The following is a 48,950-nucleotide window of genomic DNA, read 5'->3' as shown; positions in this document are numbered from 1 at the left end:
ACACTATTGAGTTCTCAAACATCATCCGCACACCCGTCACATCGAATTCATCTATTCTCTGCTCTGAGCGGCTGGAGTTCATACTCTAGCTAACAAGTTTATCCCTTGTCAACTAGGAGTTAATCTCCGTGTCACCAGCGTCTCGCGGCGACTTCGATAAATATACGCACAGCCCCAAGCTTCAACAAATCGCCTGGTTAACAGCACTTTCCTTAACCTCCGGCGGCCGGTGCAGATACTCTGTCCCAGAAACGACGAATCCCGCCGCACAAGGCGACGGGATTCGCATGCAGTCATCTAGCGAAGTCGAGAGCTCTAATTAGTTCAGCTTGGCACCGGCAAAGTTCTTCTTACCGCGACGAAGCACCAGCCACTTACCGTGAAGCAAGTCTTCGTCCGCCGGCTCCCAGTCATCGGCTTCAATACGCTGGTTATTGACGTAGGCGCCACCTTCCTTGATGGTGCGTCGAGCCGCGCCCTTGGACTCTGCCAGACCAGAAGCAACCAACAGATCAACGATGGAGCGCGGTTCACCGGCAGCCACCTCGGCCACGGTGGTTTCAGAAAGCGCACCCGCCAGCGTCTGCTCATCAAGGTCAGCAAGCTCTGCTTTACCGAACAGCGCTTGAGCAGCAAGCTCCACAGCCTTGGTGGCTTCCGCGCCGTGGACCAGCGTGGTCATCTCCTGGGCGAGACGGCGTTGTGCCTCGCGACGGAAAGGTTCATTAGCAACCTTCTCCTCGTATTCAGCGATCTCCTCCTTCGACAGGAAGGTAAACCACCGAAGGTAGTCAATAACCACGGAGTCACCGGCATTGAGGAAGTACTGGTACCACGAGTAAGGCGACGTCTTTTCCGGATCGAGCCAGAGCTTTCCGCCGCCGGTAGACTTGCCAAACTTTTGCCCCTGGGCATCCGTCACCAACGGGACGGTGAGTCCGTGAACCTTGACGCCCTTAACGCGGCGATTGAGGTCGACGCCAGACACGATGTTGCCCCACTGATCGCCACCGCCAATCTGCAGGACGCAGTCGTACTCCTCGTTGAGGTGAACGTAGTCATTGGACTGGAGGAGCATGTAGGAGAACTCGGTGTAGGAAATACCGTCGGACTCCAAGCGGCGCTTGACGGTATCACGGTCCAACATGGTATTCAGCGAGAAGTTCTTGCCGACATCACGCAGGAAATCAATGACGGTCATCTGCGAGGTCCAGTCAGCATTGTTGACCATGGTGGCTGCGTTCTCGCCCTCAAAGTCAATAAACTGGCGCAGCTGCTTCTTGATAGCCACCATGTTCTCGTTGATGGTCTCCTGCGACAGCATGGTGCGCTCCCCTACGTCGCGTGGGTCACCGATTTGGCCCGTTGCGCCACCGGCCAAAGCAATCGGGTGGTGGCCAGCTTTTTGGAAGCGGCGCAGCATAATCATCGGAACGAGGTGACCAGCATGGAGGGAGTCACCGGTTGGATCAAAACCGCAGTACAAGGTAATGGGCTCTTCGCAAGCCTCGCGCAGTGCGTCAAGGTCGGTGGACTGGTTAATGAGGCCGCGCCACTGCAGCTCATCGATGATGTTCATGAATGCTCCTTGGAAAGTCGATTCGGTGCTGTGAGAATTAGTTCTGGGGTGGCCACGGTACTGCGTGGTCTACCAGCATGACGGGAATGTCGTTCTCAATGGGATAGGCCACGCCGAGGCGTTCGTTGACCAAAACCTGTTCTTCGGCCAGATAGTTCAGCGGACCTTTATCCTGCGGACATACCAAGATGTCGAGCAGCTTCGAATCGAGACTCATAACCGCTAACCCTACACCTCCTTGGATTCGATGGATGGAAGGGTCCCGCCGTATTCGAGTTTGAGAGCCATGGAATGGTTGCGCAGGTTGCGTACTGAGTTTTGGGCAATGGCGTCTCGAATCTCGCCCATCTCTCGGCCTAGGATCCCCAGCGATTCGCTCATTTCCTCGACAGCCACTGGATTCTTCAAGTCCGTGACGTCGAGGTAAGAATTCACCAGCTCCTTAGAGTGTTCTTCAATCATGTCCCGCACGAGGGCTTGCTGGTGTGGGGCATCGTCGAGGCGGTGCCAATTGTCTAGGACCCACACGGCCGAGTCATCGAACGAGTCCCACGCTTTCTTAACAGGTCCGGGCACTTTGGACTGCTTCAGGTTGTATCGGACGCCCTCCAATGAGCTAATCAGTTGACCTGCACCCGAGGTGGGGGCCTCAATAGCTTTCTCCTGCTTTGGCGGCGTCACGAATCCCGCAGCCGCACCTGTGCAGACCGCGACCAGTGGCCACAAGAAACCTAAACCGCCACCAGTCAACACGTGAAGGACGATAACGAGCGCCGTTACCGCAACGCCGACGACGATCTTCCGCGAGTTCAGTGTGTTCATAAGGTGTAGGTCCTCCTGGGGATAGGTGGAGATTTTTACTGGTAAGCGCGGATTTCCTCGAAGGCCGCGGCGAGGTCACCGTTGAGCGCATCGAATGTCTTGCCGCCCGTGAGCTGAGCAAGCTCCTCCATCTCTTGAATGTTGGCTTCACCATACAAGATGACAAAGACCGGGATCTCCTTTTTCTCTGGGGGAAGCTGCTCATAGGCCTCCTTAAATTGTGCAAAAGTACGCCCACGCGTCACTTCGCCATCAGTCATGAGCACCACGGTCCCAATTTCGCCGCTGCTGGTGTCTACCTCGTTGAAGGCATTGAGCACAGCCTCGAACGTCGCCGTATCGCCATCCGCCACGAGTCGATCTACGCGATCAGCAAGCTCTTTTGTGGTTGCCGGGTTCTGCAAATCGACTCGCGCGCGAGTCGGCTGCTGCGGCTCAGAAGAATATGGGATGAGCTTGATCTGCTCACGGTTACGGAAGGCTACCTGGCCTTCGCCGTCTGGAGAGCCGTCAGCTGAGCCGTCGATCAGCGGGCGCAGACTATTCTTGAGCAAATCAATGCGCTCGCCCTCCATGGAGCCCGAGGTATCCAAGACCAGCGCCGTGTTGCCAGGGTTACGCAGCTCGTGAGCAAAGGCATCCTCCAGTGCGCTTACGGTTTGTTCATTAGCCGGGTACGGCAGCTCGAAGATGGTCCCGGGCATGTCAGAATCGTCCACACGCAGGTGGTAGCTCCTCAGCTTCTCTGGGTGTTCAGCAAACCATTCGGCAAGTGCCTGCACCTTACCTTCAGCCTCCTGGTCCGGGGAGCTGGCGAGAGCCGACAAAGGGTAGTCCGCCGAAATCACGCCGTCGGAGGGGATGACCACCTCAAGATCGACGCCCTCATCCTTGAGCTGGTACAGCACTGATTCATAGTTAAGGATGGCGTCGGCCTGCTCCGGATGCTCGCGGAACCTATCAGCCAGCCAACCCGACGATCCCGACGTTAAAGTCTGGTTACTGAAGAGTTTCTGGACCTTGCCCGTGGCCTGGCGGATATCCTTCTCCGTAAGCGCGCGCCCGGTGTCCGCGAAAGCAGTGGTCGCAGCCGATAGCGCGGAGAAGCCCGAGTTTGAGGTCGAAGGATCGGTCATACCGAAGGTAATCCCCGAGTCAGCAATCTCCTGCCACGTTGGTTGCTTCGTGGTCCAGCCCTTTTCCTTAGCCACGGAAGGCTGCACACCGAGTACCACGGGGGATCGCGCCACACTGTGTTCTTTGCGCAGCTTCTCATCGGCACCAATGATGCGCGCATAACGATTGGTGGCAAACCACGTGGCATCATAGGATCCGTCGAAACCGCCTTGTTTCAGGCTGCGGGAATTCGCCAGCGTCCCATCCTCGGTGGTCATGGTGATATCGAAGCCGAGGTCCTGGGAGGCGTCGTCAAGCACCGGCTCCAGAGGCTTAAGCTCCGTGGCCGCCACAATGTTGAGGCCACCGCTGAAGGACGAGCCGGAACCCGGCATATCCACATCATCGAACAAGTCACCTGCCGAACAAGCCGTCAGCGCCATGGCGCTCAGCATGACGAGCAGGACTTTTAAAGACCGAAACATTCCCTTGTACCTTCCTGATGCTTTCCTTGCGGGGCCTTAGCCAACCACTCGCAAAATCTCTTCATAATCCGCCCACCGCAGTGGGGTGGTATCGCCACCATCCACCGGGATCTGGTAGTTATCTGAAGGCTCAATATCGGCAATGAAGTCCGAATTCTCCGAGCCCAAGCCAAGGTTCTCCGCGACTGCTGGGATTGCGTCATTCATTGCTGTGACGAACAATGCGCCCTCCTCAGTGAGTGGAAGAACGATGCTGCTTAGTTTCGTCGCCGGTTTCAACGCCAACAGCGTATAGCCGGATAGGTCCTTGCCCGCACGTTCTAGGTACACGTACTGCTCCGCGGTGGTCAATACCATAGGCATTTCGCCCTTATCCACACGGAGGAAAGCATCGAGGATGCCCTGATCAGTGGTTTCGCCATACCCCTGATCAGCAACGAGGCGGCGCATGATGTCATCCGCCTGCGCGTTGATCTTCTCCTTGTTATCGCTGCCCAGGTCCTTTTCCGCATAGTTCGCGGCCGCGGTGTGTACGACCCGGGCATAGCGCAGTGCGGCAAAGGACTGGTCCACCTGTGGCACGGCCACATCCACCACGCGCGGCGAGCCGAAGGACGGACTGATGTCCCGCCAGCGAGTGTCTTTCTGGGACATCTCCACCAGCGTCTCCATGTCCAAAGCCGCCTGGTTGTCGTATCCCGCAACCAAGCCGTGGTCCCTCATGTCCTCGACAAGCTCGCTATGTACCAGCACCAACAGCGGCTTACCAAAAAACATCGGGGATAGGTCATCCCTTCCGGCTAGTTCCGGATGGGCATCGCGCACATCGGAGGTCCATGTAGCGCCGTTAGGATCCGCGAGCACAAAGTCATAATCTTTGTCCAAGCTACTGCTTCCTTCAACGAAGTTCCGTGCCGGCAGGATATCGAGCTCGAGTTCGATATTGTGCTTTTCCATCGCCTTCGTTGTGGCCGGGTCCTTAAAAACAGCCTCCAGCTCCGGGCTAATGGCGCCCTTAACGTGGTGCGTAGTTGTGGAAAAGCCAAAGCTCGGAAGGGAACTACCTCCGCGACCTATCACGACGGATACCACAGCGAGCGCAAGGAAAACCGCGGCGATCACGAAGGACTTGGTGCGCTTCTTCGATGATGAGCTGCTCATGTTCTAAATCATAAAGTGATTTTCTTCTCACCGCTGGATTCGCGGCGGGGTAAGGGGAGAAACAGGCTCCCCCCTTTCCGTGCGCTCTGGTTAAAGAAGAGAAGGTACGTTCGCGACCAACGAGAAAAGGTCCTTCGGGTCGTCGGGGTTCGCGATGATGTCGATTTCGGATTCCAAATCTGTACCCTTGACGGAATCACGCAGGTAGCGCAGTGCAGAAAAATCATTGATGGCAAATCCGACATCATCGAAGAGCGTAATCTGCTCATCATTATCGCGCCCAGTGGCCTGGCCGGTGAGTACCTGATAGAACTCGACAACCGGGAAGTCCTCCGGCTTCTGCTGAATCTCTCCTTCGACGCGTGTCTGCTCTGGGAATTCAACAAAGACCTTGGATTTATCCAGGATAGAGCTTTCGAGCTCAGTCTTGCCCGGGCAATCACCACCGACGGCATTGAGGTGCACGCCCGGTGCAACGTGGCGCTCGGCCAGAATCTGGTTTTGAGCCTTGTCCGCAGTGCAGGTGGTAATGATATCCGCGCCCACAACGACCTCGTCAACGCTCGAGGCGGCCGTAATGTTGAAGCCCAGCGGTTCCAGATTGCGCCGGAATTTCTCTACGGCCGCAGGGTCAATATCGTAGATGGCAATGTCGTCGATTCCCATCACTCCACGGAAGGCAAGGGCCTGGAACTCGGACTGGGAGCCGGCACCCACCATGGCCATGCGCTTAGAATCCTTCCGGGCCAGGTACTTGGCCACCATGGCGGAGGTCGCGGCCGTGCGTAGTGCAGTAAGCAGCGTCATTTCAGCTTCGAAGGTGGGGTATCCATTGTCAACGTCCGCCAACACGCCGAAGGCAGTAACCGTCTGAAAACCGCGGGCGGGGTTGGAAGGGTGACCGTTAACGTATTTGAAGGAGTACTCCTTGCCATTGGAGGTCGGCATGAGCTCGATAACACCAAAGGGGGTGTGGGAGGCAACGCGCGCAACCTTGTCGAAGCGCTCCCATTCGCGGTAGTCGGCTTCAAGGTAGTCCACCATCCCGGTGATGATGTTCTCGACGCCTTCGCGCTGAATCCAGCGCGCCATATTCTCTACATCAACAAACTTAACTACAGGCTTCATCAAAGTCTCCATTCTTAGTTCTTGTCTTGGTTCTTGCTGTGCGGTGTGTTTCGGTTCCTGGGGTGAAGGTCCGTTTGCGGTGCGGCCGGGAAGCGCGAGGTCGGCAGGTGCTTGGCCTTCCTCTCCGCCGCAATCGCGTAGATTCGCTCACGCCAGGCAAACCACATCGCCGCAAACACCGGGATGAGAAGTAGCGTTGAGGCCAAAGCGAAGGTTCCGATGGGGTAATCGAAAGCCATGAGGATGATGACCACGCCGATGAAAGCGAGAACGGACCAGTCACCAGCTTGGCCGAATGGCGAGCGATAGTTCGGACGGGTATAGCGCCCCTTCTTGGCCAGCTGCACGAACTTGATGTGTGACAAGGCCACTGCAGCCCACGACGCCAGTGTTCCCAGCGCCGCCAAGTTCAGCACAATTTCGAAGGCCATTTCAGGCACAACATAGTTGAGGAACACACCGGCAAGGCCGACGAAGGCGGCCATCACGATGCCACCATAGGGCACACCGGACTTGGACATGCGCGCGCCGAACTTCGGCCCGGAGCCGGCAGTAGACATGTTGTACATGATGCGGCCCGTCGAATACAGTCCGGCGTTCAGCGAGGAAATTGCCGCGGTGATGACAACCAGCTGGAAGATCGGTGCGGCATAACCAGCGCCGAGGGATTCGAAGAAGGTCACGAACGGCGATACTTCCGCAACGTAGCTGGTGTACGGCAGCACCAGGGTCAGCAGCAGCACACTACCGAAGTAGAAGACCACGATGCGGAACAGGACGCTGTTGACCGCGCGTGGGATGTGCTTCTCCACGTCCTTGGTCTCACCGGAGGTGGTGCCCACCAGCTCGATACCGGCGTAGGCGAAGACCACACCCTGGATGACGATGACGGCGGGAAGCAGGCCATTGGGCAGCCAGCCACCGGCATCGGATATCAGGCTAAAGCCCGTCGCGTCACCATTCGGGTGACCCATAATCACCACGCCGATAGCCACGACCATGAAAATCAACAGCGCGATGATCTTGATCATGGAGAACCAATACTCCAGTTCACCGAAGATCTTCACCGACAACATGTTGAACAACAGGATGCTGCACACCACGCCGAGAGCGAGCAACCACTGCGGGACAGCGTCGAGCCAGGAAGTGTACTGGCCAAACCACTTGATGTAGATGGCCACGGCTGTGCCGTCGGCCACCAGGGTCGCAGCCCAGTTGCCCCAGTAGAGCCATCCGGTAACGAAGGCAGTCTTTTCGCCGTAAAACTCACGCGCATAGGACACGAAAGAACCCGAACTTGGGCGGTAGACGATGAGTTCGCCGAGCGAGCGCAAGATAATGTAACCGAAGAAACCGCAGACCAAATACAAAACTGCGAGAAATGGTCCAGCGGTTTGCAAACGGCTGCCGGTACCGAGCAACAAACCGGTACCGATCGCAGAGCCGATGGCAATCATCTGGAGCTGGCGATTGCCCATCCCCTTCTGAAGTCCGTGGTCTTCCGAAGCATAGACCGCTTTCTCCTTCTCGTGAGACTCCGTGTTGGGCGGGCGAAGTGTATCAGCCATTAGGAAGGTAGTCCTTTCAAAGTTGCGAACGTGCCTTTCTTCACATTCCCTAAGAAAACGTTATAACAACCTAATGAGACTTCCGTCACTTCAATACCCCCACAGTGCAACCCAGCACATCGATGCCCAGTAGTAATAGATTTGTTTTCTACCCCCACACACAAAAGAACCGCATGGCCTGAAAAGACCATGCGGTTATTCATTCTCTGTGCGGACTAGCGCAGGGAAGTTTTGGCCCACTCCCGCGCGGCGCCAGCGCGCTCGCGAACCTTTTCGCGCTGCTCCACCACGCGAACGCCAGCGGTGCCGCCCTTGGTGGAGCGGGATGCCACTGCCCCATCGATGGTCAGCACCTCACGAACTTCCGGAAGCAGGCGCTTGTCGACGCCCGCCAGTTCCTCGTCCGTGAGATCCACCAGATCCACACCGCGAGACTCCGCGATCTGCACGCAGGCACCGGAAGCCTCATGCGCCTCACGGAACGGCACACCCTGGCGCACCATCCATTCGGCCAGGTCGGTGGCCAAAGTAAAGCCACGCGGGGCCAGCTCACGCATGCGGTCTTCATGGAAGGTCAGGGTTTCCACCAGCCCAGTCATGGCAGGCAGCAAGAGGTTCAGCTGCGCCACCGAGTCCACGATGGGCTCCTTATCCTCCTGCAGGTCACGGTTATAGGCCAAAGGCTGCGCCTTGAGCGTTGCCAACAGGCCGGTGAGGTTACCGATGAGTCGGCCGGTCTTACCGCGGGTCAGCTCCGGAACGTCCGGGTTCTTCTTCTGCGGCATGATCGAGGAACCAGTCGACCAGGCATCATCCAGGGTGACGTAGCCGTACTCCGGGGTGCACCAGTAGATGATCTCTTCCGACAGCCGGGACATGTCCACCGCGATCTGGGTGAGCACGAAGGCCGTCTCGGAGGCAAAGTCACGCGCCGCCGTACCATCCAGCGAGTTCTCCGCGGAAGAATCGAAGCCCAGCTCCTCGGCAATCGCCTCCGGATCCAGGTGCAGCGAGGAGCCCGCAAGCGCACCAGAACCATAAGGGGACACCGCCAAGCGCTTATCCAGATCTTGCAGGCGCTCGATATCGCGCAGCAGCGGCTGGGCATGAGCGAGCAGCTCGTGTGCCAGCAGCACCGGCTGCGCCGCCTGGGAGTGGGTCTTGCCCGGCATAATGGCATCCGGGTGGGCCTCGGCCTGGCTAGCCAGAGCCTCCACCAAATCCGTGACCTGAAGTGCGATATCGCGAATGGCATCGCGAATCCACATCCGGAACAGCGTCGCCACCTGGTCATTGCGGGAGCGCCCAGCGCGCAGGCGGCCGCCAACCTCAGGGCCTACGATGTCGATGAGGCCGCGCTCCATCGCACCGTGGACATCCTCGTCCGTCGGAAGCGGGGTGAATTCACCAGAAGCGACCTTCTCCCCTAGTTCACTCAGGCCGTTAAGCATGGTGTCCAAGTCAGCGTCGGATAGCAATCCGGCCTTGTGCAGTACCTTGGCGTGAGCCTTGGAGGCCAGCACGTCATAGGGGGCGAGGACCCAGTCGAAGTGGGTGGATACGGACAGGGCAAACATCGCCTCGGAGGGGCCGCCCGAAAAGCGGCCACCCCACAGCGCACCCTCGTTAGTCTTGTGCATCGATTCCTTACCTTGACCTTGGCTGTGCTGGTTTACTTACCGGTGGGGAAACCGCCGTCGCGGTCACGCTGGTTGGAGATCTGCGTCGACAGGCCGTGCAGCTGGACAAAGCCCTTGGCCGCGGTCTGATCGAAGGTATCACCGGTGTCGTAGGTAGCCAGGTCGAAGGAGTACAGCGACTGGCCAGAGCGACGGCCGTTGACGGTGGCGGTGCCAGCATGCAGAACCATGCGGATATCGCCGGTGACGTTCTCCTGGGTGGACTCGGTGAAAGCATCCAGGGAGCGCTTCAGCGGCGAGAACCAGAGGCCATCGTAGACCTCCTCGGACCAGCGAGCGTCCGTGAGGCGCTTGTAACGGGCCAGCTCGCGTTCCACGGTGACGTCTTCCAGCGCCTCGTGAGCCTTGATGAGCACCATGGCACCAGGGGCCTCGTAGACCTCGCGAGACTTGATGCCTACCAAGCGGTCCTCCACCATGTCGAGGCGGCCAATGCCCTGGGCACCAGCGCGGCGGTTAAGCTCCTCGATAGCCTGGAGGACGGTCACCGGCTTGCCGTCAATAGCAGTGGGAACACCCTTGTCAAAAGTGATGGTCACCTCGTCCGGGGCATTGCCCAGGTCCGGCTGCTCGGTGTAGGCGTACAGGTCCTTTGTCGGCGGGTTCCACAGGTCCTCTAGGAAGCCGGTCTCTACCGCGCGGCCCCAGACGTTCTGGTCAATGGAGAACGGGGATGCTGCGGACTGCTCGATGGGAAGGTTAATTTCCTCGGCGAAGGCGATAGCCTTATCTCGGGTCCAGGCGTAGTCACGCGCCGGGGCGATGATCTCCAGAGCCGGATCCAACGCGCGGAAAGAGACCTCAAAGCGCACCTGATCGTTACCCTTGCCGGTGCAACCGTGGGAGACGTGGGTGCCGCCGTGTGTCTGAGCAGCCTCAACGAGGTGCTTGACAATGAGCGGGCGGGAGATGGCCGATACCAGCGGGTACTGCTTCATGTACATGCCGTTTGCCTTGATGGTGGGCAGGCAGTACTCTTCTGCGAACTCATCCTTGGCATCAACGACGATGGACTCGACCGCACCGCAGTCGAGGGCGCGCTGGCGCACGGACTCCATGTCCTCGCCACCCTGGCCGAGGTCAAGAGAGACGGCGATGACTTCGCCGCCGGTCATCTTGGCCAGGTAAGGAATGGCGACAGAGGTATCGAGACCGCCAGAGTAGGCAAGCACAACGCGTGCAGTCATAGTAATTTGCTCCTTTAAGACAAACAGGTGCTAAAAAATCGAACTTATTTATATTATACAGACTTACGTATAAATGTTAAATGCTGCGGTTGGTGAGTTTCTCACCAAGCTCGCGGCCGGTCAACCCTTCGCGCGCGAGGACGAAGATCGTGTCATCGCCCGCGATACAGCCGACCACGTCTGGAAGTCCCACGCGGTCGATGAAGGAGGCCAAGTACTGCGCAGCGCCCGCCGGGGTGCGCAGCATGGCGATGTTGCCAGAGAAGTCATGGGACACCACCAGTTCATCAAGCATGCGCCGGAGCTTCTCTCGCGGGCCGTTGAGCTGATCTTCGAATTGCTCCAACTCACCGCCCACCACGTAGAAGGACCGCCCGCCATCGCGCTTGACCTTCTTGGCTCCCAGCTCATCGAGATCACGCGACAACGTAGCCTGCGTGATATCAATCCCCTCATCGAGCAGGAGCTCTGAGAGCTGAACTTGGCTGGTGACCCGGGTGCGATCCAAGATCTCCAAGATCTTGGCTTGGCGGGCGTTGCGTGTAGTTGGGGTCGTAGTCATTCGTTTAGTTCTCCTTTTGAGCCGCAAGGAGCCAGACCAGCAGCGCCTTCTGCGCATGGAGGCGGTTTTCTGCCTCGTCGAAAACGCGCGACTGGGGCCCATCAATTACCTCAGCAGTTACTTCGTTACCGCGGTAGGCCGGCAAACAGTGCAGGAAGATTGCCTCGTCCTTAGCGCGGGACATCACATCCGCGGTCACCTGATAGGGCAAGAACGGTGTGCGGCGGTCCTTGCCGTCATTCTCCTGGCCCATGGACACCCACGTGTCTGTAATGACAACATCAGCGCCGTCCACGCCGTCAAGGGAATCGGTCACCGTCACCGTACCGCGCTTTCGGGCACGCTCAACAAACTCCGCCTGCGGCTGGAAACCCTCCGGGGCAACAATGGTCATCTCCACGCCAGCGGTAGCAAACCCCAGCATGTAGGAATTTGCCATGTTGTTGTTGCCATCCCCTAGGTAGACGGCCTTCAGTCCAGTAAGGCCCCCGAAGTTCTCATGGCAGGTCACCAAGTCCGCCAAGATCTGGCAGGGATGGAGGTCATCGGACAAGGCGTTGACAATTGGTACCGTCGCAGTCTCCGCCATGTCCAGAAGGTTTTGATGCGCATATGTGCGCCACACGATCGCCTCAACGAAACGGGAGAGCACCGCTGCGGTGTCCTGGTAGGTCTCCCCTTTGCCCATCTGCGTCGACTTAGTTTCCGTCACGATGGCGTGGCCGCCCAGGTGAGCAATTCCCGCCTCGAAGGAGAAACGCGTGCGCGTCGACGTCTTATCAAAGAGCACAGCCACCGACTTCGGCCCCTCTAACGGGCGCTCGGAGAAGGGATTCTTCTTGAGCCTTAGAGCCAGGTCGAGAACCTCGGCTTGCTCCTGCGGCGTGAGGTCATCATCGGCCAAGAAATGGCGCACACTCATGCAACTTCCTCCAGTACCTTATGCAGGCGTTCCACCGCCTGGGTGAGTTCTTCATCGGTGATCACCAGCGGCGGGGTCAAGCGTACGACCTCGCTACTTGGGGCGTTGAGGATTAGTCCATGCTGCAAACCTGCAGCCACGACTTCCTTGGCCACCGACTTATTTAATACAACACCTAGCATAAGCCCTCGGCCCCTCACCGACTGCACCGCAGGGGATTTACCAATCTCCTGCCGCAACCACTCGCCCTTGCGGGTGACTTCGGCGAGGAAGGGGACGTCGACAAGCTCCAGCACCGTTGACGCCGCCGCACACGAGACAGGATTGCCGCCAAACGTCGTGCCGTGGGAGCCCGGAGTGAAAAGGTCTGCGGCCTGACCACGCGCAATGGTGGCACCGATAGGCATGCCAGCACCCAGCCCCTTCGCCATGGTGATGACATCCGGGAGGATGCCTTCATGCTGGAAGGCGAAGAAGTCACCGGTACGCCCCACACCCGTTTGCACCTCATCCACGACCATGAGGATGCCGTGCTTGGTGCAGAGCTCACGCACCGCCGTCAGGAAACCTTCAGGTGCCGGGATGACACCCGTCTCCCCCTGGATGGGCTCCAAGATAATGGAGGCGGTGTCCTCCGGATCTTGCTCCACCAAAGCGGTCAGGTAGTCGATGTCGCCATAGGTATAAAACTCCACTCCGCCCGGGAAAGGTTCAAAGGCTTTGCGTTTGCTGGGCTGCCCAGTCATGGCCAAAGAACCCATTGTCCGGCCATGGAAACCGTGGTGCGCTGCAAGGACGCGGCGACGGCCGGTCAGACGAGCCAGTTTAAAGGCCGCCTCATTCGCTTCCGCGCCGGAGTTAGAGAAGAAGACGCGAGCCTCGCTATCTCCCACCTTGTCCAGGAGTTTCCCGGCGGCTTCGACCACAGGCTCGCTGGCAAAAAGATTGGACACGTGGCCTACGGTGGCCACCTGGGCGCTCACCGCTTCGACGATCGCTGGGTGGGCGTAGCCCAGCGAGTTCACCGCGATACCGGCGAGCATGTCGATGTAGTCTTTACCGTCTTCATCGGTCACCGTGGCCCCCTTACCGGACACGATGGCAACGGGTGGGGTTCCATAGGTGTTGCTGAGCACCTGACCCCAACGCTCTGTCAACTTGGTCTGCGCGGTCACTTGTTATCGTCCTTCCTGAAGACCGTTCCCTCAGGGTAGTCCTCGCGGTTATAGTCATTGGGCAGCACCATCGTGCCGATTCCTCCCATAGTCAGCAGCTCCAGCAGCACGGCGTGGGCGATGCGCCCGTCGATGACGTGCGCGGCGCTAACCCCGCCCTCGACGGCCATGAGGCAGGACTCCATCTTCGGGATCATTCCGGAATCCAGGCCTGGGAGGAGCGCGCTGAGCTTGTCAATCTCGATCTTCGACACCAAGGAGTCGCGGTTCGGCCAATCGGTGTACAGGCCCTCCACATTCGTGAGAATCACCAAGCGCTCGGCGCCCAACGCTCGCGCTAGGGCCCCGGCCGCGATATCCGCGTTGATGTTGTACACCTCGCCATCGTTACCAGGCGCGATGGTGGATACCACCGGGATGCGCCCGGCCTCGATGATGTCCATGACCGCTGTGGGATCCACGCTGACAATCTCTCCCACCATGCCGATATCTGTCGGCTCACCATTGACCTGGACAAGCCGCTTGCGCGCCTTGAACAACCCAGCATCCTCGCCTGAGGTCCCAACAGCATATGGCCCATGAGAGTTAATGAGGTTGACCAGGCCGCGCCCCACTTGGCCAAAGAGAACCATGCGAACCACATCCATGATCTCCGGAGTAGTCACGCGGAAACCGCCCTTGAATTCCCCCTCGATTCCCAGCCTGCCCAGCATCTCGTTGATCTGCGGGCCACCGCCGTGGACAACGACGGGCTTGGCACCCACGGTGCGCAGAAAAACCATGTCAGCAGCGAAGGCGGCCTTGAGGGAATCATCCACCATCGCGTTGCCGCCATACTTTACGACGACAATCTTGTCGCGGTAGTGCTGCAGCCACGGCAAGGCCTCTGCGAGCACAGTGGCGCGGTCCGCATTGCTAAGTCCCTGAAGCATTTTTCCTCCTTGTTCCTTTAGGAGCTGTACGCGGAGTTGATCTCCACGTAGTCATGGGACAGGTCGGTGGTGCGGACAAAAGCGGTACCGGCTCCCCCTGTACCCAAGTCAACGCGCACATCAATATCGGCCCCGGAGAGATCCACGTCGCGCGCGCCGGGCGCGCCAGTGGAACCGACGCATACGGCTTGGTCATTGAAAAACACGGAGATGTTGTCCGGATCCATCTCGGCATCCGCCATTCCTACGGCGGCGAGCACGCGGCCCCAGTTCGGGTCCGATCCGAACATGGCGCACTTGAAGAGGTTGTCGCGGCCCAGAGTGCGCGCGGCGTTGAGCGCCTGCTCATCAGTAGCGGTGCCTTCCACGATGATCTTCACGCGCTTGGTCACGCCCTCGGCGTCTGCTTGGAGCTGATCCGCGATATCGGCGCACACCGCGAGAACCGCAGCGTCCAGCTCCTCCTGGCTAGGCTCCACCCCGGAAGCGCCGGAAGCCATGATGATGACCGTGTCATTCGTCGATGTAGAGCCGTCCACATCGAGCGTATTGAAAGTTTGATCGCTCGCTGCCTGCAGCGCCGAGTGCAAGGCCTCAGAGGAGGCAACAGCGTCGGTGGTGATGCACACCAGCATGGTGGCCAGTGACGGCGCCATCATGCCTACGCCCTTGCCCATCGCACCCATGCTCCAGCCCTCGGCCTCAATGAGTGCTTCTTTAGCGACGGTATCGGTGGTCATGATGGCCTCGGCCGCGGCCTTACCGTGAGCTGCATCCGCGCCAAGATCTCCGACAACCACTTCGACGCCAGCCAATGCCTTATCCATGGGAAGGAGCTCTCCAATCAGTCCCGTCGAGCACGCCGCGATGTTGGCGGCAGGGATACCCGTGTGCTCAGCGGTGGCTTCCACAATCGCCGCGGCATCCTTGTCTCCTTGTTCGCCGTTGCAGGCATTCGCGTTGCCGGAGTTATAAATGACGGCCTGAACAGTGCCGTCCGCAACTGCTTCGCGGGAAAGCTTTACGGGTGCGGCCACCACGCGGTTGCGCGTGAAGACCGCAGCGGCGTCGAAATTAGGACCCTGGTTAACCACGAGGGCCATGTCGGGTTTTCCGGAGGGCTTGATTCCGGCTGTCGTGGCGCCAGCCAGGAATCCTGCAGGGGCGGTAATCATGTCGAGTTTCTCCTAGTTCGTGTGGAAGTGAGTTGAGGAAGGCGGCGCGGAACGCTTGGGAAAGTAGGGGTGCCCCTTAAGGGGCAACTGCTGCCTGTGGAAGGCCCAGGGTTTCTTCCCATCCCAAAGTCAGGTTCATGCACTGGACAGCAGCGCCGGCGGTGCCCTTGCACAGGTTGTCCAGAGCCGCGGTAATCACGAGACGGCGGGCGCGCTCATCCACGTGTGCTTGGATATGGACCATGTTGCTGCCCACCACGTTTTGCGTTTCTGGCTGTTGGCCCTCAGGCAGGACGAGGCAGAATGGTTCATCAGCATAAAAGTCACGGAAGGCCTCGGCGACTGTGCGCTTGTCGACGCCCCCCTTCAACGGCGCCGTAATCGTCGCCAGAATGCCACGAGGCAGCGGCGCCAGCACCGGAGTGAAACTCACAGACACCGGTTGCTGCGTAAAAGGCTGTAGGTTTTGCAGGACCTCCGGGGTATGCCGGTGTGTCCCGCCTGGCTTATAGGCTTTGAGGTTGCCCATAGTTTCCGCACCTAGCTGCGCTACGGAGGCCTTCTTGCCTGCCCCGGACACCCCGGTGATTGCTATCACCGACAGCTCTGGCTCAATCAGATCCTGCGCCACGGCCGGCAGCGCACCCAGGGTAATCGTGGTGGGAAAGCACCCCGGTACGGCAACGCGGTTGCTACCTTTAAGCTCCTCACGATTGCCGGGAACCTCCGGGATTCCATAAGGCCAAGCACCGGCGTACTCACCACCATAAAACGCGTCCCAGTCTTCCTTGCTACGCAAGCGGAAGTCAGCTGCGCAGTCAATCACCGTGACGGACTCCCCCAGCTGGCGGCCGATCTCCGCGGAGTGCCCGTGCGGCAAACCGAGGAACACGATGTCATGGCCAGCTAGAATCTCCGGCGTGGTGTCCTCGATGACGCGGTCCGCCAGTTGCGGCAGGTGCGGCATGAGCTCAGATACTCGCTGACCTGCGTTGGAGTGCCCGGTGAGCGCGCCGATGCGCAACTCACCCGAGAGGTATGCTGGGTGCGACAGCAAGAGACGGAGGATTTCGCCACCTGCATAGCCCGTAGCTCCGGCGATTGCTACTGAAATAGTCATGCAGCTACTCTAGCAAATAATGCATTCCGCCGTATGTTATTCAGAAAAAATGCGCCGAAGAGCTCGGCGCACAGGTGAGGAAAAGTAGGATTCAGGAAGGTTTACATGACGCGGGACGAGACGTTCCCCAGTCCCTCCGCACCCGATACGGCGGTCTTTCCTGCATAGCCTAGGTAGCCATGCGGGCCGACGAAGTGGATACCGCCCTGGGCATCCGCGATGGCTACAACCTCATTGAACTGGTGAACCTGGCCTGGCTGAAGGCGCTTGAAGCTCGTGGTTGTCAAGCCCTGGTTGAAGCAGTCAGCCTTGGAGCGACCTGCGTGGTAGAAAAAGCGCGGCGCCAACCGGCCCGGCGGGTTGCACTGCGGGCTAGTGGCACGTGCCCCTTCAGACAGGCACGCGACGTAGGTTCCTTCGATGTTCGAAGCTTCACAGTTGACGGTGCCATCGGCGTTGGAGAAACCTTGGGACAAGTCAGCGGAAGCGTGTGGGGCGATGGTCAGTGCGCCGACAACGGCGGCGGTGGCTGTGAGACGAGAAATAAGACGCATGGTGTGAACAATCCTTTCGGTGTGGCTTGGTCTGGAAACTCAGCACCTTTGCTGCACCCTTGAGGTTATGAGGCAGAGCACACCCCTTCCAGCGCTAGGGGATCTCTCCCCACGTCAGCACCTGCCCCAACGCGCGCAAACCCGGCTAAACAAAAGCCCGGCTAACCTCCCACAGGGCTAACCGGGCTTAAAGCACTAGCGAAGCAACAGAGTCTTAGGCGCGCATCTGTGCGCCAAGGCGCTGCTTGGCCAACTCCGCAGCAGCGAGGCGGTGCTCGTTGGCCTCTTCATCAGTCAGAGTGCGGTCACCAGCACGGAAGAGAAGCTGGAAGGCTAGGGACTTCTTTCCTTCGCCGAGCTGCTCGCCACGGAAGACATCGAAAAGCTCCACGGACTCGAGGAGATCACCAGCACCCTCCTCGACCACACGGCGAACCGTCTCCGCCGGGGTTTCCTCGTCCACCACCAAGGCGATGTCCTGGTGCAAAGCCGGGAAGGAGGACAGCACGGGGGCGGGGAACTTCTCATCCAGCGGCAGGGCTGACACATCGAGCTCCATCGCACACGTGCGTGCCGGCAGCTCCAAGGCCTCAAGGACCTGCGGGTGCAGCTCACCCGCGTAGCCAACGACCGTCTCCTCATCGCTTGCGAGAACGATTGCAGCACAGCGGCCCGGGTGCCACGGCAGCTGCTCAGCTGCCTTCACTGCGATGTCCACGCCAGCGGAACGAGCAACCTGGCGCGCAGACTCAATAGCATCCGCGTAGCTGTAGGCGCGGCCCGCTCCCCACGGCCCTTCGTGTTCAATGTTTCCGGTGGCCACCGTGGCTACGTGCAACGGCTGGAGCGGCAAAGACCCAAGGAGATCGGCGACCATTGACTCCTCTGGGCGCGACTCCACCGACGGCATGGGAGAAGAATCAGCGCGCTTGAAGGCCACCTGCTGGAGGCCGAACAAGGCCAGATCACTGCGGCCACGGGCAACGTTGCGGGCGATAGCCTCAAGGAGATTGGGCAGCAACGTCGTGGACAGGATCGCCTTGTCTGACTCGAGCGGATTCTGCACGGCCACGGTCTGGCGGCGCGCATCCTCCTTGTCCAAGCCCCAGGTATCAAAGGTGTCGTTCGCGATGAACGGCGACGGGAGGACCTCGGCGTAGCCCGCGTAAGCCAACCCATGTCCGATCGCACGCCGACGCTTCTGCGCCGGAGTTAGGCCGCGGCCGCCCACCGGAGTGGGCAGGATGGTCGGAATGTCTTCAAGCCCTTCCAGACGCAGGATCTCCTCGATGAGATCAACGTCCATTTCGATGTCCGTGCGCCAAGAGGCGGGGACGACGGAAAGCTCCTCCCCGCCAGACACCTCGCAGCCGACCTCCGTAAGGCGCTTCACCACGGTCTCCTGGGAGTATTCGATACCGGCATACTCACTCGGCTTCGCCGCACGCAGGAAGATGGGCTCGCGCTTGGCGACGTCGCCCACGAGCGTCCGCCCAGCCTCGATCGTGCCGCCAGCAATCTGCTGAAGCAGCACGCACGCCACGTCCAGCGCTACCTCAACGATGGCCGGATCTACTCCGCGCTCGAAACGGCGAGAAGCCTCCGAGGAGAGCTTGTGGCGGCGGGATGTGCGGGCCACGGTGATCGGATCCCAAATGGCCGACTCGAAGTAGACATCAGTCGTCTCGTCAGAAATTTCGGAGGTGGTGCCACCCATGACGCCCGCCAAGGATTGGATACCGTTGTCATCGCAGATGACCACGTCGCCCTCCGAAAGCTCCCGCTTGACATGGTCGAGGGTCTCGAACTTCTCGCCCTCGTTGGCATTGCGCACAACGAGGTTGCCCTTGATCACGTCGGCGTCAAAGGCGTGCATCGGCGCGCCCAGAAGCAGCATGACGTAGTTCGTGACGTCGGTAGCCACGTTGACGGCGCGCTGACCGGAGAGCATGAGCTCGCGCTCCATCCAGAACGGGGTACGCGCTGCCGGGTCAATACCGGTCACCTTGCGCAGACCAAATCGCTGCGCCTTGGTTTCCTCCCTCAGGTCAACGTCGATAAGCGTGCCCTCCGGAGCCGGCACGACGGAGGTGTCGATGCCAGCCACGCTCGGTTCCTGCGCCACGTCGGGGAAAGTGAGATCAAATGCGGAGGCAATTTCACGCGTCAGGCCACGCGCAGACAAGGCATAGCCACGATCCGGGGTGATGTTGACGTCGAAGACGGTATCGGACAGCCCAATAAGGGGGCGGGCATCCTCACCAATCTTGTCGGCAACCTCCTCCCCTAGCACGATGATGCCGTCTGCCTTGGGGCCGAAGCCCAGCTCAGCTGCGGAGCACATCATTCCGTTGGAGATATGGTCGTAGGTCTCGCGGGCGGCAATCTTGAATCCTCCCGGCAGCTCAGCACCCGGAAGGGAGACCACGACGTAGTCGTTGAGGCGGAAGTTGCGGGCGCCGCAGATAATGCCCTGCAGCTCCCCCGTGCCATTGGCCTGGCCAACGTTGACCTGGCAATAGCGAATTGGTTTCTTGAACTGGGTGAGCTCTTCGATCTCTACAACCTGACCGATAACCAGCGGGCCCGTGGTTTCCGGAAGGGCCTCGTAGCCCTCGGTTTCAAAACCTACGCGGACAAAGCCAGAGTCCAGTTCCTCAGAGGACACGGTCCAGCCGGAATTAGCGGTGCCCAGGATTCGGGTAACCCAGTCTTGGGAAATAAGCATTTTTTCTTTCTATCCTTTCTCTGGGTTCCTATGCCTGCACGCCAAATGGCAGGGTGAAGCGGACATCGCCTTCGACCATGTCGCGCATATCGGTCAGACCATTGCGGAACTGCAGGGTGCGCTCGAGGCCCATGCCGAAAGCGAAACCGGTGTATTCCTCGGGGTCAATGCCCACCGCACGCAGGACGTTGGGGTTGACCATGCCGCAGCCGCCCCACTCGATCCAGCCGGCGCCGCCCTTCTTGTTGGGGAACCAGACATCAACCTCGGCGGAGGGCTCGGTAAACGGGAAGTAGTTCACGCGCATGCGGGTGGTAGTCTCCGGGCCGAAGAGCACCTTGGCCAAGTGCTCCAAGGTGCCGCGCAGGTGGGCCATCGTCAGCCCCTTATCCACGGCAAGGCCTTCCACCTGGTGGAAGACAGGAGTGTGGGTGGCATCGAGCTCATCGGTACGGAAAACACGGCCCGGGCACGCAATGTAGAGCGGGACATCGCGGTCAAGCATCGTGCGCACCTGCACCGGGGATGTATGGGTACGCAGAACCTGCTTGGAGCCTTCCTTGCCCACGTGGAACGTGTCCTGCAAGGTGCGGGCTGGGTGGTCGGGCTTGAAGTTCAGAGCGTCGAAATTAAAGTACTCTGCTTCTACCTCAGGGCCCTCCGCGATTTCCCATCCCATGCCCACAAAGATGTCCGCGATGCGCTCCGACAGCGCTGTGATGGGGTGCAGGGCACCGGTCTGCGCGCGGGTGGTAGGGACGGTGACATCGACCTTCTCCGCCTTCAGCTGCGCGGCGCGGGCCTCCTGCTCCAGCACTTCACGAATCTGGGCAAAGCGCTTTTCCACCTTGCCGCGGGCCATGTTCACTGCGCGTCCAGCATCCTTGCGCTGGTCCTTCGGCAGCTGTCCGAGCGATTGGCGGGCCTGCGGGATATAGCCGCTATCACCAAGGTGCTCGCGACGGGCGGAGGTGAGCTCGTCGAGGCTGGTTGCAGCTTCGAAGGCGGCGATGGCCTTCTGCGCGGCGGCCTCGAGGGCCTCTTCGGTCAATTCGATCTGAGGTGTATCGGACACGTGCCTTGATTACCTTCTTCTCGCACAAAAACTAACGCGAGCTATCTTACCGTGCCGCCTGACTTCTGTGGCCACCAACCCTGGCACATCGGAGGCGCTAGCTGCTCTGCTGCTTCGCAGACTCATAGAGGCAAATGCTGGCGGCCGTAGCAAGGTTCAGAGATTCCGCGCGGCCAAGAATCGGGATACGCACACGCATGTCCGCCTCATCCTGTAAATCACCCAGGCCGTGCGCCTCGTTGCCAAAGAGCCACGCGGTGGGCTGGGACAGGTCCGCATCGGCGAGGTCCACCTCGCCGTCGGCTGCGGTGGCCAACACTTGCAGACCAGAGGAGCGCAGCTTGCCCAGTACATCCTTGATGTTGGGGTCTCGGGCTACGGGCACATGGAAAAGTGATCCGGCCGACGCGCGCGCTACCTTACAGCCCAAGGGATCCACGGTTTCCCCGGCAAAGATGACGCCATCGGCGCCCATGGCATCCGAGGTCCTGATCAGTGTTCCCGCGTTGCCCGGCTCCGCCGTCAAGACAGGAACCGACACCAGCTTCGGCTTGCCGGCCAAAATCTTCCCGGCGGTCCACAACACTGGGCGGCACACGGCAAAGAGCCCGGTGCTCGTGGCGGTGTCAGACAGGTGCTTTGCCGCCTTATCCGTAATGGGATGCACATACACGTCCATGTAGCCGCAGGCTTGAACAATGTGTGCAAAGCGCTCGGCGGCCTTCTCCGTCACGAAAACATCCGTAGCGGCACCGGTGGACACGGCCGCGTCCACGGCGTTTTCGCCCTCAATGATGAAACGCTCCGCCTTTCGGCGGCTGGCCGCCCGGTGCAATTTGGCGGCATTAACCACGCGCGGCGTGCGTTCAGTAAAGGCAGAGGAAAAATCCAGATTCATGCATTTGACGGTACCCACCGAACCAGACATTGAAAAGTCCCGCTCCCCCAGCAAGTTTGAGTGGGTAGCGGGACGGTTGGTCTCCACGTCATCTCCGCGGATACGGGTGGGCTTTATTTCTTTAGCGGAACTCCGTCGGCGTCCTTATCAAAGCCGGAGAAGCCACCGGCGATGAATACGAGCTCGACCCACTTCCAGATCACCAAGGCACCGATGAGGATAAAGCCAATGAGGATAAAAGAGGTAACGAATCCTACGATTGCAAGGCCCAACTGCCACATGCCGCGCTGCGTGCGACCAATATAGAAGTTATGAACCCCCAATTCGCCCAAGAAGAAGCACAGGAGCAGTGCTACCAACCATGACTTCTGCTCGCCTCCCGGGGGTGGCTGCTGGCCATAGTTTGACTGGTATGCATCCTGCTGTGCGGGCAGATTCTGGGACTGCTGCGAACCGCCATACGGAGCCGAGCTGTAACCGTACTGATCACTGGATGATCCGAAGGGGTTCGACTGCTGCGACTGTCCGCCATAAGAGCCACCGCCATAAGCATCGCCATTGGGCTGATACGCGCTATTCGGGTTGGTCATAACTATCTCTCCTTCGCACCATGTGCCCCTAGGGCAGGCCCAGAAGCCAACGGCTACCTTGATTTACACAACAACGAGCAATGTAACACAAACCACAAAGAGGAGCAGTACGCCCGCCGACCTAGCGGGTGCTACTCCCCACGACAAGAAACCCACCGGTCCTCCATAAGAGGGCGGTGGGTTCGTGACGTTTCTACGCTCGACGCTTACGCAGCCTTCGGTGCGTTAACGTCCTCCGGCAGTGCGGCCTTGGCGGCCTCGCACAGTGCGGAGAAAGCCTCGAAGTCGTTGACGGCAAGTTCCGCGAGAATCTTGCGGTCGACCTCGATCTCAGCCAGGCGCAGGCCGTGGATGAGGCGGTTGTAGGTGATGTCGTTCATACGAGCGGCAGCATTGATGCGCTGGATCCACAGCTTGCGGAATTCAGACTTACGGGCGCGACGGTCGCGGTAAGCGTAAGTCATGGAGTGCAGCCACTGCTCCTTGGCCTTACGGTAGAGGCGGGAGCGCTGGCCGCGGTAGCCCTTAGCGGACTTCAGGATCGCGCGACGCTTCTTCTTGGCGTTAACTGAGCGCTTTACTCGTGCCACAGTAATACTTCCTTATCTTGATTGTGAGTGTGTGGGGATGGAGTGTTTCGGCGCTGACTATGCGCGGCCGAGAAGGCGCTTGACGCGCTTGGTGTCTGCCTTGGCGACGTCCTCGGTGCCCTTCAGACGACGGGTGCGCTTGGAAGGCTTGCCTTCCAGGAGGTGGCGGCGGTTAGCCTGCTCGCGACGCAGCTTGCCGGAGCCGGTCACCTTGATGCGCTTGGCGGTGCCCTTGTGAGTCTTCTGCTTCATGAGAATTAAATCCTTAAATCCTAAGTGGAGCGTGGTCTACTTCTTGCCTTTGCGGACGGGCCCAAGGACCATGGTCATATTGCGACCATCCTGCTTGGGGCGCGACTCCACGACGCCGACCTCTGCGACATCGTCAGCCAAACGCTCCAGCAGGCGGAAACCCAGCTCCGGACGCGATTGCTCGCGGCCACGGAACATGATGGTCACCTTGACCTTGGAGCCCTTCTCCAGGAAGCGCACCACGTTGCCCTTTTTGGTCTCGTAATCGTGATCATCAATCTTCGGACGGAGCTTCTGCTCCTTCACCACGGTTTGCTGCTGGTTCTTACGGGACTCGCGGGCCTTCTGAGCCTGTTCGTACTTAAACTTGCCGTAATCCATGATCTTGGCTACGGGCGGCTTAGCGTTCGGGGCAACCTCGACCAGGTCAAGATCGGCTTCGTACGCAAGCTTGCGAGCATCGTCTGTACGGACAATGCCCACCTGTTCACCACCGGGGCCAACAAGACGGACCTCGGGTACTCGGATGCGCTCATTAATGCGAGCTTCAGCGCTGATTGTGGTTCTCCTCGATTGTGGGGGCTAGTAGTGTGCCTACCGTGACCACAAACGAATAAATCCCGGTGCCAAAGGCATCCGGGAGTTTCTTTTCAAGCACGCGCCAACGTATGGCGCCTACTCTTAACCTTTATCCTGCGGCGGAACTAGTGTCCGGCGCGGCTTCGGGTGGGAGAAACTCCGCTTGCGGCCCAAGTACCTCCTGGAGGAGGCGCTACGGGCGGTAGTGCGCACTACTTTAACACCTGATTTTTCAGGAACCAAATCGGCGTGCCGATGTCGTTCCTGCAGTCTGCGTTGCCGTGGGCGGTGCGCAGGCCTCCACCGGTTTAAGCGCGCCAGCCTCCAAGGCCTCAGTTACGACTCGGTCCACTCCAGCAGCAAGAACGTTGAGCGCAGGAATTGCTTCTTCGGCATACTCACCCGGCATGGTGACTTCAATGGCCAATCCCACCGTGGACTCTTTACTCGAGCCCGATGGGGTGGTTTCCCGCACACCAATTTGGCGGTGGGTATAACCGTCGTCGTACTCGGATAGTCCCCACCCGCCCTTGGCGCGGGTGTTCGGGAGCTTGTCCAATCCGTTGTCTTGCCACTCCACAATGTCATCCATTGCGTCATAGACCTGTTCTGCTTCCGGAATACACGGTAAGTGTGCGCCAAACTCTGCCTGGTCTTCCAGCAGCCACGTGGAGTAGCCAAAAGGTTCCTCGAACTCGCCGGTCGAACCATACTCTTCCAAGAGCGCCGTTACTGCGCTCCCAGCATCGCCCTCAGTCCATCGCACGTGGGACCACAACGCGTAGGCAGCATCATTGTCGGATTCCTTAATCGCAAGGTCGACGAGCTCCGGGCTAGCGCCGTCGCGCAGCGCGGCAATCGCGATAGGAACCTTCACCGTCGACCACGCAGGCTCTTCACCGCGTAATCCGGCGTTGACAGTCCCTTCCCTATCCGCCACCGCCACGCCGGCGCGGACATTGAACTCCTTCTCAACTTCAGAGACGACATCGCGTAATTCGGCGCGCACGTCATAGCTGGCGGGTGCTTCCACGCCTGGTGATTCTTCGGGAGCCGGCGGCGATGTGTCTTCCGCTGGGCCGGAACACCCCGTCATGGTGGCTGTCGCAGCAATGCTGATGGCTAGTGCTGCCGTGCGGGTACTTCTGTGGCCCAACATCACACCAGCTCCTTGAGGAACCCTCCCGTATAGGAGCCTTCCACCTGCGCCACGTCTTCTGGCGTGCCTTGGGCCACGACGGTGCCGCCGCCCGAGCCGCCTTCCGGGCCCATGTCCACGATCCAATCGGCGGCCTTAATGACGTCGAGGTTGTGCTCGATGATGATCACCGAGTTGCCCTTATCAACCAGGCCTTGAATGACGAGCATGAGCTTTCGGATGTCCTCGAAATGCAGTCCGGTCGTCGGCTCATCCAAGATGTAGACCGTGCGCCCATTCGTGCGCTTTTGGAGTTCGGAGGCCAGCTTCACGCGCTGCGCCTCACCACCGGAAAGCGTCGTGGCGGCCTGACCCAAGCGGACATATCCCAGGCCCACCTCCACCAAGGTGTTGAGGTAGCGGTGGATCGACGTGATGGGTTCGAAGAACTCGGCTGCCTCCGAGATCGGCATGTCGAGAACCTCGGCAATGTTCTTTCCCTTATAGAGGACCTCCAGGGTCTCGCGGTTATAACGGGCACCGTCGCAGACCTCGCACGGCACGTAAACATCGGGCAGGAAGTTCATCTCGATCTTGATGGTGCCGTCACCCTGGCACGCCTCACAGCGTCCGCCCTTGACGTTGAAGGAGAACCGGCCCGGCTTGTAGCCGCGAACCTTGGCCTCCTGGGTTTCAGCGAAGAGGTTGCGGATTTTGTCGAAGACCCCTGTGTAGGTTGCCGGATTCGAGCGCGGGGTGCGCCCGATGGGGCTCTGATCGACCTGCACCAGCTTGTCCAGGTGTTCCACGCCCTCCACGCGCTTGGCGCGACCGGGTACTTGACGGGCTCGGTTGAGTTTGTTGGCCAAGGTCTTGGCCAGGATTTGGTTGACCACGGTGGACTTACCGGAGCCGGACACACCAGTGACGCAGACGAGGACGCCCAGCGGAATCTCCACGTCAATGCCCTTGAGATTATTCTCGCGCGCGCCGACCACCTTGAGCATGCGCTCAGGGTCAATCTCACGGCGCGTATCCGGGACCGCAAGCTTCTTCTTTCCTGACAGATACTGCCCCGTCAGGGACTCCTCCACAGATTCGATGCCGGCGGGCTCGCCCTGATAGACCACCGTTCCTCCGAATTCGCCGGCGCGCGGTCCAACGTCGACAAGCCAGTCCGCCTCCCGGATGGTGTCCTCATCATGTTCCACCACAATCAAGGTGTTTCCGATATCGCGCAGGCGCTTCAACGTGGCGATGAGGCGCTGGTTATCGCGCTGGTGCAGACCAATGGAGGGCTCATCCAGCACGTAGAGGACTCCCGCCAGGCCGGAGCCAATCTGGGTGGCGAGGCGAATACGCTGTGCTTCGCCGCCAGACAACGTGGAGGCGCCGCGGTCAAGGGTGAGGTAGTTCAGGCCGACGTCGAGAAGGAAGCGCAGGCGGGCCTGGATCTCCTTGAGCACAGCACCAGCAATGATCTCCTCGCGGTGGCCCAACACGAGAGAGTCGAGGAACTCCGCCGCCTCCTCGATGGACAGTGCCGTCAAGCCAGCGATGGACTGCTCGCCATGCGCGGTAGAGGCCAAACGCACCGCCAAGATTTCCGGCTTCAGGCGGGTACCGCCACAAGCGTTACACGGCACACGGCGGGTGTACTGAAGAAGACGGTCCTTCTGCGACTCGGAATCCGCCTGATCGAGCTTGCGCTCCAAAAAGCCGATAGCTCCCTCGAACGGCGCGGACCAGTTACGCTGGCGGCCATAGCGGTTCTTGTAGCGCACACTGACTTCCACATCTGTGCCATAGATCAAGGCGTGGCGCTGCTCCTCGGTGAGCTCGGAAACCGGGGTGCGCGGATCAAAGTCCAGGGCTTTCGCCAGGCCTTCGACCAGCTTGACAAAGTACCGCGCATTGGGGCTCGACGTCCATGGTTGGATGGCCTCAACGGCCGGGGCATCCGGGTCCGGGATCAACAGATCCACATCCACCTCAAGGCGCGTGCCCAAGCCATCACACACCGGGCAGGAACCGAAAGGCGCGTTGAACGAGAACGCGCGGGGCTCGTATTCCTCAATGGTCAGCGTGTGGCCGTTAGGGCAGGCAGCCTTTTCCGAGTAGGTGTGCGTGAGCTCTTCGCGGTCTACGAAATCCAGGGTGACTAGGCCGTCTGCCAAGCGTAGCGCCGTCTCGACAGAATCCGTCAGCCGCTGCTTTTGGGAAGCTTTCACCTGCAGGCGGTCCACGACGACATCGATGTCGTGCTTGATCTGCTTCTTCAGCTTCGGCGGGTCACTGAGCTGGTAAAGCTCCCCATCTACCCGAACACGGGAGTAACCCTGGGCCGCGAGGTCAGCAAAGAGGTCAACGAACTCGCCCTTACGTCGGCGAACGACCGGTGCGAGGACCTGGAATTTCAGCTTCTCCTCGTGGCTTAAGACTTCATCAACAATCTGCTGCGGGGTTTGGCGCTCAATGACGGCGTCACACTCAGGACAGTGCGGCGTGCCCGCGCGGGAGAAGAGCAAGCGCAGGTAGTCATAGATTTCGGTGATGGTTCCCACCGTCGAGCGGGGGTTGTGGTTCGTGGACTTTTGGTCAATGGACACCGCTGGGGATAGACCGTCGATGAACTCGACGTCCGGCTTATCCATTTGGCCAAGGAACATGCGCGCATAGGAGCTCAAAGACTCCACGTAGCGCCGCTGGCCCTCGGCGAAGATGGTGTCAAAGGCGAGTGAGGACTTGCCTGAGCCCGATAGGCCGGTAAACACCACCAGGTTATCGCGCGGAATATCGATATCCACGCCCTTGAGGTTGTGCTCACGCGCACCACGTACGACCAAACGATCAGCCACTAGTTGCTGCCTTCCTACACAAATGAATGTGCGTTCAGAGAGTTCTCAATCAGAATGTACCCGTATGGTTGGACTTATGAACAACGCCCTCAAGCGTCAGAAAATTTCCGTGTCCGAGATGGACAACAATTGCTATCTGCTGTGCGCGGGTGACGAGGCGCTGCTTATCGACGCCTCCGCTGACGCCCCTGCACTGCTCTCCTTGGCCGCCGACCACGGAGTAAAGATCACCGCGGTGCTGACCACACACCGCCACTGGGATCACGTACGTGCACTCAAGGAAGTCTTGAATGAAACCGGTGCCGTTCACTATTCCTCTTTCCTGGACGCCCCTGCTTTGCCCGCGCCCGTCGACGTGGAGCTGGAGCACGGCGATACGCTGTCTTTCGCTGGCCACGACTTCCCGGTCATCATCCTGCGCGGGCACACCCCGGGCGGTGCAGCCATTGCAGCAGACATCGACGGGGTGACCAACCTTTTCGTCGGCGATTCCCTCTTCCCCGGTGGTGTGGGCAAGACCACCTCAGAGGGTGATTTCGTACGCCTCTACAAGGATGTCACACAGCGGCTCTTTGATGTCTATCCGGACGAAGCCATTGTCCGCCCCGGGCACGGTGCCCCCACCACGCTCGGCGCAGAACGCCCACACATGGACGAATGGTGGGAGCGCCGCTGGTAGCTACGTGTTAACTGCTGCCCTCACGGCAGCAGTTATTTAACGCGCGTACTATGGTGTGACGAACGTCTTTACAGATCTATCGAATGGAGCACGTCATGATTCGTAAATTTGCCCGTCCTATGCTGGCCTCCGTGTTTGTCTGGGATGGTGTGGATACGCTCCGCAACACCTCGGAGCACGTCGCGGACACCGAGTCCGTGCTTAAGCGCCTGCGCAAGGTGCTGCCCCGCGAATATGCAGGCTACATCCCCAATGACCCAGAGCTCGTTACCCGCGCGCTCGGCGGCGCGAAGACCGCTGCGGGCACGAGCCTCGCGCTGGGCAAGGCTCCGCGCACCTCGGCTGCAGTGCTCGCGCTGACGCACGTCCCTAACCTGGTCGGCAATGCTTTCTGGACCGCGGATTCCCAAAAGGACAAGGAAGCTCAGCGCAACAGCTTCATCACCAACACTGCCCTACTTGGTGCCCTGGCCATTGTTACGCAGGACACCGAAGGAAAGCCCTCCGTACGCTGGCGCGCCGCCAAGGCGTCGGAGCGTGCCAACAAGAAGATCCAGCAGGCACTGCCAGGTAAGTCCGAGCAGCAGAAGTTTGCGGAGGACTTCTCCAGCCGCGCAAACGAGATTTCTTCCGACGTCACGGCCAAGGCCAATGACTGGTTCGAGACTGCCAAGGACTACGTAGAGGATAACCGCGATGACTGGGAGTCCACCGGCCGGGACTTCATCGACTCCGCTCGCTCCTTCGTCGAGGATACCGCTGAGACTGCACGCGAGTTCTTTGAGGACAACAAGGATGACTGGCTCGACGCTGCCCGTGACAACACCGAGACCGCCCGCAAGAGCCTCGTCAAGGCAGCCGGCAAGGCACAGGACCGCGCTGACGAGGCCCTAGCCAAGGCAGACTCGCTCGACGGAAAGCGCGCCCAGAAGAAGGCTCGCAAGCGCGCCGAGAAGCTGCAGAAGGAAGCGACTAAGAAGCTGGATAAGGCTTTCAAGAAGTTCGGTGACCGCTTCTAAGCTCTCCGTCTTACGCTGCGGATAACTCCGCAACGCACCGCGATAATCACCGCGGTGGAGAGAACAACGGCTCAGCTAGTATGCTGGGCCGTTGTTCTTTTTCCTGTCCACTCTTCCCCATCTCCCTTACTTCCCGTCTGTCCACGAGAAGCCTTCATACGCACCCAAGGAGCCTTGTGTCTGAATCTTCACCCGCGACTCATACCGGGAAACCCGGCGCCCACGCGAACGAGCAGAGCGCGGAAATAGCTAGCGAGCAAGCATATGTCGATGGCCTCTTCGAGCGTCTGGACAACGAGGTTCAAGCGGCCAACGAGCGCTTGAACGAAGTGCAAGCTGCCGTCGATCCACATACCCCGGACGCCGATGCACTCGTTCGGCGAGAGACCGAGTACCACGGCCTGCAGGCTAAATTGGATCGCCTCAACGTCGCCCAACTCGGCTTAGTTTTTGGGCGCATCGACATCGATGCACCCGGTGATAACCCCACCCCGGAAGGCCTGGACCGGCGCTACATCGGCCGCATGGGACTCGACGCCAGGGAGGAGAACTACCGGACACTCCTTCTGGATTGGCGTGCGCCGATGGCGCGCCCCTTCTACCTCGCCACTACAGCGCACCCTGAAGGCGTCCATGTCCGTCGGCATATCCGGACCACTGGGCGCACGGTTATTGGAATCAGCGACGAGGTCTTGGAGGGAGAATCCTCTGCTGACAGCAGCGATGTCGCAAGCGAGTCCGCCCTCCACCACGTGATGCAGCGCGCCCGCACCGGGCACATGCCCTCCATCGTGGAGACCATTCAGCGCGAACAGGACGAAATCATCCGTGACAGCACGCGGGGCGTCATGGTGGTCGAAGGTGGCCCGGGAACCGGCAAGACCGCTGTTGCACTGCACCGCGTGGCCTACTTGCTCTACACCTACCGCGAACAATTAGCCGCTACGGGCGTGCTCATCGTCGGACCCAATTCCACCTTCCTGGAATACATTTCCCGAGTACTCCCGGAACTTGGTGAAACCGGCGTCGTGCTTTCCACCATCTCTTCCCTCTTCCCCGGCATCGAGGCTACTCACTCGGAGTCCTTGCTCGCCCGCGAGATCAAGGGCTCCGCTGCCATGGTGGAAATCCTCGGCAACGCGGTCAAGGATTATCAGCGCCTACCGGAGCAGCCGCGCACGGTGGAGATCGATCGGCTCGAGCTCACCGTCACCCCAGCTATGGTCAAAGCGGCGCGTACCCGCGCGCGGCGCTCACGCAAGCCGCACAACGACGCTCAAGCGGCATTTGCGGAACACCTCATCGAGTCTCTGGCCCAGCAGATGGCCGAACGCATCGGTTCTGACCCGCTGGGAGGTGCCAACCTGCTCTCCCGCGCGGACGTGGATCAGCTCCACGATGACCTCGCCGAAGAACCACAGGTCACAGAACTCATCGACGAGTTCTGGCCCCATCTCACGCCTACCGAGGTACTCGCCAATCTCCTGAGTAGCGCCGAACGAATCGATACGGCAGCCTACGCTTATGATGACGAAACCCGCGGTGCCCTCTACCGCGAAGACGGTACGTCATGGGCGGCCTCCGACGCCGCGCTTCTCGACGAGCTCGCGGTCCTCATCGGCATGCCCGACCCCGAAGCAGAGCGCGCCGCCGAGGAGAAAGAATGGCGCGAACAGGTCGCGGAGGCAGAAGACGCCCTCGATATTCTGAGCTCCTCTGATTCCACTGACAACGATGATGACATGTTCGAAGCCGAGATCCTCTCTGCGCACGATGTCATCGACGCCGAGCACCTCGCTCGCCGTCACGAGGTTCGGGATTCTCGCACCACCGCCCAGCGGGCCCGGGAAGACTACACGTGGGCCTACGGGCACGTCATCGTTGACGAAGCCCAAGAACTTACCCCCATGGAATGGCGCATGATTTTCCGGCGTAGCCCCTCGCGATGGATGACGCTCGTGGGCGATACGTCCCAGACTGGAGCGCCCGCCGGTGTGGATGACTGGGGCGAGACGCTCGAGCCTTTTGTTGGAGAGCGCTTCCGACTGCACGGGTTGACGGTCAACTACCGCACCCCACGCCCGGTTACGGAATTAGCCAATCGGCTGTTGGAAGAAATCAACCCTGAGGCCACGCCGAGCATCGCGGTGCGCGATGGTGTTGACGTTGTCTGGCACGACGACGCCACCGATGCGGAGCCGAGGACATTTGAGGATGAGGACGGGCGCCTGCGCGCCGTGATCACGGCTGCCAACGTCGAGGAGATCAAAGGCCTCGAGTTTGATCACGTCACGGTGGTCAACCCCGATGACATCGTGGCAGCCTCCCCACAGGGTTTGCACAACCTCTATGTTGCGCTCACGCGTGCGACGCAGTCCTTGACCATCACCGGCCGTTATGCGGAGGTTTTCGGATAGTCTGGTGCCCATGGCTCTTTCCGATATCGCCCGCAAAGTCGAATTCACTGTAAATTCCCTCTCGCTCAAGCGCTCGGCGCGCAAAGGGTGGCAACCCAGCATCACTGGCTATGCCGGTTACGGCAATGAAGAATTCGTCCGTGTTCTGGGCCGTGTCCTCATGCATGACCCGACGGCTGAAGAAACGGATACCTGGGCGCAGCGTGGCTACCGCCAGTTCTTCACCATTCAGGTCACAGACCACGAGGTCGAAGTCACGGTTGGTGGGAAGACGGTATCGGGAACCACGAACGACAACGGCTACATCGATATCCTCGTCTACAACCACGGCCTAGAGCCCGGCTGGCACGAGGTCACCATCCGTGCCAAAGGCGCGGACGCGGTGACCTCGGAAGTGCTCATCGTGGACAAGGACACCACGTTCGGCGTGGTCAGCGACATAGATGACACCATCATGGTGACGTGGCTCCCGCGCGCAATGATTGCAGCATGGAACTCGTGGGTTAAACGCACCAATACCCGCACCCCCGTCGAAGGTATGGCACGGTTCTACCGGGAAATCGCCCAACATCACCCCGATATCCCCTTCATTTACCTCTCCACCGGCGCCTGGAACACCTACGACACCTTGGTTAACTTCATGGCGGAGAAGGGCTTCCCGCGTGGTCCCCTGCTGCTGACAGACTGGGGTCCTACCCCCACCGGCCTCTTCCGCAATGGTCAGGAGCACAAGCGCGTGCAGCTCCGCAACCTCTTCATTGCTTTCCCGAAGCTCCGCTGGCTGCTCATCGGCGACGACGGTCAGCACGATCCTCTTACCTATGCAGACGCGGCGGCGGAGCACCCCAACCACGTAGCGGCCGTGGCGATCCGCAACCTCAGCCCACAGGAGCAGCTGCTCGCACACGGTTCGCTCGCGCCTTTGGTGAAGGTCAACGAGCAGACCTCCTTCGATATCCCACTCATTCAGGGGACGGATGGCAACGTTCTTGCCCGCGCTTACCGCGAGCTGCGATTGAGCGACTAAAGCTCGTTAGAAACAAAACGGCGCGCAGGCCCAGAGACTTCCTCAATGCTAAGGACTTCTCCGGAGCATGCGCGCCGTGACGACTAGCGTCCTAGCTCACAGTGTGAACAATCATAACGTCACAGTCAGACTGACGTGCGACATCCGCCGGAACCGAACCGAGGAGGCGGCCGGTCAGGGAGTTAATTCCGCGGTTACCGACGACGAGCAGGTCTGCCTTGTTGTCGTTGACGATGGACATCAGGGCCTGAACCGGGGTTCCCGGGCGCACAGCGGTCTCCACCTTCGTCACGCCGAATTTCTCTGCGTGTTCCTTGCCGGAAGCGAGGTTGGCCTGGGCCTTCTCATCACCGAGAATCGTCACGGAATCCTGGCGCAGCGTCTTGGAAGCCTGCTCCTGATTCTCGTAGTAGGCGCAACCGATGATGAGGGTGGCATCGAAGGCTGCGGCGATCTTGGCGGCACGCTCCACTGCGAGCAAGGAGGACTTGGAACCGTCGGTACCGACCACGATCTTGTTGTAATCGCTCATGATGACCTTTCTTCGCTGGCCCCAACCGTGGGGCCACCGCTTGACAAAATTTTAAAGCTTTTGCGCACCAGCTAGTCTAACAACGCTGGCGCGTTCACGTCGATCAGCGCGCACGAGGATACGCGCGCGGTGCACTGCCCTAGTCAGTGGTGTTGACCACCACGACGTCGGCGTGGGCCTTGCGCGTGAGCTCCGTCGCTACCGAGCCAAACACGCGACCGCGCACCGAGTGAATTCCTTTGTTGCCCACGACGAACATATCAACGTCGTAGTCCTTGCCCACCTCGAGGAGCGAATTCACAGGGTCACCGGACTTAGCAATGATTTCAATGCGCTTCGCACCCTCACCGTGCGCGATCTCCGCGGCATTGCTGAGGAAGCTTTCCGACATCTCCTCGCTCACCACCGGTACTCGTGCGTCCTCCGAGTTCGGGGCGCCGAGCATCGAACCAGAGTGGTTGTAGAAAGCGGACACGATAATCAGCGTCGCGTCATAGGCGCGCGCCATGGATGCGGCAGAACGGACAGCGCGCATGGAAGTCTGAGAGCCATCGGTTCCGACGGCGATGACGTTGTAGCTCAGCATGATTCTCCTTATAAGTAGCGATTAATCCTTAACAGTATGACACGGTCTTCTACGCAGAGACGGGTTTTACCCGCACATTGAGTGGGTAAAACTCTGAGTACTGGCGCGCTTCATTAGATCCCGGCTTCCTTAAGACCGCGTTGCTCCTTTTTCAGATCAGCGATCTCATCGCGCAAACGCCCCGCCAACTCGAACTTGAGCTCTCGGGCGGCCTCTCGCATTTGGGTCGTCAGGTCGTCGATAAGCGCCTGCACCTCGTCGGCTGCCATGGAGGACACATCCGGCTTGTCGACGATTGCCGTGGGATCCGCGTCTTGCCCCTGCTCATCGGCGTTCTCATAGACCTGGTCCAAGATATCGGCGATCTTTTTGCGCAGCGGCTGCGGGTCAATGCCGTGCTCCTTGTTATACGCAATCTGCTTCTCACGGCGGCGTTCAGTCTCCTCGATGGCTTCCTGCATCGAGTCCGTGATTTTATCCGCGTACATGATGACCTCCCCGGAGACGTTTCGTGCGGCGCGGCCGATCGTCTGAATAAGCGAGGTGGTGGAGCGCAGGAAACCTTCCTTATCGGCATCCAAGATGGCGACGAGCGACACCTCGGGAAGATCAAGACCCTCACGCAGCAGGTTGATGCCCACGAGGACATCGAACTCACCCAAGCGCAGCTGGCGCAACAGCTCCACGCGCTGGAGCGTGTCAATATCCGAGTGGAGGTAGCGCACCTTGATGCCGTGTTCCAGCAAGTAATCTGTGAGGTCCTCCGCCATACGTTTGGTCAAGGTCGTGACTAGGACGCGCTCCTGCTTCGCGGTACGGGCGCGAACCTCATCGATGAGATCATCAATCTGGCCCTTGGTGGGCTTGACCGTCACCTTGGGGTCTACGAGGCCGGTGGGGCGAATGACCTGTTCCACGAACTCGCCGCCGGAAGCCGTCATTTCGAAATCGCCCGGTGTGGCCGACATGTAGACGGTTTGGCCCACGCGCTCCTCAAACTCATCGAAGGTCAACGGCCGGTTGTCTACGGCAGAAGGAAGGCGGAAGCCAAACTCCACGAGGTTGCGCTTGCGCGCCATATCGCCCTCAAACATGCCGCCGATCTGCGGAACGGTCACGTGGGACTCATCGATGATGGTGAGGAAGTCCTCTGGGAAATAATCCAAGAGCGTCGCCGGCGCGGAACCGGCGGGGCGGCCATCAACGTGGCGCGAATAGTTCTCAATGCCGGAGCAAAAGCCCACCTGCTCAATCATCTCGAGGTCGTATTCGGTACGCATACGCAGGCGCTGCGCTTCGAGCAACTTGCCGCGGTTCTCCAGCTCGGCGAGGCGCTCCGCGAGCTCCTCCTTGATGTCCTCAATGGCACGGGCCATACGCTCTGGGCCTGCTACATAATGCGTTGCGGGGAAGATTCTTACCTCATCGACCCGCTCCAGTACGTCGCCCGTCAAGGGGTGGATGTAATAGAGCTCGTCCACGTCATCGCCGAAGAACTCGATGCGCACCGCGCGCTCTTCGTAGGCGGGGATAATATCCACGGTATCGCCCTTGACGCGGAAGGTTCCGCGTGTAAAGCCCACGTCATTGCGCTCATACTGAATATCGACTAGCAAGCGCAGGAAGCGATCGCGGTCAATCTCCTCCCCCTCCTCGAGCACGACGGAGCGGTCAAGGTAGGACTGCGGCGTGCCTAGGCCATAGATGCAGGACACTGAGGAGACGACGACGACATCACGGCGAGAGAGCAGGGCCGACGTTGCCGAGTGGCGCAGGCGTTCCACATCCTCGTTGATAGAAGAATCCTTCTCAATGTAGGTGTCCGTCTGCGCGATATAGGCCTCCGGTTGATAGTAGTCGTAATAGGAGACGAAATACTCCACCGCGTTGTGTGGAAGGAGTTGGCGCAGCTCATTTGCCAGCTGTGCTGCTAGTGTCTTATTCGGCGCCATCACCAGTGTCGGGCGTTGCTGCTGTTCAATGAGCCACGCAGCAGTCGCTGACTTACCGGTGCCCGTGGCACCCATGAGGACCACGTCGCGCTCTCCGCGGTTGAGGCGTTCGTTGAGTTCCGCGATAGCCGCAGGTTGGTCACCGGCGGGCTGGTACTCGGACTCAACACGAAACTCGGCCGAGCGGCGCTCAACTTCGCCGACTGGGCGGTGTTCAGAGACCGGCAGGATAGGGTGTTCAGCAGCAAAAGCCATGCCGACCAGTCTAACGCGGCGCGGACGAAACCGGCTAGGACAGCGGCTTAGGGCAGCGCCGCACGCGTGGTGCGCAGCCACAGCTCGAGCTCACCGGTGGTCTCCCAGAGCGCATAGATTGCGGATTTGTCCGGCTCCATCGCCGTGTTGATCCGCTTGCGCAACCACGCCCGAGTCTGCGGTGTGCGCAGCGCCTTGACAGCGTCAGCGCTGATCCCCGGAGGCAGCTTGTCGGCCGGCGCCGTGGCCAGCGCTCCCAAGGCGATGACAATCTCGGCGTCGTCGATATCAATGGGCGAATCCACGCAGCTCTTTTTGAATGCATCAAGGTCGAAGGAACCATCACGAATATCCGCGAGCACTTCGCACGCGGCATGATTATCAAAAGGCCCAACGTCCCAGGTTCCCATGAAGGGGGAGAATAAACCGCTTACATGAACGGGATGAGAGCAGCAGGTAAATTTTACCCGCCATATCCTTTAAAAGTTCCTGCCTTCCTTTAGAATCGGCTGGCATGAAGTTCCGTTCCCTTGCCAGCACCCTGACGATTGCCGGGCTGCTCCCTCTCGCCGTACTAACCCAGACACCATCGGCCCTCGCCGCGCCGTGTACGCCCTACTCGAAGTCTGGTAGCTTTACCTCCACTCCGAAGGCTTCCGGTCCAGCCGGTGGATCCTCTCTCGGTGGGCTCGATGCGCTCTTCGGCAGCTCCTCCCGTTCGGGAAAGCGGGGAGAGTCTGCGAATGGGCAGCGCAGCAACTATAACCAGCGCCAAATTACTGGCGGGCCCACCCAGATCATGCAGCTGATCACCGGTTCCGGTTCGCCCAACCGCACGGATCAAAAGTTTGGCATCTCCGGGACCGATCTGGGCATCGCCTACTCTGATGACACAGGTCATTCCTACTACGTCTTCGGTGACTCCATGGACTGCGTCGGCGAGGGCGATGGTTGGCGCTCCAACCTCTTGCTGCGCACGACGGACCACGACTATGGCGACGGCCTGCGTCTCGAGGAGGCACTGACTACTGGCGGCTGGTCCACCAATGGCCGGGCAAAGGAATTCATTCCTTCGCAGAAGGTTGGGGACGCCGATACCAACGGTGAGCGCACCACGATTCCCACGGCGGGGATCGTCGTTGACGGCGTGCATTACGTGGACTACATGTCCGTGCGCTCCTGGCACGACCCGAACACTGGCTGGTCCACCAACTATGCGGCGACGGTGAAGTCCACTGATGGCGGAGTCACCTGGCGCGCGGTTCCGGAGGCCACACGCACCAACGCCAGCCACGGTGCGAACGCGCCAATCCCTGGTGGCGCCAACTATCGCGCCGGTTTTGAGAAACTGCAGCAATCGGCCTTTGTCGAGCACGGGGATTATGTCTACCGCTTCACCACGGGCAACGGCCGCCGCGGCCCCGCTTACCTGTCGCGCGCGCTGAAATCGGAATTCCCCAACGAACGTGCCTTCAGCTACTACTCTGATGGCTCCTGGGTAAAGGACCCCGCACAAGCTAGCGAAGTGCTTGACGGTAAGGTCTCAGAGCTCTCCGTCGCCTACAACCAGTACTTGGGCAAGTTCGTCACCATGTACGGGGTGGAAGGTGAAGGCATCGTCATGCGCACTGCGGATAGTCCGGAGGGACCGTGGTCGCCACGCCGCATGCTAGTCAGCGCCGAGACGACAAAGGTCGTCAGCGGCCAACCTCTGAACGACACCTACGCGCCCTTCGTGCTGCCGAACCAGGATGATCAGCACCTGTATTACACGCTAACGTCGTGGCGCGACTACAACACCATGCTCATGCGCACGGACCTCGATTTTGTGGGTGAAGACATGGAAAACAATGACCACATCGCCGTCTCAGACGTCGTAGCAACGCGATAGTTAGAAAGAGATTCTTAGCTATCGGGTGAGCCTAGGAGTGCACGCAGCTTCTCGACGACCCCCGCGACCTGCCCATCGAGCGCTTCGCGGGGGCCGTTGTTATCAATGACGAAGTCGGCGGCGGCACGGCGCACATCGTCGGGGAGCTGCGCGGCTATGCGGCGGCGTGCATCGGTTTCCTCCAGGCCGCGGTACTCGACTAGTCGGCGTACTCGCTCCTCTGCGTCGACGTCGACGACGATGGTGGCGTCCATGTCTCCGTGGAGCCCTTTATCGACGAGGAGCGGCATGTCATAAACCACGAACTCGGCACCGCCTTGGCGCGCTGCCTCGAAGCGTGCCTGGGTTTCTTCCTGGATACGCGGGTGGGTAATGGAGTTGAGAACAGCGGTTTTCTCGGCGCTGGCAAAAGCGCGGGAGGCCAAGAGACCGCGATCAAGGCTCCCATCGGGGAGCAGAATGTCCTGCCCAAAGGCCTCCGCCAGCTCAGTGAGTGCCGGCTGGCCTGGCTCAACGATGTCACGGGCGATGCGGTCTGCATCGACCAGTACCCAGCCTTCCTGCACGAGGAGCTGCGCTACGGTGGATTTTCCGCTGCCGATTCCGCCGGTAAGTCCAATCAGTTTCATACCGGCTTAGGATACGCGAAAGGCCGCCTCTCCCCCAGCGGGAAAAGACGGCCTTTCCTAAGAAGCAATGTCCTTAGTTGCCAGCGAGCTTGTCGCGAAGAGCAGCGAGCTGCTCGTCGGATGCGAGGGAGCCGCCAACCTCTGCCTGAGAATCGGATGCCGGAGCTGCATCCTGAGACTCGGAAGAGTAGTTGGAGTTGGCAGCGGACTCGGCGGCCTCAGCGGCTGCAGCACGGTTGCGCTCGATCTGAGCGGTGTGCAGGTTGAAGCGACGCTCGGACTCGGCGTAGCGAGCCTCCCAAGCCTGGCGCTGCTCGTCGTAGCCCTCGAGCCACTCGTTGGTCTCCGGGTCGAAGCCCTCCGGGAACACGTAGTTGCCCTGCTCGTCGTAGGAGTCAGCCATGCCGTACTTGGACGGATCGAACTCGTCGGTGTAGTCCTCGTCTGCCTGCTTAACGGACAGGGAGATGCGGCGACGCTCGAGGTCGATGTCGATGACCTTGACCATGACTTCCTGGCCAACGTTGACAACCTGGTCCGGAACCTCCACGTGGCGCTGAGCCAGCTCGGAGATGTGGACGAGGCCCTCGATGCCCTCCTCGACGCGAACGAAGGCGCCGAACGGAACGAGCTTGGTGACCTTGCCCGGGACGATCTGGCCCACAGCGTGAGTGCGGGCGAAGACGCGCCACGGATCCTCCTGGGTTGCCTTCAGGGACAGGGACACGCGCTCGCGGTCCAGGTCGACGTCGAGGACCTCGACGGTGACCTCGTCGCCCACGGTGACAACCTCGGACGGGTGGTCGATGTGCTTCCAGGACAGCTCGGAAACGTGAACCAGGCCGTCGACACCGCCGAGATCGACGAAGGCGCCGAAGTTGACGATGGAGGAGACAACGCCCTTGCGGACCTGGCCCTTCTGCAGCTGGTGCAGGAACTCGGAGCGGACCTCGGACTGGGTCTGCTCGAGGTATGCGCGGCGGGACAGGACAACGTTGTTGCGCTGCTTGTCCAGCTCGATGATCTTGGCCTCGAGCTCCTGGCCGATGTACGGCTCCAGGTCGCGAACGCGGCGCATCTCAACGAGGGAAGCCGGGAGGAAGCCACGGAGGCCGATGTCCAGGATGAGACCACCCTTGACAACCTCGATGACGGTACCGGTAACCGGCTCCTCCTTGGCGTGCAGCTCTTCGACGGCGCCCCAAGCGCGCTCGTACTGTGCGCGCTTCTTGGACAGGATCAGACGGCCTTCCTTGTCCTCCTTGGTGAGAACAAGAGCGTCGATCTCGTCGCCGACCTCGACAACCTCATCCGGGTTGACGTCGTGCTTGATGGAGAGCTCGCGGGACGGGATGACGCCTTCGGTCTTGTAACCGATGTCGAGCAGGACCTCGTCGTGGTCAACCTTGACCACGGTGCCCTCGACGATGTCACCATCGTTGAAGTACTTGATGGTGGCGTCGACAGCTGCGAGGAAGTCCTCTGCGGTTCCGATGTCGTTGATCGCAACCTGAGGGGTGTTAGAAGTTGGCATGTAGTTATGCTCCGAATAAACGTAGGAGATCGTAATTGGACAGTTACGCGTCTCTTGAAAAGCGTCATTAAGCAGCGTAAATACGCAAGGCTTAAGATGGATTCCAATCCCGACTCGCAGCCGTGCCAAGCTCTCCTACAGTAGCCCAGCGCGTCCCGAGTCATAGACACGCCCGTACAACCCTACATCCTCGCAGCTAAAACGGCAAATACGACATGGAAAAAGAATTGGGAAAGGAAGAATGTCTTCAGCATCGTTTTCTGCATCCGCAGCCAATCGTAATTTCTGGGATGATGACGCCGACTCCTACCACGCAGATCATCCCGAGTATCTATCCTCTTTCTACTGGTGTCCGGAAATGCTGCATGAGGCTGAAGCGCAGCTGCTTGGCGACGTCTCCTCCGCTACCGTCCTCGAGCTCGGCTGCGGCTCCGCGCCGTGCACGCAGTGGTTGCAAGGACGCGCGCGCTTTGCGACGGGCTTCGATCTCTCGCCTGGAATGCTCTCCCATGCCGAGACTGGCCTACCGCTCGTTCAAGCAGATGCCCTGGCGCTTCCCTATCGCGATAAAGTCTTTGACATCGCTTTTTCTGCCTTCGGGGCCCTTCCCTTCGTAGCCGACCTTGACCAGGCACTGTACGAAGTTCACCGCGTTCTGCGCCCTCGTGGCCGCTTCGTCTTTTCTGTGCCACACCCCATGCGTTGGGTCTTCCCCGATGATCCACAGGACCTCACTGCACAGCTGTCCTATTTCGAGCGCGCCTACCTCGAGCAGGATGCCAACGGCGAGCTCACCTATGCTGAGTTTCACCGCACGATGGGCGATTGGGTGCGAGCGCTCCAGGTGCGTGGTTCATTTGAAATTTACAACCTCATCGAGCCCGAGTGGCCAGAGGGCCTCGACATCACTTGGGGCCAGTGGTCTCCTGAAAGGGGAGCCATTTTCCCCGGTACCGCCATCTTCGTCTGCGAAGCGCGCTAGGCCGGCACCGCCCACCCTGTTGCGGAGTTTGCCGGCCGCAGCGAACTAAGCTGGCAGTCATGCTTCAAGAACGCCTCGGGATCTTTCTGCGCCGCACGGTGGCGTGGTGGATCGACGCCTTCCTTGCCGCCGCCGTGATCGTGGTGCTCAAGTGGCTCATCAACCTCAGCACCGATGCCGCACTCACAGGCAGGGCGGGCGCCATATATGACATCGTCGCCCTCGCCCTCGTCTTCTACGTCTACCGTGTGTGGGCGGAGGCGACAAAGCAGACCTCCCTGGGTAAGTGGTCGCTAAAGCTGGAGGTCATTGCTGAGCATCCCGGCATCGCCAGCGCTGCAATTCGCAACAGCTGGCTACTCCTCACCCTTGTTGCACTGACAGGACTCCCCTATGTTGAGGCAACCATTTTGGCCATCCTCGGATTGAGCGTCCTACTGCTGGGACAAACTCCCTTCGATCTCCTCGCCGGGTGCTTGGTGGAGCGCCGCACGCCCACCGAGGACGAGCGCGCGGTGGGCTTGACTTAAATCCCTAAAGCGCTCCCTAGTGCGCTGCGGCATCCCAGTTCTTGCCCACGCCCACGGAGACTTCGAGGGGCACGGTCAACTCGATAGCCTTGTCCATCTCGTGTTCGAGGATGCGCTGGACTTCCTCGGTTTCACCTGTCGCCACCTCCACGACGAGTTCGTCGTGAACTTGGAGGAGCACGCGCGAAGCCATGCCTTCCAAAGCCTTGTCCACGCGGATCATGGCGACCTTGATGATGTCTGCCGCTGTGCCCTGGATGGGCGCATTGAGGGCCGCACGCTCGGCGTTTTCGCGCGCCACACGGTTATCGGAGTTGAGCTCCGGTAGATAGCGGCGGCGCCCGAAGACCGTGGAGGTGTAGCCATCCTTGCGGGCCTGCACGACAACCTCATCGAGATAGCGCTTCACGCCACCGAAGCGTTCGAAATAGCTCTCCATGATCTCCTTGGCTTCACGTGCCGGGATACCTAGCTGCTGCGACAGACCATAAGCGGAAAGACCATACACAAGGCCATAGGACATGGCTTTGACGCGGCGGCGCAGCTCCGGCGTGACCTCATCCACCGGAACGTCAAAGACCTTGGAGCCGACGTAGTTGTGCAGATCCTCGCCCTCACGGTAGGCCTCGATAAGGCCCGGATCAGCAGACAGGTGCGCCATAACGCGCATCTCGATCTGCGAGTAGTCCGCCGTAATCAGGGTTTCATAGCCTTCCCCCACCACAAAGGCCGAGCGAATCTGGCGCCCCGCCTCCGTGCGCACCGGAATGTTTTGCAGGTTCGGCTCCGTGGAGGACAACCGGCCCGTTGAGGTCACAGTCTGGTTGAACGTGGTGTGGATGCGGCCATCCGGCTGGATGGTCTTGATGAGCCCCTCCAGCGTCGTTTTCATCTTCTGATACTCGCGGTGCGCCAGCAGGTGGTCCAAGAAGGGGTGCGGGTGGGTAGCAGCGAGCTGCTCGATTTCCTTGGCCGCGGTGGAATAGCCGGTCTTGGTCTTCTTCGTCTTTGGCATATCGAAGGTCTCAAAAAGCACTGCCTGCAGCTGCTTCGGGGAGTTCAGATTGAGGGAATCGTCACCAGCGAGCTCGCGGGCAGCGCGCTCTTGCTCGTTAACCTGCTCGATGAAGGCATCGCGCTGCGTCTCCAGGACGTCTCGGTCCACCGCGATGCCGGCGGCTTCCATACGCGCCAGGATGCTCACCAGAGGCAGCTCGAGGTCGGTATACAGCTCGAAGGAATCAATCTCCTGGAGTTGACTCGTCAATTCTGCCGCCAGCTCCATGATGGCGCCGGCCTGTTCCACAAGCTGATTGTCATCCAAGAGGGAGAGCTGCTCCGTGGCAGCCCCGAGGGACTTCTGCAGATGGCGCTGGTACACATCCGTCAAGGCGTAGGTGCGCTGGCCCGGCCGCAAGAGATAGGCGGCGAGAGCGGTGTCGTGGGCAATTCCTTGCAGCTCGATTCCCCGGCCGGACAACATATGCCATGCCGCCTTTGCCTCGTGGAGGTACTTCGGCGCATCCGATTCCAACCAGGCAGCCAGTGCGGCGTCATCGGCCGCGTCCAGGTCCGCCAATTCAATCTGGAGTCCCTCGAAGGAGGAATCGACGAGTGCTAGTGCGGCGGCATCACCCGCGCCCGGTGTTCCGTCGCCTTGCACGAAGACCGCTACGTGTTCTTTGTCTTCGAGCCACTCAGCCAGCGGAGTGTCTACCACGGTCACCGATACGTCTGGTGCCTCCTCAGCCGCCGCGGCTTCAGCTGCTGCGTCATGCGGTACGGCGTTGAGAACCCGCTCGCGCAGATTCGTGCCGAATTCCAATTCATCAAAGCGAGCTGCCACCTCGCTAGCCACGGCACCCTTAAAGCCGAGGTCCGCCGGGCCGACCTCGAGGTCCATATCCGTCACCATTTGCGTGAGCTGTCGGTTGAGCTTGACCTGTTCGATGCGGTCGCGGAAGTTCTGCCCCGCCACGCCCTTTATCTCTTCGGCATGCTCGATGAGGCCATCCAAAGAGCCGTACTGCGTGATCCACTTCGTGGCGGTCTTCTCCCCCACCTTCGGGACAGACGGCAGGTTATCGGAGGGGTCCCCGCGCAGGGCTGCGAAATCTGGGTACTGCTCGGGGCTGAGGCCATACTTCTCTTCTACTGCCTCCGGGGTAAAGCGATGCAGCTTGGATACCCCTCGCATGGGATAGAGGACGGTCGTGGAGTCGTCGACAAGCTGCAAATAGTCGCGGTCACCGGTGACCAGGAAGGTCTCATAATCCGCGCCGGCCTGAGTGGACAACGTGGCCACGATGTCGTCAGCTTCGAAGTTATCGCGCGACAACGTGGTGATACCGAGGGTGTCCAAGACCTCTCGGATGAGCTCGACCTGGCCGCGGAACTCTTCTGGGGCCGCCTCCCGCTGCGCCTTGTATTCAGGGAACATCTCCGTACGGAAGGTCTTACGGCCCACATCGAACGCTACAGCGACGAAGTCCGGCTTTTCCTCAGTCAGAATGTTCGCCAACATGGAAAGAAAGCCATACACCGCATTGGTGTGCTGTCCGCCCGAGGTGGAGAAGCTCTCTGCGGGCAGTGCATAAAATGCGCGAAAGGCCATGGAGTGGCCATCAATGAGCAAGAGTCGAGGCTGAGAAGTAGTCACCCGGCCCATCCTAACGTGTTGCGCTCAATGACACCGTCGAGGGCCACAGGCAGGCAATTAGGTTCGAATTGGTCCGCTGCGCTAGTATCGTTGCTTGTGCGCCCCTGTAGCCCAATTGGCAGAGGCAACGGATTCAAAACCCGTGTAGTGTGAGTTCGAGTCTCACCAGGGGCACAATTCCACCCCACGACAGAGCCTGTTGTGGGGTGTTAGCGTTTTCAATGGAAAGGAACCCGTCGCCATGCGTCGCACTATCATCGCTGTGAGCACCGCCATTGCCCTCACCGTAGGCGGCACCGCCGCTGCTACTGCTGCCGAGTCCAGCGCGGACAAGCAGATATCCACCAAGGTTGAAGGCTCTTCTTACTATCAAGAACTGCGCAAGTCCACGGCTTCCTCCAACGATCCTCAGCTGAATAATTTCTACGCAGTGCTTCTCGACGGCCTCGTCGGCCTCACTGTCTTCGCCATCCTGGGTTCGATCTACGGTGAAGTATCCAAGCGCCTGCCGATGTAAAAGGCGTATAACCTTCTACTGACTGAATAGTTTGCATAAGCCTGCGTTGTGGTGAGAGAATAAAAAGTCATCTGCTCACCCGCTCTTCCCGGCACGGCAATCCCACCGGGTAGACAGTCAAGGTTACTTTCGGTTTATGCATTATCTTTTCAACGCCATTCGCGGCGCCCTTATTGGCATGGCCGAGTTAGTCCCCGGAATCTCCGGCGGCACCGTTGCGCTCATCGTCGGCATCTATGAGCGCGCTTTGCATAACGCCAATGATCTCATCTCCGGCCGTTTCAAGAAGGTCGAATGGGGCTTCCTCGTCTCCGTAGCCGTCGGCATGTTCGCCGCCGTTTTCGGCTTCTCCACGATCCTCCATAACTTTGTGGAGGGCCAAGTTTCGCTATCCAGCGCGCTCTTCCTCGGCATGGTCGCCGTGTCTATCATCGTGCCGCTGAGCATGATGTCGCGCGTTTCACCCGCGTCCATCGCCGCGCTTGTTATCGCCGCCGTCGCAATCTTCTTCGTCACCGGCTTCACCTCCACCCCAGTGGAAGACCCCAACCTGCTCGTGGTTTTCCTAGCGGCCATGGTGGCTGTGTGCGCGCTCGTTCTTCCCGGTGTGTCAGGCTCCCTCATTTTGCTGACCATGGGCCTCTACGCGCCGATTATCGGTGCGGTCTCAGACCGCAACATGGTCGTCGTGGGTGTCTTCGCACTCGGCGCGGTGTGTGGCCTCGCAGCTTTCGTCAAGGTATTGAACTACCTGCTGGATAATCACCGCGATGTCACCCTTGCAGCCATGGCTGGTTTCATGCTCGGCTCCCTGCGTGCGTTGTGGCCGTGGGGCGCTGACCAAGACGCCTCCACACCACTGATCCTGCTTATGTTCGCGATTGGTGGCATTATCGTGGCCATTTTCATCGTTGTGGACCGGCGCAAAGCCGCTAGCTACCAAGAGAGTTAAAGCATGAGAAAGAAAACGGCCATCATCGTGGGCGCTGCCGGGTTGCTAGCATCCGCAACCCTCTCCGGCTGTGTTACCAACGTGGAGCCGGCGCTGCCGGAAGGCTGGTCTGCGCCCAACGTGGACGAAGTTCCCGAGATTGCCGCGATGTACGAGGATGCCGATGGCGTCCTTACAGTAGGCACGAACCCGCCTTTTGCGCCTTTCGAATTCAAGGATTCCGACGGCTCGATCATCGGCCTAGAGATGGACTTGGCCAATGCCGTCGCCCAAGTATTGGGGCTTGAATTTCAGCCGGTGGAGCAAGACTTCTCTATGATTCTGCCGGCGGTCCAAGCCGGACAAATCGATCTGGGCGGTTCCGGATTCACCGATACCGATGAGCGGCGCGAGAACTTCGATTTCGTCGATATTCTTTATGCCGGCATTCAGTGGGCGAAACTCACCGATGGCCCCAATGACGTGGACCCATCCAACCCCTGTGGCCTCACCGTCGCGGTGCAGCGCACCACGGTATCGGAGACCGACGATCTGCGCCCCAAGCAGGAAGCCTGCGACGGCGACCTGACCATTCTTCCCTATGACACGAGCGATAATGCCGCCCTAGCGGTCCTGATGGGGCGCGCTGATGCTCTCTCAGCGGACTCCCCCGTTTCTGCCTGGGCTGTTAACCGCTCAGATGGACGTATGTCCATGGTCGGCGAAATGTTCGACGCGGCACCCTACGGCTTCGCCGTGCCCAAGGATTCTGACCTCGGACCCGCCGTGGCCGCGGCACTCCAACACCTCATCGACACCGGAGCCTATGCAGAGATACTCAATAAGTGGGGCGTCGACGAGGGCCTCGTCGAGCACGCAATGATTAATGAAAGGCCGATCAATGACTAACTCCTCTCTCCCGGCAGCGTCGGAGTCGTCGGCTTCGACTACCCCAGAAAAGATCGAAGCCCGCCCACTGCGCCACCCCTGGCGCTGGGTCTTCGCTACCCTCCTCGCGCTGCTTGCAGTGTGGTTCATCATCTCCTCGGCGCGCAATGAGGCCTTCGGGTGGGGCACGTATTTCCAGTATCTCTTCGATACTCGGATTGCCACCGCTGCGCTGCACACCATTGCCATTACGATCCTGGCGATGATCATCGGCGTCGTGGGCGGCGCTGCCCTCGCGGTGATGCGCATGTCCCCCAACCCTGTGCTGGGAGGCGTGTCGTGGGTCTTCCTGTGGCTCTTCCGTGGCACGCCAATCTACGTACAGCTAGTTTTCTGGGGTCTACTTTCAGCCCTCTACCAATCCATCAACCTAGGATTCGCGGAGATTTCCCTCACCGAGGTGCTCACTAACGCATTCCTTCTTTCCGTTTTGGGCTTGGGCCTCAACGAAGCCGCATACATGGCGGAGATTGTCCGCTCCGGTATCTCCTCCGTTCCGGAAGGCCAGAAGGAAGCCAGCAAGGCCCTGGGAATGGGCTGGTGGATGACCATGCGCCGCACGGTGCTGCCGCAGGCTATGCGCATCATCATCCCGCCGACCGGCAATGAGTTCATTTCTCTGCTCAAGACTTCCTCCCTTGTGGTTGCCATTCCCTACACCGCCGAAATCTTTGGCCGCGCTACGGATATCTCCGCTGCGCTCTTCGAGCCCATTCCGCTTCTGATGGTGGCCGCGACGTGGTACCTGGCCATCACCTCTCTGCTCATGGTGGGCCAGTACTTCCTGGAGCGCCGCTTTGAGCGCGGCGCCACCCGCGAGCTCACCGGCCGCCAGCTGGCCGCGCTAGCGGATGCCGAAGGAACTATCCCCCGCAACGTCTCTGTCATCCCGGAGGTAAAGAACTAATGACCACCCCCATGATCTCCGCGCAGAATGTGCACAAATCCTTCGGCCAGCTCGAGGTTCTTAAAGGAATCGACCTCACCGTCATGCCCGGCGAGGTCACCTGTCTCTTGGGTCCCTCCGGTTCCGGCAAGTCCACCTTCCTGCGCTGCTGCAATCACTTAGAGAAGGTCACGGCCGGCCGACTCTACATCGACGGCGAGCTCATCGGTTTCCGCGAGCGCAACGGCGTCCTCTATGAGATCTCCGAGAAGGAAGCCGCCGCCCAGCGCCAGGATATCGGCATGGTCTTCCAACAGTTCAACCTGTTTAGCCACCGCACCGTGCTGGAAAACATCATCGAGGCACCGGTCCAGGTAAAGAAGCAGAGCCCAGAGCAAGCCAAGAAGAAGGCCATGGAGCTGCTGGAAAAGGTTGGCCTCGCGCACAAGGCGGAGGCCTACCCGGTGCAACTGTCTGGTGGTCAGCAGCAGCGTGTCGCCATTGCCCGTGCGGTTGCCATGGACCCGAAGCTGATGCTTTTCGACGAGCCCACTTCCGCCCTCGACCCCGAGCTCGTCGGTGAGGTTCTCCGCGTCATGAAGGAGCTTGCCGCCGATGGCATGACCATGCTCGTTGTTACCCACGAGATGGGCTTTGCCCGAGAGGTCGCCGACACCATTGTCTTCATGGATGGCGGCAGCGTCGTCGAAACCGGCACCCCGGAGCAGGTCTTGGACAACCCGCAGCACCAGCGCACGAAGGATTTCCTCTCTTCGCTGCTCTAGCACGGAACACCGCCGCCGCAACTGCCCTAGTTGCCAAAGTTATTGCCTCTGACTCAAGATCTGGCAATAACTTCGTCAACTAGGGCAGTTTTCTATTTGAACCCGTCCAAGACAAAGCTCCGACCAGTTCACAAAGGATAGCTGGCCGGAGTTTTCTGAAGAGAGCTAGCGAAACAGCTAACGCTAGCGGTGGGGTTCTATTCGGTGTCCCTTTCCGTTTCCGCAGTCTCAGCGGGCTCCTCAGAGTCCTCGGCGGAGGCCGAGGCCATGGGGCTATCCGCGGACTGGGCTTGGATG

At 59.9% G+C, this 48,950-nt stretch carries 45 protein-coding genes and 1 tRNA gene (1 of these 46 running past the window's edge); 13 read left to right on the top strand and 33 right to left on the bottom strand.

Annotation, left to right across the window (positions count from 1 at the left end; all coding sequences use genetic code 11):
• Positions 1 to 319: 319 nt before the first annotated feature.
• From tyrS to uvrA, 25 genes are all read right to left on the bottom strand, one after another.
• Positions 320 to 1,579, bottom strand: coding sequence for a tyrosine--tRNA ligase (gene tyrS / locus HMPREF2806_RS07100; protein ID WP_070516976.1), 1,260 nt, complete (start codon positions 1,577 to 1,579; stop codon positions 320 to 322).
• Between the two features lie 37 nt (positions 1,580 to 1,616).
• Positions 1,617 to 1,796 carry a Trm112 family protein gene (locus tag HMPREF2806_RS07095; RefSeq protein ID WP_049154615.1) on the bottom strand — a complete coding sequence of 60 codons (180 nt, stop codon included), beginning with the start codon at positions 1,794 to 1,796 and terminating at the stop codon, positions 1,617 to 1,619.
• Positions 1,797 to 1,807: 11 nt separating this feature from the next.
• The gene (locus tag HMPREF2806_RS07090) at positions 1,808 to 2,401 is read right to left on the bottom strand and encodes a hypothetical protein (protein ID WP_046648514.1); all 594 of its coding nucleotides are present in this window, start codon (positions 2,399 to 2,401) and stop codon (positions 1,808 to 1,810) included.
• A gap of 35 nt (positions 2,402 to 2,436) precedes the next feature.
• Positions 2,437 to 4,002, bottom strand: coding sequence for a vWA domain-containing protein (locus tag HMPREF2806_RS07085; RefSeq protein WP_049154614.1), 1,566 nt, complete (start codon positions 4,000 to 4,002; stop codon positions 2,437 to 2,439).
• Between the two features lie 36 nt (positions 4,003 to 4,038).
• A complete protein-coding gene (locus HMPREF2806_RS07080) occupies positions 4,039 to 5,163 on the bottom strand; it encodes a hypothetical protein (RefSeq protein ID WP_049154613.1) in 1,125 nt (374 codons plus the stop codon).
• A gap of 90 nt (positions 5,164 to 5,253) precedes the next feature.
• Positions 5,254 to 6,291, bottom strand: a complete 1,038-nt coding sequence (locus tag HMPREF2806_RS07075) for an ornithine cyclodeaminase (protein WP_046648589.1) — start codon at positions 6,289 to 6,291, stop codon at positions 5,254 to 5,256.
• A gap of 14 nt (positions 6,292 to 6,305) precedes the next feature.
• Complete coding sequence (locus tag HMPREF2806_RS07070) at positions 6,306 to 7,859, bottom strand: amino acid permease (protein WP_046648518.1); 1,554 nt, start codon at positions 7,857 to 7,859, stop codon at positions 6,306 to 6,308.
• 215 nt (positions 7,860 to 8,074) lie between these two features.
• Positions 8,075 to 9,499, bottom strand: a complete 1,425-nt coding sequence (gene argH, locus HMPREF2806_RS07065; protein ID WP_046648519.1) for an argininosuccinate lyase — start codon at positions 9,497 to 9,499, stop codon at positions 8,075 to 8,077.
• 32 nt (positions 9,500 to 9,531) lie between these two features.
• Positions 9,532 to 10,746, bottom strand: coding sequence for an argininosuccinate synthase (locus tag HMPREF2806_RS07060; RefSeq protein ID WP_046648520.1), 1,215 nt, complete (start codon positions 10,744 to 10,746; stop codon positions 9,532 to 9,534).
• A 76-nt stretch (positions 10,747 to 10,822) separates the two neighbouring features.
• Positions 10,823 to 11,308: an arginine repressor gene (locus tag HMPREF2806_RS07055; RefSeq protein ID WP_046648521.1), complete on the bottom strand. Its 486-nt coding sequence runs from the start codon at positions 11,306 to 11,308 to the stop codon at positions 10,823 to 10,825.
• Positions 11,309 to 11,312: 4 nt separating this feature from the next.
• Positions 11,313 to 12,230, bottom strand: a complete 918-nt coding sequence (gene argF, locus HMPREF2806_RS07050) for an ornithine carbamoyltransferase (RefSeq protein ID WP_070516974.1) — start codon at positions 12,228 to 12,230, stop codon at positions 11,313 to 11,315.
• A complete protein-coding gene (locus HMPREF2806_RS07045) occupies positions 12,227 to 13,405 on the bottom strand; it encodes an acetylornithine transaminase (protein WP_070516972.1) in 1,179 nt (392 codons plus the stop codon). The genes argF and HMPREF2806_RS07045 overlap by 4 nt, the downstream gene beginning before the upstream one ends.
• A complete protein-coding gene (argB, locus tag HMPREF2806_RS07040) occupies positions 13,402 to 14,337 on the bottom strand; it encodes an acetylglutamate kinase (protein WP_070516970.1) in 936 nt (311 codons plus the stop codon). The genes HMPREF2806_RS07045 and argB overlap by 4 nt, the downstream gene beginning before the upstream one ends.
• A 17-nt stretch (positions 14,338 to 14,354) precedes the next feature.
• Positions 14,355 to 15,512: a bifunctional glutamate N-acetyltransferase/amino-acid acetyltransferase ArgJ gene (argJ, locus tag HMPREF2806_RS07035; protein WP_070516968.1), complete on the bottom strand. Its 1,158-nt coding sequence runs from the start codon at positions 15,510 to 15,512 to the stop codon at positions 14,355 to 14,357.
• Positions 15,513 to 15,588: 76 nt separating this feature from the next.
• On the bottom strand, positions 15,589 to 16,632 hold the full coding sequence (gene argC / locus HMPREF2806_RS07030) for an N-acetyl-gamma-glutamyl-phosphate reductase (protein WP_046648526.1): 1,044 nt from the start codon (positions 16,630 to 16,632) through the stop codon (positions 15,589 to 15,591).
• 101 nt (positions 16,633 to 16,733) lie between these two features.
• Positions 16,734 to 17,186, bottom strand: a complete 453-nt coding sequence (locus tag HMPREF2806_RS07025) for a hypothetical protein (protein WP_046648527.1) — start codon at positions 17,184 to 17,186, stop codon at positions 16,734 to 16,736.
• Between the two features lie 214 nt (positions 17,187 to 17,400).
• On the bottom strand, positions 17,401 to 19,914 hold the full coding sequence (gene pheT, locus HMPREF2806_RS07020; RefSeq protein WP_070516966.1) for a phenylalanine--tRNA ligase subunit beta: 2,514 nt from the start codon (positions 19,912 to 19,914) through the stop codon (positions 17,401 to 17,403).
• 28 nt (positions 19,915 to 19,942) lie between these two features.
• Positions 19,943 to 20,989 carry a phenylalanine--tRNA ligase subunit alpha gene (gene pheS / locus HMPREF2806_RS07015; RefSeq protein ID WP_046648529.1) on the bottom strand — a complete coding sequence of 349 codons (1,047 nt, stop codon included), beginning with the start codon at positions 20,987 to 20,989 and terminating at the stop codon, positions 19,943 to 19,945.
• A gap of 97 nt (positions 20,990 to 21,086) precedes the next feature.
• Positions 21,087 to 21,887 (bottom strand): TrmH family RNA methyltransferase, encoded by an 801-nt coding sequence (locus HMPREF2806_RS07010; RefSeq protein ID WP_046648591.1) that lies wholly within the window; start codon positions 21,885 to 21,887, stop codon positions 21,087 to 21,089.
• 113 nt (positions 21,888 to 22,000) lie between these two features.
• The gene (locus HMPREF2806_RS07005) at positions 22,001 to 22,477 is read right to left on the bottom strand and encodes a TM2 domain-containing protein (protein WP_046648530.1); all 477 of its coding nucleotides are present in this window, start codon (positions 22,475 to 22,477) and stop codon (positions 22,001 to 22,003) included.
• Between the two features lie 206 nt (positions 22,478 to 22,683).
• Positions 22,684 to 23,067: a 50S ribosomal protein L20 gene (rplT, locus tag HMPREF2806_RS07000; RefSeq protein WP_005323264.1), complete on the bottom strand. Its 384-nt coding sequence runs from the start codon at positions 23,065 to 23,067 to the stop codon at positions 22,684 to 22,686.
• 57 nt (positions 23,068 to 23,124) lie between these two features.
• On the bottom strand, positions 23,125 to 23,319 hold the full coding sequence (gene rpmI / locus HMPREF2806_RS06995; RefSeq protein WP_010190075.1) for a 50S ribosomal protein L35: 195 nt from the start codon (positions 23,317 to 23,319) through the stop codon (positions 23,125 to 23,127).
• A gap of 36 nt (positions 23,320 to 23,355) precedes the next feature.
• Complete coding sequence (gene infC, locus HMPREF2806_RS06990; protein ID WP_080975058.1) at positions 23,356 to 23,877, bottom strand: translation initiation factor IF-3; 522 nt, start codon at positions 23,875 to 23,877, stop codon at positions 23,356 to 23,358.
• Between the two features lie 253 nt (positions 23,878 to 24,130).
• Entirely contained in the window at positions 24,131 to 25,057 is a 927-nt protein-coding gene (locus HMPREF2806_RS06985; protein ID WP_232745328.1) for a serine hydrolase, read from the bottom strand.
• Complete coding sequence (gene uvrA, locus HMPREF2806_RS06980; RefSeq protein ID WP_070513285.1) at positions 25,057 to 27,894, bottom strand: excinuclease ABC subunit UvrA; 2,838 nt, start codon at positions 27,892 to 27,894, stop codon at positions 25,057 to 25,059. The genes HMPREF2806_RS06985 and uvrA overlap by 1 nt, the downstream gene beginning before the upstream one ends.
• 76 nt (positions 27,895 to 27,970) lie before the next feature.
• On the opposite strand from uvrA, the gene HMPREF2806_RS06975 reads away from it, so the two are divergent.
• From HMPREF2806_RS06975 to HMPREF2806_RS06960, 4 genes are all read left to right on the top strand, one after another.
• Positions 27,971 to 28,573: an MBL fold metallo-hydrolase gene (locus HMPREF2806_RS06975; RefSeq protein WP_070513284.1), complete on the top strand. Its 603-nt coding sequence runs from the start codon at positions 27,971 to 27,973 to the stop codon at positions 28,571 to 28,573.
• A 95-nt stretch (positions 28,574 to 28,668) separates the two neighbouring features.
• Complete coding sequence (locus HMPREF2806_RS06970; RefSeq protein WP_070513283.1) at positions 28,669 to 29,592, top strand: DoxX family protein; 924 nt, start codon at positions 28,669 to 28,671, stop codon at positions 29,590 to 29,592.
• 176 nt (positions 29,593 to 29,768) lie between these two features.
• Entirely contained in the window at positions 29,769 to 32,009 is a 2,241-nt protein-coding gene (locus HMPREF2806_RS06965; protein ID WP_070513281.1) for a HelD family protein, read from the top strand.
• 10 nt (positions 32,010 to 32,019) lie between these two features.
• On the top strand, positions 32,020 to 33,036 hold the full coding sequence (locus HMPREF2806_RS06960) for an App1 family protein (protein ID WP_070513280.1): 1,017 nt from the start codon (positions 32,020 to 32,022) through the stop codon (positions 33,034 to 33,036).
• Positions 33,037 to 33,127: 91 nt separating this feature from the next.
• Here the strand turns inward: HMPREF2806_RS06960 and HMPREF2806_RS06955 are convergent, their stop codons facing one another.
• From HMPREF2806_RS06955 to HMPREF2806_RS06940, 4 genes are all read right to left on the bottom strand, one after another.
• A complete protein-coding gene (locus HMPREF2806_RS06955; RefSeq protein WP_046648537.1) occupies positions 33,128 to 33,568 on the bottom strand; it encodes a universal stress protein in 441 nt (146 codons plus the stop codon).
• A gap of 139 nt (positions 33,569 to 33,707) precedes the next feature.
• Positions 33,708 to 34,154, bottom strand: coding sequence for a universal stress protein (locus tag HMPREF2806_RS06950; protein WP_010190093.1), 447 nt, complete (start codon positions 34,152 to 34,154; stop codon positions 33,708 to 33,710).
• A 113-nt stretch (positions 34,155 to 34,267) separates the two neighbouring features.
• Positions 34,268 to 36,361, bottom strand: a complete 2,094-nt coding sequence (gene uvrB, locus HMPREF2806_RS06945; RefSeq protein WP_046648538.1) for an excinuclease ABC subunit UvrB — start codon at positions 36,359 to 36,361, stop codon at positions 34,268 to 34,270.
• Between the two features lie 47 nt (positions 36,362 to 36,408).
• Positions 36,409 to 36,771, bottom strand: coding sequence for a DUF4259 domain-containing protein (locus HMPREF2806_RS06940; protein ID WP_046648539.1), 363 nt, complete (start codon positions 36,769 to 36,771; stop codon positions 36,409 to 36,411).
• 104 nt (positions 36,772 to 36,875) lie between these two features.
• Between HMPREF2806_RS06940 and HMPREF2806_RS06935 the strand changes: the two genes are divergently transcribed.
• Positions 36,876 to 38,252, top strand: coding sequence for a DUF4185 domain-containing protein (locus tag HMPREF2806_RS06935; RefSeq protein ID WP_070516964.1), 1,377 nt, complete (start codon positions 36,876 to 36,878; stop codon positions 38,250 to 38,252).
• 14 nt (positions 38,253 to 38,266) lie between these two features.
• Here the strand turns inward: HMPREF2806_RS06935 and coaE are convergent, their stop codons facing one another.
• Entirely contained in the window at positions 38,267 to 38,881 is a 615-nt protein-coding gene (gene coaE, locus HMPREF2806_RS06930; RefSeq protein WP_049154593.1) for a dephospho-CoA kinase, read from the bottom strand.
• A 73-nt stretch (positions 38,882 to 38,954) separates the two neighbouring features.
• Positions 38,955 to 40,415, bottom strand: a complete 1,461-nt coding sequence (rpsA, locus tag HMPREF2806_RS06925; RefSeq protein WP_010190105.1) for a 30S ribosomal protein S1 — start codon at positions 40,413 to 40,415, stop codon at positions 38,955 to 38,957.
• A 241-nt stretch (positions 40,416 to 40,656) separates the two neighbouring features.
• Here rpsA and HMPREF2806_RS06920 point away from each other — a divergent pair, with 241 nt between their 5' ends.
• Complete coding sequence (locus tag HMPREF2806_RS06920) at positions 40,657 to 41,397, top strand: class I SAM-dependent DNA methyltransferase (protein ID WP_070516962.1); 741 nt, start codon at positions 40,657 to 40,659, stop codon at positions 41,395 to 41,397.
• 59 nt (positions 41,398 to 41,456) lie between these two features.
• Positions 41,457 to 41,927, top strand: coding sequence for an RDD family protein (locus HMPREF2806_RS06915; RefSeq protein WP_070516960.1), 471 nt, complete (start codon positions 41,457 to 41,459; stop codon positions 41,925 to 41,927).
• Positions 41,928 to 41,943: 16 nt separating this feature from the next.
• Here the strand turns inward: HMPREF2806_RS06915 and polA are convergent, their stop codons facing one another.
• Positions 41,944 to 44,595: a DNA polymerase I gene (gene polA, locus HMPREF2806_RS06910; protein WP_070516958.1), complete on the bottom strand. Its 2,652-nt coding sequence runs from the start codon at positions 44,593 to 44,595 to the stop codon at positions 41,944 to 41,946.
• A 91-nt stretch (positions 44,596 to 44,686) separates the two neighbouring features.
• Here polA and HMPREF2806_RS06905 point away from each other — a divergent pair.
• The 6 genes from HMPREF2806_RS06905 to HMPREF2806_RS06880 all read left to right on the top strand — a co-directional run bounded on the left by HMPREF2806_RS06905 (position 44,687) and on the right by HMPREF2806_RS06880 (position 48,653).
• A tRNA-Leu gene (locus HMPREF2806_RS06905) sits at positions 44,687 to 44,760 on the top strand.
• A 67-nt stretch (positions 44,761 to 44,827) separates the two neighbouring features.
• Positions 44,828 to 45,103, top strand: a complete 276-nt coding sequence (locus tag HMPREF2806_RS06900) for a hypothetical protein (RefSeq protein ID WP_046648545.1) — start codon at positions 44,828 to 44,830, stop codon at positions 45,101 to 45,103.
• A 136-nt stretch (positions 45,104 to 45,239) separates the two neighbouring features.
• Positions 45,240 to 46,055 (top strand): DUF368 domain-containing protein, encoded by an 816-nt coding sequence (locus HMPREF2806_RS06895; RefSeq protein ID WP_070513265.1) that lies wholly within the window; start codon positions 45,240 to 45,242, stop codon positions 46,053 to 46,055.
• 3 nt (positions 46,056 to 46,058) lie between these two features.
• On the top strand, positions 46,059 to 46,943 hold the full coding sequence (locus tag HMPREF2806_RS06890) for an ABC transporter substrate-binding protein (protein WP_049154587.1): 885 nt from the start codon (positions 46,059 to 46,061) through the stop codon (positions 46,941 to 46,943).
• Positions 46,936 to 47,889 carry an amino acid ABC transporter permease gene (locus tag HMPREF2806_RS06885; RefSeq protein ID WP_070513263.1) on the top strand — a complete coding sequence of 318 codons (954 nt, stop codon included), beginning with the start codon at positions 46,936 to 46,938 and terminating at the stop codon, positions 47,887 to 47,889. The genes HMPREF2806_RS06890 and HMPREF2806_RS06885 overlap by 8 nt, the downstream gene beginning before the upstream one ends.
• Complete coding sequence (locus tag HMPREF2806_RS06880) at positions 47,889 to 48,653, top strand: amino acid ABC transporter ATP-binding protein (RefSeq protein ID WP_049154586.1); 765 nt, start codon at positions 47,889 to 47,891, stop codon at positions 48,651 to 48,653. The genes HMPREF2806_RS06885 and HMPREF2806_RS06880 overlap by 1 nt, the downstream gene beginning before the upstream one ends.
• Positions 48,654 to 48,850: 197 nt before the next feature.
• Here the strand turns inward: HMPREF2806_RS06880 and nusB are convergent, their stop codons facing one another.
• Positions 48,851 to 48,950: the final stretch of a transcription antitermination factor NusB gene (nusB, locus tag HMPREF2806_RS06875; RefSeq protein ID WP_046648550.1), read on the bottom strand. 431 nt of this gene lie beyond the right edge of the window; the window shows 100 of its 531 coding nt (coding positions 432-531); its start codon lies beyond the right edge, outside the window — the gene reads right to left on this strand; it ends in the stop codon at positions 48,851 to 48,853.

Origin of the sequence: Corynebacterium sp. HMSC076G08 (assembly GCF_001811515.1) — a bacterium.
In the GTDB taxonomy this organism is placed as follows: domain Bacteria; phylum Actinomycetota; class Actinomycetes; order Mycobacteriales; family Mycobacteriaceae; genus Corynebacterium; species Corynebacterium hiratae.
This window is presented reverse-complemented; position numbering and strand designations above follow the sequence as displayed.

What these genes read in the sequence shown, in the direction of transcription:
- HMPREF2806_RS06975 (WP_070513284.1), top strand. Translation starts at nt 27,971, where the DNA reads ATGAACAACGCCCTCAAGCGTCAGAAAATTTCCGTGTCCGAGATGGAC.
- HMPREF2806_RS06885 (WP_070513263.1), top strand. Translation starts at nt 46,936, where the DNA reads ATGACTAACTCCTCTCTCCCGGCAGCGTCGGAGTCGTCGGCTTCGACT.
- HMPREF2806_RS06920 (WP_070516962.1), top strand. Translation starts at nt 40,657, where the DNA reads ATGTCTTCAGCATCGTTTTCTGCATCCGCAGCCAATCGTAATTTCTGG.
- HMPREF2806_RS06880 (WP_049154586.1), top strand. Translation starts at nt 47,889, where the DNA reads ATGACCACCCCCATGATCTCCGCGCAGAATGTGCACAAATCCTTCGGC.
- HMPREF2806_RS07085 (WP_049154614.1), bottom strand. Translation starts at nt 4,002, where the DNA reads ATGTTTCGGTCTTTAAAAGTCCTGCTCGTCATGCTGAGCGCCATGGCG.
- HMPREF2806_RS06890 (WP_049154587.1), top strand. Translation starts at nt 46,059, where the DNA reads ATGAGAAAGAAAACGGCCATCATCGTGGGCGCTGCCGGGTTGCTAGCA.
- argJ (WP_070516968.1), bottom strand. Translation starts at nt 15,512, where the DNA reads ATGATTACCGCCCCTGCAGGATTCCTGGCTGGCGCCACGACAGCCGGA.
- HMPREF2806_RS06895 (WP_070513265.1), top strand. Translation starts at nt 45,240, where the DNA reads ATGCATTATCTTTTCAACGCCATTCGCGGCGCCCTTATTGGCATGGCC.
- HMPREF2806_RS07010 (WP_046648591.1), bottom strand. Translation starts at nt 21,887, where the DNA reads ATGAATCTGGATTTTTCCTCTGCCTTTACTGAACGCACGCCGCGCGTG.
- HMPREF2806_RS07090 (WP_046648514.1), bottom strand. Translation starts at nt 2,401, where the DNA reads ATGAACACACTGAACTCGCGGAAGATCGTCGTCGGCGTTGCGGTAACG.
- HMPREF2806_RS07055 (WP_046648521.1), bottom strand. Translation starts at nt 11,308, where the DNA reads ATGACTACGACCCCAACTACACGCAACGCCCGCCAAGCCAAGATCTTG.
- argB (WP_070516970.1), bottom strand. Translation starts at nt 14,337, where the DNA reads ATGCTTCAGGGACTTAGCAATGCGGACCGCGCCACTGTGCTCGCAGAG.
- tyrS (WP_070516976.1), bottom strand. Translation starts at nt 1,579, where the DNA reads ATGAACATCATCGATGAGCTGCAGTGGCGCGGCCTCATTAACCAGTCC.
- HMPREF2806_RS06935 (WP_070516964.1), top strand. Translation starts at nt 36,876, where the DNA reads ATGAAGTTCCGTTCCCTTGCCAGCACCCTGACGATTGCCGGGCTGCTC.
- HMPREF2806_RS06940 (WP_046648539.1), bottom strand. Translation starts at nt 36,771, where the DNA reads ATGGGAACCTGGGACGTTGGGCCTTTTGATAATCATGCCGCGTGCGAA.
- HMPREF2806_RS07095 (WP_049154615.1), bottom strand. Translation starts at nt 1,796, where the DNA reads ATGAGTCTCGATTCGAAGCTGCTCGACATCTTGGTATGTCCGCAGGAT.
- HMPREF2806_RS07075 (WP_046648589.1), bottom strand. Translation starts at nt 6,291, where the DNA reads ATGAAGCCTGTAGTTAAGTTTGTTGATGTAGAGAATATGGCGCGCTGG.
- HMPREF2806_RS07060 (WP_046648520.1), bottom strand. Translation starts at nt 10,746, where the DNA reads ATGACTGCACGCGTTGTGCTTGCCTACTCTGGCGGTCTCGATACCTCT.
- HMPREF2806_RS06915 (WP_070516960.1), top strand. Translation starts at nt 41,457, where the DNA reads ATGCTTCAAGAACGCCTCGGGATCTTTCTGCGCCGCACGGTGGCGTGG.
- HMPREF2806_RS07005 (WP_046648530.1), bottom strand. Translation starts at nt 22,477, where the DNA reads ATGACCAACCCGAATAGCGCGTATCAGCCCAATGGCGATGCTTATGGC.
- rpmI (WP_010190075.1), bottom strand. Translation starts at nt 23,319, where the DNA reads ATGAAGCAGAAGACTCACAAGGGCACCGCCAAGCGCATCAAGGTGACC.
- HMPREF2806_RS07025 (WP_046648527.1), bottom strand. Translation starts at nt 17,186, where the DNA reads ATGCGTCTTATTTCTCGTCTCACAGCCACCGCCGCCGTTGTCGGCGCA.
- HMPREF2806_RS07070 (WP_046648518.1), bottom strand. Translation starts at nt 7,859, where the DNA reads ATGGCTGATACACTTCGCCCGCCCAACACGGAGTCTCACGAGAAGGAG.
- HMPREF2806_RS06970 (WP_070513283.1), top strand. Translation starts at nt 28,669, where the DNA reads ATGATTCGTAAATTTGCCCGTCCTATGCTGGCCTCCGTGTTTGTCTGG.
- argC (WP_046648526.1), bottom strand. Translation starts at nt 16,632, where the DNA reads ATGACTATTTCAGTAGCAATCGCCGGAGCTACGGGCTATGCAGGTGGC.
- coaE (WP_049154593.1), bottom strand. Translation starts at nt 38,881, where the DNA reads ATGAAACTGATTGGACTTACCGGCGGAATCGGCAGCGGAAAATCCACC.
- polA (WP_070516958.1), bottom strand. Translation starts at nt 44,595, where the DNA reads ATGGGCCGGGTGACTACTTCTCAGCCTCGACTCTTGCTCATTGATGGC.
- HMPREF2806_RS06955 (WP_046648537.1), bottom strand. Translation starts at nt 33,568, where the DNA reads ATGAGCGATTACAACAAGATCGTGGTCGGTACCGACGGTTCCAAGTCC.
- HMPREF2806_RS07080 (WP_049154613.1), bottom strand. Translation starts at nt 5,163, where the DNA reads ATGAGCAGCTCATCATCGAAGAAGCGCACCAAGTCCTTCGTGATCGCC.
- HMPREF2806_RS06900 (WP_046648545.1), top strand. Translation starts at nt 44,828, where the DNA reads ATGCGTCGCACTATCATCGCTGTGAGCACCGCCATTGCCCTCACCGTA.
- uvrB (WP_046648538.1), bottom strand. Translation starts at nt 36,361, where the DNA reads ATGGCTTTTGCTGCTGAACACCCTATCCTGCCGGTCTCTGAACACCGC.
- HMPREF2806_RS06960 (WP_070513280.1), top strand. Translation starts at nt 32,020, where the DNA reads ATGGCTCTTTCCGATATCGCCCGCAAAGTCGAATTCACTGTAAATTCC.
- argH (WP_046648519.1), bottom strand. Translation starts at nt 9,499, where the DNA reads ATGCACAAGACTAACGAGGGTGCGCTGTGGGGTGGCCGCTTTTCGGGC.
- HMPREF2806_RS06985 (WP_232745328.1), bottom strand. Translation starts at nt 25,057, where the DNA reads ATGTTGGGCCACAGAAGTACCCGCACGGCAGCACTAGCCATCAGCATT.
- argF (WP_070516974.1), bottom strand. Translation starts at nt 12,230, where the DNA reads ATGAGTGTGCGCCATTTCTTGGCCGATGATGACCTCACGCCGCAGGAG.
- pheT (WP_070516966.1), bottom strand. Translation starts at nt 19,914, where the DNA reads ATGCTTATTTCCCAAGACTGGGTTACCCGAATCCTGGGCACCGCTAAT.
- rpsA (WP_010190105.1), bottom strand. Translation starts at nt 40,415, where the DNA reads ATGCCAACTTCTAACACCCCTCAGGTTGCGATCAACGACATCGGAACC.
- HMPREF2806_RS06950 (WP_010190093.1), bottom strand. Translation starts at nt 34,154, where the DNA reads ATGCTGAGCTACAACGTCATCGCCGTCGGAACCGATGGCTCTCAGACT.